Source organism: Lelliottia sp. (assembly GCF_045627565.1).
Classification (GTDB): Bacteria; Pseudomonadota; Gammaproteobacteria; order Enterobacterales; family Enterobacteriaceae; genus Enterobacter.
Window position 1 is genome coordinate 1 of record NZ_JAZQNX010000021.1, and the last position, 57,281, is coordinate 57,281.

Annotated in this window: 58 protein-coding genes (1 of these 58 running past the window's edge); 16 read left to right on the forward strand and 42 right to left on the reverse strand. The window is 52.4% G+C overall.

The annotated features are described in order from the left end of the window. Positions 1–323 precede the first annotated feature (323 nt). The 9 genes from ACKI5T_RS11820 to parM all read right to left on the reverse strand — a co-directional run bounded on the left by ACKI5T_RS11820 (position 324) and on the right by parM (position 5,594). Positions 324–521 carry a hypothetical protein gene (locus ACKI5T_RS11820; protein ID WP_407437604.1) on the reverse strand — a complete coding sequence of 66 codons (198 nt, stop codon included), beginning with the start codon at positions 519–521 and terminating at the stop codon, positions 324–326. Between the two features lie 49 nt (positions 522–570). After that, on the reverse strand, positions 571–981 hold the full coding sequence (locus ACKI5T_RS11825; protein WP_407437606.1) for a hypothetical protein: 411 nt from the start codon (positions 979–981) through the stop codon (positions 571–573). A gap of 42 nt (positions 982–1,023) precedes the next feature. Next, positions 1,024–1,455: an antirestriction protein gene (locus ACKI5T_RS11830; protein ID WP_407437608.1), complete on the reverse strand. Its 432-nt coding sequence runs from the start codon at positions 1,453–1,455 to the stop codon at positions 1,024–1,026. Between the two features lie 359 nt (positions 1,456–1,814). Beyond that, positions 1,815–2,237, reverse strand: a complete 423-nt coding sequence (locus tag ACKI5T_RS11835) for a DUF1380 family protein (RefSeq protein WP_407437610.1) — start codon at positions 2,235–2,237, stop codon at positions 1,815–1,817. A gap of 52 nt (positions 2,238–2,289) precedes the next feature. Further along, positions 2,290–2,511, reverse strand: coding sequence for a hypothetical protein (locus tag ACKI5T_RS11840; RefSeq protein WP_174341716.1), 222 nt, complete (start codon positions 2,509–2,511; stop codon positions 2,290–2,292). Then, positions 2,508–3,200 (reverse strand): DNA methylase, encoded by a 693-nt coding sequence (locus ACKI5T_RS11845; RefSeq protein ID WP_407437612.1) that lies wholly within the window; start codon positions 3,198–3,200, stop codon positions 2,508–2,510. Before ACKI5T_RS11845 ends, ACKI5T_RS11840 begins: the two co-directional genes overlap by 4 nt. 463 nt (positions 3,201–3,663) lie before the next feature. Continuing rightward, positions 3,664–3,933 (reverse strand): hypothetical protein, encoded by a 270-nt coding sequence (locus ACKI5T_RS11850; RefSeq protein WP_407437614.1) that lies wholly within the window; start codon positions 3,931–3,933, stop codon positions 3,664–3,666. A gap of 3 nt (positions 3,934–3,936) precedes the next feature. Beyond that, entirely contained in the window at positions 3,937–4,620 is a 684-nt protein-coding gene (locus ACKI5T_RS11855) for a plasmid partitioning/stability family protein (protein WP_407437615.1), read from the reverse strand. A 2-nt stretch (positions 4,621–4,622) separates the two neighbouring features. After that, the gene (gene parM / locus ACKI5T_RS11860; RefSeq protein WP_407437732.1) at positions 4,623–5,594 is read right to left on the reverse strand and encodes a plasmid segregation protein ParM domain-containing protein; all 972 of its coding nucleotides are present in this window, start codon (positions 5,592–5,594) and stop codon (positions 4,623–4,625) included. Positions 5,595–5,824: 230 nt separating this feature from the next. On the opposite strand from parM, the gene umuD reads away from it, so the two are divergent. The 3 genes from umuD (at position 5,825) to repE (ending at position 8,723) form a co-directional block, all read left to right on the forward strand. Further along, complete coding sequence (gene umuD, locus ACKI5T_RS11865; RefSeq protein WP_407437617.1) at positions 5,825–6,256, forward strand: translesion error-prone DNA polymerase V autoproteolytic subunit; 432 nt, start codon at positions 5,825–5,827, stop codon at positions 6,254–6,256. Next, positions 6,256–7,527 carry a Y-family DNA polymerase gene (locus tag ACKI5T_RS11870; protein ID WP_407437619.1) on the forward strand — a complete coding sequence of 424 codons (1,272 nt, stop codon included), beginning with the start codon at positions 6,256–6,258 and terminating at the stop codon, positions 7,525–7,527. Before umuD ends, ACKI5T_RS11870 begins: the two co-directional genes overlap by 1 nt. A gap of 440 nt (positions 7,528–7,967) precedes the next feature. Beyond that, complete coding sequence (repE, locus tag ACKI5T_RS11875; protein ID WP_407437621.1) at positions 7,968–8,723, forward strand: replication initiation protein RepE; 756 nt, start codon at positions 7,968–7,970, stop codon at positions 8,721–8,723. 314 nt (positions 8,724–9,037) lie between these two features. On the opposite strand, the gene ACKI5T_RS11880 is transcribed toward repE, so the two are convergent. Further along, a complete protein-coding gene (locus tag ACKI5T_RS11880; protein WP_407437623.1) occupies positions 9,038–10,387 on the reverse strand; it encodes a hypothetical protein in 1,350 nt (449 codons plus the stop codon). Positions 10,388–10,598: 211 nt separating this feature from the next. On the opposite strand from ACKI5T_RS11880, the gene ACKI5T_RS11885 reads away from it, so the two are divergent. Next, positions 10,599–11,225, forward strand: a complete 627-nt coding sequence (locus ACKI5T_RS11885; RefSeq protein ID WP_407437733.1) for a ParA family plasmid-partitioning AAA ATPase — start codon at positions 10,599–10,601, stop codon at positions 11,223–11,225. Further along, entirely contained in the window at positions 11,222–11,527 is a 306-nt protein-coding gene (locus ACKI5T_RS11890) for a hypothetical protein (protein ID WP_407437625.1), read from the forward strand. Before ACKI5T_RS11885 ends, ACKI5T_RS11890 begins: the two co-directional genes overlap by 4 nt. A 76-nt stretch (positions 11,528–11,603) precedes the next feature. Here ACKI5T_RS11890 and ACKI5T_RS11895 read toward each other — a convergent pair whose 3' ends face one another. The 3 genes from ACKI5T_RS11895 to ACKI5T_RS11905 form a co-directional block, all read right to left on the reverse strand. Beyond that, a complete protein-coding gene (locus tag ACKI5T_RS11895; protein WP_407437627.1) occupies positions 11,604–12,380 on the reverse strand; it encodes a site-specific integrase in 777 nt (258 codons plus the stop codon). A 79-nt stretch (positions 12,381–12,459) separates the two neighbouring features. Then, positions 12,460–13,068 carry a hypothetical protein gene (locus tag ACKI5T_RS11900; protein WP_407437629.1) on the reverse strand — a complete coding sequence of 203 codons (609 nt, stop codon included), beginning with the start codon at positions 13,066–13,068 and terminating at the stop codon, positions 12,460–12,462. 59 nt (positions 13,069–13,127) lie between these two features. Continuing rightward, positions 13,128–13,532, reverse strand: coding sequence for a hypothetical protein (locus ACKI5T_RS11905; RefSeq protein ID WP_407437630.1), 405 nt, complete (start codon positions 13,530–13,532; stop codon positions 13,128–13,130). 482 nt (positions 13,533–14,014) lie between these two features. Between ACKI5T_RS11905 and ACKI5T_RS11910 the strand changes: the two genes are divergently transcribed. The 3 genes from ACKI5T_RS11910 (at position 14,015) to ACKI5T_RS11920 (ending at position 16,075) form a co-directional block, all read left to right on the forward strand. Next, complete coding sequence (locus ACKI5T_RS11910; RefSeq protein WP_407437632.1) at positions 14,015–14,941, forward strand: hypothetical protein; 927 nt, start codon at positions 14,015–14,017, stop codon at positions 14,939–14,941. Positions 14,942–14,979: 38 nt separating this feature from the next. Beyond that, entirely contained in the window at positions 14,980–15,237 is a 258-nt protein-coding gene (locus ACKI5T_RS11915) for a hypothetical protein (protein ID WP_407437633.1), read from the forward strand. A gap of 493 nt (positions 15,238–15,730) precedes the next feature. After that, complete coding sequence (locus ACKI5T_RS11920; RefSeq protein ID WP_407437635.1) at positions 15,731–16,075, forward strand: abortive infection protein; 345 nt, start codon at positions 15,731–15,733, stop codon at positions 16,073–16,075. Positions 16,076–16,257: 182 nt separating this feature from the next. Here ACKI5T_RS11920 and ACKI5T_RS11925 read toward each other — a convergent pair whose 3' ends face one another. From ACKI5T_RS11925 to ACKI5T_RS11940, 4 genes are all read right to left on the reverse strand, one after another. Then, on the reverse strand, positions 16,258–17,259 hold the full coding sequence (locus tag ACKI5T_RS11925) for a DUF4238 domain-containing protein (protein WP_407437637.1): 1,002 nt from the start codon (positions 17,257–17,259) through the stop codon (positions 16,258–16,260). A 127-nt stretch (positions 17,260–17,386) separates the two neighbouring features. After that, positions 17,387–17,677 carry a hypothetical protein gene (locus ACKI5T_RS11930; RefSeq protein ID WP_407437638.1) on the reverse strand — a complete coding sequence of 97 codons (291 nt, stop codon included), beginning with the start codon at positions 17,675–17,677 and terminating at the stop codon, positions 17,387–17,389. Between the two features lie 209 nt (positions 17,678–17,886). Then, positions 17,887–18,477 carry a hypothetical protein gene (locus tag ACKI5T_RS11935; RefSeq protein ID WP_407437640.1) on the reverse strand — a complete coding sequence of 197 codons (591 nt, stop codon included), beginning with the start codon at positions 18,475–18,477 and terminating at the stop codon, positions 17,887–17,889. A 174-nt stretch (positions 18,478–18,651) separates the two neighbouring features. Then, entirely contained in the window at positions 18,652–19,770 is a 1,119-nt protein-coding gene (locus tag ACKI5T_RS11940) for a PIN domain-containing protein (RefSeq protein ID WP_407437642.1), read from the reverse strand. A gap of 682 nt (positions 19,771–20,452) precedes the next feature. Here ACKI5T_RS11940 and ACKI5T_RS11945 point away from each other — a divergent pair. From ACKI5T_RS11945 to ACKI5T_RS11960, 4 genes are all read left to right on the forward strand, one after another. Then, positions 20,453–21,334, forward strand: a complete 882-nt coding sequence (locus tag ACKI5T_RS11945) for a RepB family plasmid replication initiator protein (RefSeq protein ID WP_407437645.1) — start codon at positions 20,453–20,455, stop codon at positions 21,332–21,334. A gap of 341 nt (positions 21,335–21,675) precedes the next feature. After that, on the forward strand, positions 21,676–23,013 hold the full coding sequence (locus ACKI5T_RS11950; RefSeq protein ID WP_407437647.1) for a HEPN/Toprim-associated domain-containing protein: 1,338 nt from the start codon (positions 21,676–21,678) through the stop codon (positions 23,011–23,013). A 442-nt stretch (positions 23,014–23,455) separates the two neighbouring features. After that, the gene (locus ACKI5T_RS11955; protein WP_407437648.1) at positions 23,456–23,743 is read left to right on the forward strand and encodes a hypothetical protein; all 288 of its coding nucleotides are present in this window, start codon (positions 23,456–23,458) and stop codon (positions 23,741–23,743) included. A 109-nt stretch (positions 23,744–23,852) separates the two neighbouring features. Further along, positions 23,853–24,383, forward strand: a complete 531-nt coding sequence (locus tag ACKI5T_RS11960; RefSeq protein WP_407437735.1) for a thermonuclease family protein — start codon at positions 23,853–23,855, stop codon at positions 24,381–24,383. On the opposite strand, the gene ACKI5T_RS11965 is transcribed toward ACKI5T_RS11960, so the two are convergent. After that, positions 24,380–25,060, reverse strand: a complete 681-nt coding sequence (locus ACKI5T_RS11965; RefSeq protein ID WP_407437737.1) for a DUF6685 family protein — start codon at positions 25,058–25,060, stop codon at positions 24,380–24,382. The two genes, ACKI5T_RS11960 and ACKI5T_RS11965, sit on opposite strands and share 4 nt — an antisense overlap. Positions 25,061–25,585: 525 nt before the next feature. On the opposite strand from ACKI5T_RS11965, the gene ACKI5T_RS11970 reads away from it, so the two are divergent. From ACKI5T_RS11970 to ACKI5T_RS11980, 3 genes are all read left to right on the forward strand, one after another. Next, positions 25,586–25,864 (forward strand): hypothetical protein, encoded by a 279-nt coding sequence (locus ACKI5T_RS11970; RefSeq protein ID WP_407437650.1) that lies wholly within the window; start codon positions 25,586–25,588, stop codon positions 25,862–25,864. Positions 25,865–27,092: 1,228 nt separating this feature from the next. After that, positions 27,093–27,863 carry a TraX family protein gene (locus ACKI5T_RS11975; RefSeq protein WP_407437652.1) on the forward strand — a complete coding sequence of 257 codons (771 nt, stop codon included), beginning with the start codon at positions 27,093–27,095 and terminating at the stop codon, positions 27,861–27,863. A 73-nt stretch (positions 27,864–27,936) separates the two neighbouring features. Continuing rightward, positions 27,937–28,221, forward strand: coding sequence for a hypothetical protein (locus tag ACKI5T_RS11980; protein WP_407437654.1), 285 nt, complete (start codon positions 27,937–27,939; stop codon positions 28,219–28,221). An 882-nt stretch (positions 28,222–29,103) separates the two neighbouring features. Here ACKI5T_RS11980 and repA read toward each other — a convergent pair. The 8 genes from repA to traH form a co-directional block, all read right to left on the reverse strand. Beyond that, complete coding sequence (repA, locus tag ACKI5T_RS11985; RefSeq protein WP_407437656.1) at positions 29,104–30,117, reverse strand: plasmid replication initiator RepA; 1,014 nt, start codon at positions 30,115–30,117, stop codon at positions 29,104–29,106. Positions 30,118–30,740: 623 nt separating this feature from the next. Then, positions 30,741–31,529, reverse strand: a complete 789-nt coding sequence (locus ACKI5T_RS11990; RefSeq protein ID WP_407437658.1) for a DsbA family protein — start codon at positions 31,527–31,529, stop codon at positions 30,741–30,743. Between the two features lie 29 nt (positions 31,530–31,558). Further along, complete coding sequence (gene traI / locus ACKI5T_RS11995) at positions 31,559–37,033, reverse strand: conjugative transfer relaxase/helicase TraI (protein ID WP_407437659.1); 5,475 nt, start codon at positions 37,031–37,033, stop codon at positions 31,559–31,561. Beyond that, a complete protein-coding gene (traD, locus tag ACKI5T_RS12000; protein WP_407437661.1) occupies positions 37,030–39,510 on the reverse strand; it encodes a type IV conjugative transfer system coupling protein TraD in 2,481 nt (826 codons plus the stop codon). The genes traI and traD overlap by 4 nt, the downstream gene beginning before the upstream one ends. A 228-nt stretch (positions 39,511–39,738) precedes the next feature. After that, positions 39,739–40,470 (reverse strand): conjugal transfer complement resistance protein TraT, encoded by a 732-nt coding sequence (gene traT / locus ACKI5T_RS12005; RefSeq protein ID WP_407437663.1) that lies wholly within the window; start codon positions 40,468–40,470, stop codon positions 39,739–39,741. Positions 40,471–40,610: 140 nt separating this feature from the next. After that, entirely contained in the window at positions 40,611–41,312 is a 702-nt protein-coding gene (locus ACKI5T_RS12010) for a hypothetical protein (protein ID WP_407437664.1), read from the reverse strand. 5 nt (positions 41,313–41,317) lie between these two features. Further along, complete coding sequence (gene traG / locus ACKI5T_RS12015) at positions 41,318–44,470, reverse strand: conjugal transfer mating-pair stabilization protein TraG (RefSeq protein ID WP_407437666.1); 3,153 nt, start codon at positions 44,468–44,470, stop codon at positions 41,318–41,320. A 721-nt stretch (positions 44,471–45,191) separates the two neighbouring features. Beyond that, entirely contained in the window at positions 45,192–46,556 is a 1,365-nt protein-coding gene (gene traH, locus ACKI5T_RS12020; protein WP_407437739.1) for a conjugal transfer pilus assembly protein TraH, read from the reverse strand. Positions 46,557–46,694: 138 nt separating this feature from the next. On the opposite strand from traH, the gene ACKI5T_RS12025 reads away from it, so the two are divergent. Then, entirely contained in the window at positions 46,695–47,852 is a 1,158-nt protein-coding gene (locus tag ACKI5T_RS12025) for a hypothetical protein (RefSeq protein WP_407437668.1), read from the forward strand. Between the two features lie 284 nt (positions 47,853–48,136). Here the strand turns inward: ACKI5T_RS12025 and ACKI5T_RS12030 are convergent, their stop codons facing one another. The 16 genes from ACKI5T_RS12030 to traW all read right to left on the reverse strand — a co-directional run. After that, complete coding sequence (locus tag ACKI5T_RS12030) at positions 48,137–48,553, reverse strand: hypothetical protein (RefSeq protein WP_407437669.1); 417 nt, start codon at positions 48,551–48,553, stop codon at positions 48,137–48,139. Continuing rightward, a complete protein-coding gene (locus tag ACKI5T_RS12035) occupies positions 48,550–48,813 on the reverse strand; it encodes a hypothetical protein (RefSeq protein WP_407437671.1) in 264 nt (87 codons plus the stop codon). Before ACKI5T_RS12035 ends, ACKI5T_RS12030 begins: the two co-directional genes overlap by 4 nt. Positions 48,814–48,830: 17 nt before the next feature. Further along, complete coding sequence (locus ACKI5T_RS12040) at positions 48,831–49,433, reverse strand: type-F conjugative transfer system pilin assembly thiol-disulfide isomerase TrbB (protein ID WP_407437672.1); 603 nt, start codon at positions 49,431–49,433, stop codon at positions 48,831–48,833. Then, positions 49,423–49,641, reverse strand: coding sequence for a hypothetical protein (locus ACKI5T_RS12045; protein WP_407437674.1), 219 nt, complete (start codon positions 49,639–49,641; stop codon positions 49,423–49,425). Before ACKI5T_RS12045 ends, ACKI5T_RS12040 begins: the two co-directional genes overlap by 11 nt. Then, positions 49,631–50,098 (reverse strand): hypothetical protein, encoded by a 468-nt coding sequence (locus ACKI5T_RS12050; RefSeq protein WP_407437676.1) that lies wholly within the window; start codon positions 50,096–50,098, stop codon positions 49,631–49,633. The genes ACKI5T_RS12045 and ACKI5T_RS12050 overlap by 11 nt, the downstream gene beginning before the upstream one ends. A gap of 9 nt (positions 50,099–50,107) precedes the next feature. Then, positions 50,108–50,893, reverse strand: coding sequence for a type-F conjugative transfer system pilin assembly protein TraF (traF, locus tag ACKI5T_RS12055; protein WP_407437678.1), 786 nt, complete (start codon positions 50,891–50,893; stop codon positions 50,108–50,110). Beyond that, positions 50,890–52,746: a type-F conjugative transfer system mating-pair stabilization protein TraN gene (gene traN, locus ACKI5T_RS12060; protein WP_407437680.1), complete on the reverse strand. Its 1,857-nt coding sequence runs from the start codon at positions 52,744–52,746 to the stop codon at positions 50,890–50,892. The genes traF and traN overlap by 4 nt, the downstream gene beginning before the upstream one ends. Then, positions 52,743–53,363, reverse strand: coding sequence for a type-F conjugative transfer system pilin assembly protein TrbC (gene trbC / locus ACKI5T_RS12065; protein WP_407437681.1), 621 nt, complete (start codon positions 53,361–53,363; stop codon positions 52,743–52,745). The genes traN and trbC overlap by 4 nt, the downstream gene beginning before the upstream one ends. A gap of 9 nt (positions 53,364–53,372) precedes the next feature. Continuing rightward, positions 53,373–54,377, reverse strand: a complete 1,005-nt coding sequence (gene traU, locus ACKI5T_RS12070) for a conjugal transfer pilus assembly protein TraU (protein ID WP_407437683.1) — start codon at positions 54,375–54,377, stop codon at positions 53,373–53,375. Further along, positions 54,374–54,697: a hypothetical protein gene (locus tag ACKI5T_RS12075; RefSeq protein ID WP_407437685.1), complete on the reverse strand. Its 324-nt coding sequence runs from the start codon at positions 54,695–54,697 to the stop codon at positions 54,374–54,376. The genes traU and ACKI5T_RS12075 overlap by 4 nt, the downstream gene beginning before the upstream one ends. Before the next feature lie 54 nt (positions 54,698–54,751). Next, entirely contained in the window at positions 54,752–54,973 is a 222-nt protein-coding gene (locus ACKI5T_RS12080) for a hypothetical protein (protein WP_407437686.1), read from the reverse strand. Between the two features lie 151 nt (positions 54,974–55,124). Continuing rightward, positions 55,125–55,688, reverse strand: a complete 564-nt coding sequence (locus ACKI5T_RS12085) for a hypothetical protein (RefSeq protein WP_407437687.1) — start codon at positions 55,686–55,688, stop codon at positions 55,125–55,127. Next, positions 55,679–55,987, reverse strand: coding sequence for a hypothetical protein (locus ACKI5T_RS12090; RefSeq protein ID WP_407437689.1), 309 nt, complete (start codon positions 55,985–55,987; stop codon positions 55,679–55,681). Before ACKI5T_RS12090 ends, ACKI5T_RS12085 begins: the two co-directional genes overlap by 10 nt. 149 nt (positions 55,988–56,136) lie before the next feature. Continuing rightward, positions 56,137–56,511, reverse strand: a complete 375-nt coding sequence (locus ACKI5T_RS12095) for a hypothetical protein (protein WP_407437690.1) — start codon at positions 56,509–56,511, stop codon at positions 56,137–56,139. Positions 56,512–56,603: 92 nt separating this feature from the next. Continuing rightward, on the reverse strand, positions 56,604–56,954 hold the full coding sequence (locus ACKI5T_RS12100) for a hypothetical protein (protein WP_407437691.1): 351 nt from the start codon (positions 56,952–56,954) through the stop codon (positions 56,604–56,606). Continuing rightward, on the reverse strand, positions 56,951–57,281 hold the 3' portion of the coding sequence (gene traW / locus ACKI5T_RS12105; RefSeq protein WP_407437693.1) for a type-F conjugative transfer system protein TraW. The gene runs 305 nt beyond the window's last position; 331 of the gene's 636 nt are visible here — the last part of the coding sequence; the start codon falls outside the window, past its right edge — the gene reads right to left on this strand; it ends in the stop codon at positions 56,951–56,953. The genes ACKI5T_RS12100 and traW overlap by 4 nt, the downstream gene beginning before the upstream one ends.

A 57,281-nucleotide genomic window follows, 5' to 3' on the forward strand; every position in this document is an offset into this window, starting at 1 on the left:
GCAGATGATTTTTGTTGAACGGTTATCAGACGAACGCCCACGCCCACGCCCACGCCCACGCCCACGCCCACGCCCACGCCCACGCCCACGCCCACGCCCACGCCCACGCCCACGCCCACGCCCACGCCCACGCCCACGCCCACGCAGAAGGCTGTTCCGGTTTATTCTTCTCTGCCAGCACTTTTTTGCCCTGCGTATCCGGCTCCTTCTTCAGGGGCGGACGGGGGAAGCGCCGCAGGCGCTTTCTCTGTCGCCCGTCAGCCTGCAGGGATGACAGGGTTTTAGCGCGCGATCAGGCGGCACCGTAGCACCGCCCTGACCTGTTATGGCTGGTCGCCCTCGCCGCCCTGAAGAATGAAGTGCCCGCACAAATACACGGCACACTGTCGGGTGGCGGATTCACAGATTTCATCCATCACTTTAGCCGTGGTGACGGGACTGAGGCCGAGTTCCTGTCGTCTCTCATTTATCAGTCTTTTGTACTGGCGCAGAATGTTTCGGGTGTCGGCTGACAGTTGCATGATGAATCTCCTGTTATTGATAACCGGAGGCAGTCCCTCCGGTACAGGTTTACGCATCCAGCGCCGCGCGCAGGCTGAGCATAACGTTGTTTTCTTCTTTCAGGGTGTCGTCGGCATCCCCCCCGCCGTCCTCTGCGCAGACGGCGATGCGCTGCATTTCCCTGCCTGCCAGTTGCATTACCACTTCCAGTGACGTGGCGGGGATCGTCACGGTGCGCAGCGCACGCTTATCATCGAGAAGGTCGTCCACGATGCCGCGTATCGGCCCGACATCACCGCCACATTCAAAATGTGCATGCAGTCTTTCCAGTACCAGTCCCACGTCTTCGTCGCTGAGATCCGCGTCAAAACAGATGCTGCGGATATCTGCCCCAGACCAGCACGCAAACACGCATTTCTCGCCGTCAAGGTCGGAACATTTGAACATTTCAAGGGCGATCTCTCGTGGTGTACCAATCATTTTTTTCTCCTTTTGTCGGGCGGCATCGCCGCCCGTGGCCAGTCAGTCAAGGGCACGCCAGATGGCGGCGCTGTCAGGGTGAGAGTCGATAAAATCCATCAGTTGCTCATGACGGCGGCAAAAGTGACGGCACAGTTCCTCCTGATCATGATTGCTGTGAAACCAGCTCCGGTGATTCAGTATCAGCGCGGTGAGGATGATCCCTGCCACTTCACCGCTGACCGTCTGCTCAAACCCGTTTGCGGTGTTACACAACAGGAGTTCCGGCGTTTCCGGTGCCATAAACCCGCCGCCGTCAGGCAGGCGGTAAAAGTGCCAGAATCCGCCCTGATATTCGGGGCAATAACGGTGCGCATAGGCATACACGGAGGCTTCGGACGTCATAAAATCGCCGCCAAAGAGATCGGGTAAAAAGGTCAGTCGCTGCGCGCCCTCAAGACGAACGGCATCACAACAGGTCAGGGTCTGGTTCATACATCCTCCACGGTTAACATATTCTCGGGTCCGGCATCGCCGTGACGACACGACAGACCGGCGAAAAGCGGAGGACGCAGGGGCGACACCGGAAGCCGCAGCGCAGACATAAACGGGCTGAATGCACCGTTTATGGCGAGAACGGGTGAGGATGGCGGCGACAGCGAACCCTTGTGGCCGCAGCGGCCGGGCTACAGTGAAGTCACGGCGCATGCCGTCACCGCACCCTGCCGCCCGGGAGGTTCCCCCGTCCCGACGTTGCCCGCAGGGTGGCGGCGGATAAAGGCGGAAGGAACTGACTTCCTTTTTTGCATTGTCTGGCCCCGGTCCGGATACGGGGGCCAGGCCCCCGGAATGCTTTACGCGGCCAGTTGCGCCTGGAGGGAATGAACATCACTGAGCGCCTCACGCAGACTTTCTGGCTCCTGCCGTCCGGCCTCCCACGCATGGCCGACACGGTTTTCCAGGTCACTTGCGTAGCGTTTCAGCACCCTGGACAGGAGTGTTGCCGTGACGCTGACCTGCCGGTTTTCTTCTTCACGCTGTTGCATCAGCAGCTCAAAAACCCGGGCATTCGTTACCCCTTCACGGCGATATTCCGCCATCGGCATGTCACCGATCCTTTTCATCAGGGACCAGACTTCTTTTTCGGCGGGATGCTGACCGCACTCCCGGCACGCCACCGCTACGCCCTCTTCCGTCCAGACCAGCAGGATCAGGGGTTCATCAAAAGTGAACATATTTTCAAGCTGCACACACAATTCTTCACGGGTTCCAAACATCAGTTTTCTCTCTTGTCAGGTCACAGGCCGGGCTGTCGCCCGGCAGGGTCAGTCAGTTCTGAAAGGTTTCATCCAGTACGAGGGCTTCCCGGTACGCTTCCAGTAACAGGGTGTTGATGCGCCGCAGGGTCTGGGCGGCCATGCGTTCGGCCAGCGTCGCCGCATCATGGCGGTGCTGAGATTCCAGACGGTTAAGCAGCATCCTTACATCGCACATGGCATTACTGAGCGCGGCAACGTCCGCGCGCAGTGCTTCAAGTCCCGGATAATTCATGCCGCCTCCGGATAATCGGGATAAAACATGCCGTCATTGGCCGCCGGCATCCGTCTCGCCCGTTCAACCTGTGCCAGACGACGCACGCCGGCAGCGTGATACTGCTCCAGCATCTCAATCCCGATATACCGGCGACTGGCTTCGGCAGCCGCCACACAGGTGGAGCCGGAGCCGGCAAACGGGTCGAGAACAATCGCCCCCGGACGGGTCAGGGATTCAATCAGCGGGCGCAGACTCTGCACCGGCTTTTCGGTCGGGTGGTGATGATTGCCCGTGTATTTCCAGGGGATCACGTCAGGGATGGGGCGGTCCGGCGTCTGCGGACGGCCTTTGGCCAGCAGATAGGCATTTTCATGCGTGTAGCCCACAAAGGTGGATTTGGAGGCGTAGGTTTTTGCAAACACGACATGCCCGACAATCCGGAAGCCCGCCGCTTTCCATGCGCTGATAAACAGATCCGCGCGATTCCAGGCGTAGAAACTCACCATCAGACTGTCATTTTTCAGCACGCGGTACATTTCGTGGCAGGCAGGCTGGAGCCATTCCGCCGAGTTATCGCCGGCCAGCGTCCGGCCGGAACGGTCCTTATAGCCAACCAGATACGGGGGATCGGTGAGAATAAAATCGACGGCACGCGCCGGAAAACGGGACATCACCTGCACGCAGTCACCCAGGATAAAACGGGACATAGACACACTCCTCTCTGATATGCGGCACCCTGTTGCGCCGTGCCGCCACAAAAACCCGGCGAAAAGTGGAGGACGCAGGGGCGACACCGCAAGCCGCAGCGCAAGCCCTTTACGGGCTGAATGCACCGTGAAGGGTGCGAACGGGTGAGGATGGAGACGGAGTGAACCCTTGTGGCCGGAGCGGCCGGGTTAGCGTGAAGGCACGGCGCTGAAGCCCGCCGCCGGCTGGCGGCAGGAAGACGGAGGGAACCGACATCCTTTGTTCCTCGCACGGTCACTGAGGAGCTTACCCGTGCGTGAAGGTACGACGGGTTTCAGAAGGGAAAGCAAACTTGAAAGGAGAATTTCACATAAAGACAATATGTGATTTACATCACACAAAAACACTCTATAATCGCCGAAAAATGAAGCAGTTAGATTTGTCGGCAGGGATGAGATGTCACCCTGCCGTTTTTTTGCGCCGTCAGCGGCCCGAATGTTCGGGTTTTTGTTTGCTGTCAAACGCCAGGATAACCCCGAGGCAGAGCAGCACGGCATAACACAGCTGCAGCGCGATCGTCCCCGGCAGAGGGATGTCATCAATCAGAAGCAGAGGTACGACGGTGGCGACGCCAGCCAGTATCATCCCTCTGCCGGTCTTTTTCACCCGCTCCGGCCACTGAGTTTCCGGAACGTTCCGGAGGCGCAGGATACGGTGAATGCCTTGTTCTGCCGTTCGCTTAATCACTGACATGTTTTACTCTCCGAATGCGCGCCGCATATTTTTCTTTATTCCGGCGGTTTGCGCACCGGATGAGGGGATGACTGACGAGACCTGTTGCTCCGGTACCATGACCGCAGTCGTGCCGGCTCCAGCTCCCGTTATTCCGGCGCCCGCCATCTGCAGGATCAGAGCCTGCAGCTCACTGACCGAGGCCGGCGGAACCGGCATGCTGGCCAGCAGACGCGGGAGTTCAGGTGCCATCGTATGCAGGGCCAGACCGGTGATAATCATGTTTCTCAGTAATTCACCGCGCTGGCGTGAAGACACGCCCGACAGCAGGCTTTCAACCCGTTCACTGCTCCGGTCATCCTGAAGCGCCAGGGTGTAACGCCGTCGCCGGGATTCAGCCTCCGGCGAGACTGCCAGTGCCGTCATGCCGGCGTCCGGCTCATCCGGTAACCCGGACAAGGACGACCATCTTCCGGATACCAGCGCCATCAGGGCGTAAAGCCTGCCGGCGCTCAGCTGACCGTCAAAGAATACCGGGATCAGCGCCGGTAAACGGGTGTCGGTCTGGTACACCACCGCGCCGGCGGTGGTGACGGTACGGATAAAGTCACCACGCAGGGGCTGCGAGATGGTGCTGATGGTCGCCATCGCCGCGATATCGGTGCGATCATCGCTGTGCAGATAGAAAGAATACTGGCCGTCCGGCACGTTTAATCCTCTTTATTGTATAGGGCAATCTCTCTGGCCAGTGCCAGTTGTGGATCGCCGATGACCTCAATACGGTCAGGAGCCAGAGGCCACGCCTGACGGATAGCCTCTTCAATGAGGGATGCCCCTCCCCCGACCAGGAATACCCGGTTAACGTTCCTGAAGGCCGTCAGCTCACTGGTGACACGTGCCCCCAGGGAAGTAATCGCCTCTGAAATCTTATTCCGGACATCATCAATTTTACCGGCATCGTTGATCACCCGCTGCAGATACTCGCGGTCATTCCGGTTACGGATGACCGTGTCAGCAATCATCGCACTGGTTTCACTGTCTGCAGCCCGCAGAGCGCCTGCAGCTGCGCGTGTCACCTGTGACACGCCGACTGACGGATTGCCGTGTACGGCACTGATATCCTCGAACTGGCCAACAATCACACCCGCATCGAGCGTGGTTCCGCCGAGATCGATAATCAGGGTGGTTTCACCAGGTCCGGGCTGGAGCTCAGCAAGCCGCGTGAACGCCGCCGGCAGTGATTCCGGCATGACCTTCACGTCCTTCACGGTAAATGCCGTACCCTTATTGACGGTCAGCTCCCGCATGAGGTTTTCCCGTTTGCGGCGGATGTTCTCCTCATTACGCTGACAGTCCCCGTCGTAATACTCACTCAGGGGCAGCGTGACCGTCAGGCTTACCGGCTGTGGCTCAAGTCCGCTGTTCAGCAGGGCATGATGCACGGCCAGCAGGTTGAGGTCGCCGTACTGATAATCCACGTTTGTGGTCGGGATGGCATCACGGCTGACACTGTCCCAGGTATATTTCAGCGTCCCGACCTGATAGTTGAACGTCGCCGCACTGAATTCCGCCACCTTCCAGCCATGCCGGAAAGAGTTTGCCGAGACCCGGGTCCGCAGCGCGTTACCCTCAAACCACGCCAGCTTAACATTAGTCGAACCATCATCGCAGTAAATATTCATCATTATGCTCCATCAATTAAACTCAATTTGATACTTATTATAAGATCAAAATGGGAATATAAAAGTTTTATTTCTCATTATGAGCAACTAAAAAGAATCACAATGATATTTTCTTTCCTATTGAGCCACTTACAAAGCGCATTACGTGCATATTCCTGGCGCGCTGGCTTATCATCAATGTGTCAAATATACTGTGTTTATAAACAGTATATTTAGCATCAGGAGGAAACATGAAACTGCAGCTTTTCAGTCCAGGGAAAGATATTCCGCCACAGACCCATCCGTTGTTTTCAGACCTGGCCAGCTGTGGTTTCCCCAGCCCGGCCCAGGATTACATCACCGCTGATCTGGATTTGCATGAGTACTGCATCCGCCATCCGAGCGCCACATACTATCTGCGCGCCAGCGGAGACAGCATGTCAGACGGCAGCCTGTACAACGGAGACCTGCTGGTCGTGGACAGCGCTGAGAAGCCGCAGCATGGCGATATCGTGGTGGCCAGTCTGCAGGGTGAATTTACCGTCAAACGTCTGTTGCTGAGGCCTGAGCTGGTCCTGCAGCCCATGAACCCCGCCTGGTCTCCGATTTACCCCGACCCTGACGAACTGGATATCTTCGGCGTCGTGACCCACATCATTCACCGTCCCCGGGAGATGTACTGATGTTCGCCCTGGCCGATGTGAACAGCTTTTACGCCAGTTGCGAACGTGTTTTCCGGCCGGATTTGAAAGGTAAGCCGATAGTCGTCCTGAGCAACAACGACGGAAACGTGATCGCACGCAGCGCCGAGGCGAAGCCTTGGATAAAAATGGGCACACCGTGGTTCCAGATGAAGAACAACGCTTACCCGGAAAAAATACACGTTTTTTCAAGTAACTATGAGCTGTATGCCTCAATGTCAGCACGGGTGATGAGTTGTCTGGAAGAGCTGGCGCCGAGAGTAGAGCAGTACAGTATTGACGAGATGTTTCTCGACCTGACTGGTGTGGAACACTGCATGGATCTGGAAGATTTCGGCCGGCAGCTGCGCCAGCACGTCTATGACTGCACACGCCTGACCATTGGCGTGGGATCTGCGACTACAAAAACTTTAGCAAAATCAGCACAATGGGCCTCCAAGGAATGGAAACAGTTCCGTGGGGTTCTCGCCCTGACACCTGGAAACCCTGGCCGCACACGAAAACTACTCTCGCTGCAACCGGTGGAGGAAATTTGGGGGGTGGGAAACCGTATTGCGAAAAAACTGCATGTCCTGGGGATCAAAACGGCGCTTGATCTGGCCCTGACAAACCCGACGTTTGTGCGAAAAAACTTTTCTGTTGTTCTGGAACGTACCGTTCGTGAACTGAATGGAGAAAGCTGTATTGCGCTTGAGGAAGCACCTCCCACCAAACAGCAGATCGTCTGCAGCAGAAGTTTTGGCGAAAAAATTACAGAGTATGAATATCTTCGTCAGGCTGTCTGCCTGTACGCAGAAAGGGCCGCAGAGAAGCTGCGGGGAGAACGACAATATTGCCGGCATATCTCTGTCTTCGTGAAAACCTCTCCTTTCGCCGTCAGGGAGCCCTACTACGGCAACGTGGCCACCGAGAAATTGCTCACGCCCACCCAGGATACCCGTGACATTGTTGCGGCCGCAACCACAGCACTGGAGCGTATCTGGAAAGACGGGCACCGGTATGCGAAAGCGGGTGTCATGCTGAATGACTTCACTGGTTCCGGTGTCTCTCAGCTGCAGCTGTTCGACGAACGTCCCCCCCGCCCCCACAGTGCGGAGCTGATGAAGGTTCTTGATGGCATAAATCAGTCAGCTCTGGGACACGTCTGGTTCGCCGGGCGAGGCATTGCACCATCGTGGCAGATGAAAAGGGACATGCTGTCTCCTGCTTACACGACGCGCTGGAAAGATATTCCGACAGCAAGGATCAGTTAAGCTTCGTTTTTGAAAGAGCTGACAGTGCTCGCCGCAGCCGAACGACCGGGCAAAGCCCGCGAGTGAGCGAGGAAGCACCAGGGGACTGAATGAACATATTCTGCTTACGCTCTGGATTATGTATGTCATGTTCCCTCGAGTTATCCACTTATCCACGGCATTGTTTTTATAAGATCTTTTTTAATAGTTTTAGGTTTACCTTTTTAGGGAGGTCTTCAGGCCAGTAACAACGGGGGTTGTGGAAGGATTAGTGTGACAAAATGCCCTCTGTGTGTGACAAGTCACCCTCAGCACCACGCTTTTACGTGACAAAATGCCCTCAAATCTGTGACAAATTGCCCTTAGAGATAGATGGATTGCACAAAGTTATCCCCCGGAGTTGACTCTTTTCTGAAAGGTGTGACAATCTAAAAACCTGTCACACTTAACACGGACCTGTCATGACGGAAGTTGCGGTTATTAACCATAAAAAACGTAGAAATAGTCCGCGAATTGTCCAGTCAAATGAACTGACTGAGGCTGCATACAGCCTTTCCCGCGACCAGAAACGTATGCTGTATTTGTTTGTGGATCAGATCCGTAAGTCTGATGGCACGCTACAGGAACATGATGGTATATGTGAAATCCAGGTGGCACAGTATGCCTCAACCTTTGGTCTGACATCCGCTGAGGCCAGTAAGGATATTCGTCAGGCTCTTAAGGGCTTTGCTGGTAAAGAAGTGGTGTTTTATCGCCCTGAAGAGGACGCTGGAGATGAAAAAGGATATGAATCATTTCCGTGGTTCATCAAGCGCGCGCACAGCCCTTCAAGAGGTCTTTATAGCGTCCATATCAATCCCTATCTGATCCCTTTCTTCATTGGCCTTCAGAACCGCTTCACGCAATTTAGGCTGAGTGAGACAAAAGAGATCACCAATCCTTACGCAATGCGACTGTATGAATCCTTGTGTCAGTACAGAAAGGCCGATGGCTCCGGTGTAGTCTCTCTTAAAATCGACTGGATAATGGAACGCTACCAGCTCCCGCAGAGCTATCAGCGTATGCCTGACTTCCGTCGTCGCTTCCTGCAGGCGAGTGTCGATGAGATAAACAGCAGAACGCCAATGCGGTTGTCTTATATCGAGAAGAAAAAAGGAAGAGTGACGACACATATAGTCTTTTCTTTCAGTGATATAACAGCTTTGTCGCCAAATTGATTTGAGGGTGATATGTCACATATCATGAGGGCGGTTCGTCACACTTGGTTTAAAGGATTAAGGGTGATTTGTCACATAACATAATCTGCTCCCTTGTTGCGCGCCGGTTTCATAGCCAAATGTGCCTCTCATCTCTGGATATAAACTCTGAATTAAGGGCAATTAGTCACAGTTTTCTGAGTGTGATTTGTCACATTTTCCTGTGTGCTGTTAGTCTCATTTGTCACATGAACGAGCAAATATCCGCTTCAATATCGCAGTCCTTTGCGAGTGCAAATTGTCACAGTTTAGCTTCAAAGTAAGGTAGGTCTGTCCTATCTGTTCATTTTCCCTGCGTTAAAAATATGTTTGAGCAAGTAGCTGTTAAATGTTTTATCAGAAGCTTCTGGCCAGAACGGGGGATCAGTTAAAAGAATGCCCTCTTGCTCCATCCAACTGTGAGTGTGCCGTTTACGCTCAATGTACTCCTCTGATTCATACCCCATAGTTTCAATGATTAACGTAGTAACTGTGTTTTCTCCGGCCGGTACCACATTCAGTATGAAATCAGGATGAATAACCTCCTCTTCTCCATCCTTCACTATTTTCGAAGTGAACAATGGTTTACTGAGACTAATTGCATCAGGGTGATTGGTTTGACGGCCGGCGTAGCTACAGGCGTTAATTATCACTTTAAGAGTGTCACGTTCCTTGTTGCTATCCACTGGTACCGGGTTATCAGGGGTATATGCAGCGTGTGCGTAACCTTCGTGGCAGTAAACACTGCCATCTCTCCCTCGCCTGTACTCCAGTATTGCCCAATAGGGAGCCCGACTGCCGACGTTGTAGGAGTTCTCTCCATTGATACTAACTCTGGCTTCAGGCCGATGGTTATATACATTGCCCTTGATCGAAAAACTTACCTCTTCCCGGCAAGCTTTTTTTGCTATTCCTACGATGTAGATACAGGGTTCTTTATCCTTTTCCTGCCCAGCTTCAACGTGAGTGAGCATTTCACTAATCTGATCGCGTGTCAGCCATGGGGCACAGTAGCAAAGCTTACTGAGAGGAGTTCCGTTACCCGTAGCATGGTCCTCCAGAACAGTTCTTATCCTGCTAATTGCTCCGGTAACTCCCGGACTCTGATATTCAGGCACCAGTTCGAGCTGGTTCAGTCCTGCGGCCTGGATGAGCGTTAGCAATTTACGCCCCAGGGCTGGAACTGGTTTTAGAGTTTTGCGGCGGCGTTTACGAGGCACCACTGGGCCTTCCACGACGGTGATCCCGGCTTCTTTCTTTTTGTCCGGTAACCAGTCATCTCCTCCTACTGGATTCAATGGGCTGGTTTTACCTTCAGAAAGAGTATTGTCTGCGTCTCTCTCCTTCTTCAACCTATACAAGGGACATTGTTCATCATGTGGTCTTGTTGATTTAACGTGCCTTAGTTTGGCTCCATTAACCTCACAGCTAAAGGGATCTTCAGCACCCGGGTCTGGGTCAACGCAATCGCATTTGAGCCATAATTCTTTCTTGTCCATTTCTTCAAGAATTCTATTAGCAATACGCAAATCAGCCTGTGCCGGTTTACGACCATTACTGAAGACATGAAGCAGCGCTTCCTTCTCAGCCAGTAACAGTTTCCGCTCAAAATAGCCTCTAGGATTTTTCTTCCATACAAGTTCCATTTATAGAACTCCTTCGCGTCAGTTACCTGATAGCAAGATAACATCATGTTAAGATACCATCTAATTAAGATATAAGATTTGATGTTATTGCATTGTTTTATATGCATAAATTATCTTACTAAGATATTAACTTAATAAGATAACATCTTATTGTTATCTTATCTTTGATATCGTATTATCTTACTAACTTAACAATATGAGCGGTGGCATGATGATCATAGTTCTTGGCAGTCAAAAGGGTGGTGTTGGTAAAAGTACGCTCGCTGTTTCGCTCGCTGCGTACCTCATTACACTGGGAAAACGTGTACTAATTGTTGATGCTGATGACCAAAAATCAGTTTTAACCTGGTATAACAACAGGCCAGAAAACTTACCCCATATGCCGGTCACTGGTGCGACTGGCAACATTAAAGCAATGCTTAAAGAGCATGAAAAATCCTATGACTTCGTTATCGCTGATTGCGCAGGCCGCGACAGCGCAGAAATGCGAAGTGGTTTGATGGCAGCAGATGTATTCATTTCTCCTTTACGCCCCTCACAGATGGATTTAGACGTTGTCCCTCATACATGTTCTGTTTTCACAGCTGCTAAAGACTTCAATGAAGCTGTTCGAGGCTACTTAGTTCTGAACATGACACCAACAAACATGTTTGTTAATGAAGCAAATCAGGCCGCAGAAGTTCTTAAAGACTTCCCGGAAATGAGGCTTGCTGAAGCTCGTGTTTGTGATCGCAAAGCTCATAGGGATGCATGGGCTGAATCAATGACAATATTTGAGACACAGAACGTTAAAGCTCAAGAAGAAATTGAGGCGCTTGTGAAGGAGATTATTCTGTGAGGAATAGAGCAAATACACAATCGAGAGACGAGGCTTCCTTTATAAATGGCGGTACTGCAGGACTAAACAACAAAGATTTGGAAGCGCCCTCCAAAAAGGTAGCTACAAGCAAAGCTAAGCCAGTAAGCATTTCTTTGGCAGAAGAGAATTTAACTGCCATTGATAACATTATACGAGAAGAGATGTTATCTGGGAGTAGTAGGGTTAACAGATCTGATGTGGTCAGGGCAGCAGTGATGGCTTTAGAAAAACTACCTAAGAATGAAATATCTCAACTCATTGAAAAAGCGAAACTTAAGTAGATAACAAGATAACAAGATAACAAGATAACAAGATGTTATCATAATAATAAATTATCTTGTTATCTCGCAATTTCATTCACTTAGCTTTTAATATCGCAACAGCCTCAGTTTCTGACATCTGGAACTGGACACGGTGACGGGCAGCGACATCGAGCGCAAAGACCTTCGTATAGACTTCCGTGGAGCTGACCGACTTATGTCCCATCAGGCTCTGCAGCACCTTCAGCGGTATACCGTTATACAGCATGTGCATGGCATAGGAATGACGGAACGTGTGCGGGGTCACCGGCACGGAGAACGTCACCCCGTCAGAGGCAGCCGCTTCAACCGCTTCGCCCAGCCAGGTCCGCACCGTCCTGTCGGTAATTTCCCAGATGCGCGCCTTCTCAGCTCTGCCGGTTCGCTTGTTACGCCGTTCCAGCGGTATTTTCAGCGTAGCCACCATCATCTCTAGTTGGCTGACGTACTGGTGATCGGAAAGCGGAACCAGGCGATGAGTCTGACTGCCGGCTGGCGCACGACCGGCCGTTCTGATTGCTTTTTCCGTGCGTTGTTTAAGCGTGGCCAGCTGAACAAACGGGTAGGGCGGAGCCAGAGAATAATCACTCCGGGTCAGCGCCAGCGCCTCATTAATACGCGCTCCCGTATTCCAGAGTGTTGCCAGCAGCATTTTGCGATGCAGGTCGGGCACGAAGTGGAGCAGGGCGCTCACTTCCGGTGCCAGCAGGTATTTCGGCAGTTCGTCCTGAACGAGGGCCATCTGGCGCAGAGCAAGTGCGGCCGGATAGTCAATAGCCACAGGATGGGTGGCCATCGGGACTGGGGACGTAGCGTAAGGAATAAGGCCTGTCATTATCTGTGTCTCAGTAAACGGATTTCAGTACAATCAGGCGTTCATGTCAGCATGCTGGCTGGAAGCGCGATTCTGTCTGTCAGAAACTGTTCAATATTTCATTCCATTCTGCTTTACTGTCCAGCAGATACCGCAGGCCGCTATCTACTCCGTCCAGCAAATCGGATGCAGCCCCCATTTGTTCGCCGAAGCGACGGGTATTGATATAATGAATCCCCTCGAGGCTGCGGCTACCGTCATTTCTCCGGGAATAGCGGAAATCTGTAGCTCTCTCATCAGCCAGGTGAAGTTCTTTAACCACATCTTTGACGATTATAAAATCTGAGGGTCGGTAACTATCATCAACTTTCAGGATCAATTTTTGGGCCAGTGGCCATAGCGTATTGAGGTTGTGGTTATCTTTTTTGTACTGGTAATTGTCAGGATCATCTGTCAGTTGCAGCGCAAGCTCAATTATTTGCTTAATAAGAAGCTCAGTATGATGCCTGAAGAGGAACAGAACGGGATAAACCAGAAAATCCTGGTCTCTTCCTGACGAATCAATGTGACTAATCAGAATCTCAGCAGCGCGTCTGTATCCCTCTGTGTAAGTGGTGCCGTGATCAGGCATGTAATTCACACAGGCATTATTGTGCCAGTCGCTGTCACTGGCCAGTAATCCTGGAACTGGATCTTTTTTCTTTTTCATTTCAGCTCCTGATTCTTTTCATGGCAATATCAGATTCGGTAGTTTGACGATAAATCCCGTCAGCCACTGTAGCAGTCCCCAGCGTTCTCGTTTTCCGGAACAAAAATGCCCTTAGCATCAATGTAAGGCTCCACAAGCATTACCATCCAGAACCGGGCAACACGAATAAACTCCTCGGTGATAGCAGAATCCTCATCTGGCTCATCGATAATCAATCCCGTATCCGGTTTGTGAGAAAGCGGAGTAAATTCCCACTCATCAGGATGGCCAGTTTGCATCGCAAGAACTCTGCCTCCAGTTGATGAAATCTCACTGCCTCGCCACTTGTCACAATGCGTCAGATCACTAAGCTCTGCCTTTGTAGAAAACCAGAGATCTTTATGTACAATTTGCAATCCAAAAATGACTTGCTCAAAAGTGTGGCTCACCTCTTCCCCCCGAAGATTAATAGTTCCGCCCAGCAATCATTGTCACCGGTACCCAGCCCGACAGTCCCACATCGGGATTATCCCCTGCCGTCATCATTTCTTTTCTTATAATAAGCAGCCATATAGCCACTCTGTTAAATTACCGGATAACCGTTTCGTTTAGATCCGACTTTCTGGCGTATAACAACTTTCCGGAAGTGTAGCACGGTGCAGAAATAAGCAAAGCGGCAATATTTGCCCCTGCGCGCCGGGTCACGGGCCAGAGAATGAACACAATATATGGATGATAACTCGGCTGATGGAGTAGCACATCTTGTGTTTCTGCGTCGCAGTGCGCCGGAGGGGTTCGCGGAGATCCGGAACCAGGAGTTTTCGGAACTGAAAAAAAACACATGAACAAAAAGAACACAATCGCATACTTTTTGTATAAAAGTATGCTTCGCAGTATTTATCGCATCATATTTCCAGGATAGAGTGGAATCAACGAACATACACTTCAGTTCCAAAAGGTGAAGACGATGAGCGATAAAGAACGCGATGCAGGAAATGAAGGATCTGAGAGCGTAACGTACACGCTGCGAAACATTCCGGCTGAACTTGACCGGGTGATCTCCGACCTGGCGATCTCGGCCGGTAAGCCCAAAGCCACTTTTCTCCGAGAATTTCTGGAGTCCAGCTTCCACGACGTGATTGACCAGTTCTCCCTCCGCAGCCCCCTGGTGGCCACGCTCGATGACGCGCTGGCCAGTGAGCTGGGCACGAAAGTCACGGAGCAGCGATATCACAGTCATTTTGTCACCCGCTGGAACCGGGAATATCAGAATCTCCTCGGGATCGAAACAGAAGAAGAGCTGCGCCGGGTATTAATGAACAACACCCCCTACCTGCGGGTACGGGCGAACCAGGTACTCAAAGGCTGGGCTGCCATTCCCCGCGGAATTTCCCTGACCTTTACCCTGTTCGCGGAAATTGCCGGACGGGATAAGGCCACCATTGACCGGGCCTGGAACAACATTTTTTACTCACAGCTGCCCGATGCCAGGCACAAATTTTACCGGGATATTGATGTTATTCGTGCACTGAAGAAACAGCACGCCGTCTGCGGCTACAGCTGGACAAAGGATGACATCACTGTGCGCATTTATCGCCCGGATGACTACGGTCATGGTGCCTGGCGGGTACTGCTGATTCTGGACCAGAATACCATTACCCAGACGTGGAACATCCCGTTCCCCGTGCTTGACGGACGTCGCTTTACCACTGACCCGGGCTATGACGCCATGATCAACACCGCTCCCGATAGCTGGGATAAGGCCTTCCGTTTTGTGGACGGGATCTGTGAGCTACACCTTTACAGCCATGGGGTCGGGGAGGAGGAAAATCCCACTCCGCTGCCGTCAGTTGCAGAGGCGCTGATTGGCTCGGTGGTGCATGAGCTACTTTAACGGCCCCGCTACGCGGCCACAGCTGTGAGGAAGGAAGCATGACGAAAGGAAGACAAAGCCGCTATGTCACCAGCGGAGAAAGTTTTGCAGAGATTGCCCGTCTGGCCGCTGGCACGGTCGCGGTGCTCAGGCTGAATCCTGATGCCGGGGAGGCGCTGCGGGAGGTATCGAAATCCCTCAAGTCGGCCTTCAGTCGAAGTGGCCGTAAATGCCGGCTGTCTGCCGGAACGGCGGAAGGACCGTTTTCCGGCCGCAGGCAGAGTACCGCCACGCATCTGTTCGTGACGGTACTCTGAGGGGCAGGGGGCAAAAAACTGAAAAACGTATTCGCCTGGCCGCCCCGGTACGGGTGAAAATAAATATACCGAAACGGGGTGAATAGCACTTTTTGCTAAAACCTGGCCAGCGACGTTATGCTACTATGAAAAAATTGGTGATTTTACGCTTTACAAAGTGATTAATTACCGATAAGATAACCATACAGCATTACTCCGCCCTGTGCTATTCCCCCAGAAATGTAACTTTCCAGCAGGAATGACAACCCGTCATTCAGGTGTGGATTATTGCTGTCTTTTTTCAGGAGAAACGCGGGGGCGGACTTAAAATCAGTTCAGCAGGAGGTAACACATGAATACATCGTAGCAGGATCCAGGCAATACCACATTCAGTACGGTATCAGGAGCGTTCACATCACGTGAGGCGCGGGGTGCCATTTGACCAAAAATGAGGTTTACACCATGAAAAATACTAACACATCCGTGTTATCAACAATTTGCCCTTGGAGGCTCAATGAACAATATGTCCGACATCGTGGGAAAGTTCGCATTCCCATTCCAGACTGAAATCCATTTTCTTTGGACGATTTACACCACAGCTAAAAACCTTTCCATCAGTGCCAGGGGGCACATCGGACAGAAGCAATACCGGAGCGCCTGTCTCTGCGTCCTGCTTCTGCTGGCTTACGTGGGACTTGCTGCTGCGGTGGTCTGGGTTGTAGTGCCCTGGCTGAAGGCCATTTTACTGGCGAAATTTGCCCTTTCGCCATTCTGGTTCTCGCCAGTCAAGAGAGTGTTGCTCTGGGGTATCGGTAAGATGGTTGCCCCCATCTGCCGAAAACTCAGTCTGAAGAACTAAGAGCAAAACGCTATCTGAAAGAAGGGTGAATGTCAACAGATATTCACCCTTACCTTCTGGCGGTGGTCCCTGTGGCCACTGCCGCTTTCACGTGGGTGCATCCCGGAAAAATGCATCTTTGCCGGGATGCACCGCAGGATCTATCATAGCCCTTTTCCGGCACCGCGCAGGCCAAAATGCCGCTAAAAGGTAAACCGAGGGCCTGTCCGGAAACGTTCATCATCGCCCAGCATTTTCTCCACCAGTGAAAACTCGTTTTCTCTGGAGAACACGTACTGCTCTGCATACTCCACCTGCAGGGAGTTGTAATACATCACATTTTCCGCTGAAAGCGGAATAAGAAGATAGTCAATATGCCTGTTGACATGCTCGAGCATATCAAACGGTCGCATGTGACGCGGTATCAGGTGAGGGGATCTGGCAAGGAGTTGCTGAAGATTCTGCTTATCTCGAACCATTTTTCCCCGGATAGAAGGGCAGTACATGGCCAGCATCAGCGTCGATGACAGGGGCAGATAGATTTGTATGCCGGGTACGGCCAGCCCAATATTGCCGTACGGACCGAAGTCATTACGGTTCTCCAGTACCACCGGATTGTCTGACACGTAGAACGGATGTTCTGGTTTCGTTTCTATCAGATACCAGTCCTTATTCAGCAGGTGATCAATATGTGATACCTGATGGACAAGCTGCCGCAGAAAAACGTCCTTGGTATCGCCCCCGGCCGACAGGCCCAGAGTTTCTCCTGCCTGCTCCTCAGTCGCGCCAATTGCCGCCATCTTATTAACGAGCACTGACATTATGCCTGAAATACGCTCCAGCTCACCGAAGGTCCGCGCGCGTTGCACGGCAACAAACACGGCAAGCTTGTAGCGATCGTCTGCAGTCAGCTGGCGAATGTCCTTATGCCTGAGGAGGCCGGCAATAACCGGCGCCGCTTCATGCTCGTAAATCCCCAGCAGCGGTTCAAGACTGGGTCGTTCCGGGTGATTATCAAGATTGTAAAACGTGTTACGTACGGTCGCATCGTCGGGCGTGGTGGCATAGGTACGTCCGGTGGCCTTATCAAAGGCGTATAAACGCAGGCGCTTACCCTTTCCTGGCGTACTGAAGTGCTTCAGCAAAAAACGGGGAACCGTGTGCTGCCTGACCACATCAGTCTGCAGATTTAGTCGAACAGCCATGAAAATATGCCCTTAATCAGAAAAAAAAACCGCAAAGGCGGCTTTTTCTTTTCAACTTATTACCCAGCGCCATCAGGAAAGGTTGATGGACGCTTTCAAAAAAAGCAACTGACCTGCTCGTCAATAATCAGGAGCCAAACTTCTGCTCATGCATATCGCAATACTTTCCCGGGAACGCAGGTCTTTCACAAGTGCCATTAAAATCACACCTATCAACACTCATGGGCTTCAACTCATTCTCATAGATCCAACGCTGATTAGCTGTGAGGCTTTCCAGTCCCTGAGCCTTAATCTGGCGATAAACCCCTGCATAAGATGCATTTCTGTCCCAATTTTCTTCGCACTCACTAAGCCTGAACATGATTTCTGCAAAGGACAGTTTGGCCGACTCACGCATGAAAAAATCATCTGTCATCATATCTTCTCTTTTTAGTTAGTCAGAAGGCTCATTTTAGGATAACGGAAGGTCATTATCTGTATCACAGCGCAACTTAGATAATTTCCACTTCTAACTTTTTTCGAATCTGAGCGAAAGAAACAGAGAAAAGCACGGCTGCCTGAACATCTGCCGGCGAATAATGTTCATCACAGTCTGGTAGTGAACGAAGGGGACAGATGACAAGAAAATCACGGGCAACAACCATCAAGCCACTCAACAGAAACTAAAGTTCCAATTCTGGGCACGTCTTCTGGCTCTGCCAGAAAATATAAATATGGTGATCCTGACCGCTTCAGTACCTCATAACGGTGAGTCCCGTCCACCCAATGAAAACCACCTTCATCATGTACGCATAAATGGCCGGGGGATACAGGCGCCCCCTTTGCGATATGCAGTATTACTCGCGCAAGCTTTCGGGAGTCAAGGGTGCACCATAACGACTCAGATGCCAGACGAAAAAAAGGATGCAGCAGAGGATCAAAATCTGTAAAAGTCACTTTCCCCAGAGCGAGTGAATCAATGCTGAAATCGGTATGACTGGCCGGATGTAATACCCGTGAACAGGGAGGGGGAAATGTGAATAAACGTCCCTGAACAGACAAATCCCAGTTAATTTTTGTCTGTCCTGCCGTTGGCCATTTGTTCGGAGAGAGCCCCTCCATGGCATCAATCTCATCTTGTGAGATGCAGAATAATTCTCTCGGACATCCCTCACCAAACAATGAACTCCAAGCTATTGCCCGCTTCTCGCGAGCTGCACCGTTTTGGTTATCGGTCATCGTCTATCCTGTACATGATTTCGTTTGGAGAACCATCATGCATCCCCAGACGCTCAGCGTACTGGCCAAAGCCCTTGTCGATGCCATTGATGTAGCACTCAGCCCGACGCCGCCAACATCTAGATAAATCAGAACTGATTTTCGTCAAGGGTACCACCGTGTAACCTTTTTTCATTACCCAGCGGTATCTCTGTCAGCCACATCAGGAACAGGAGCTGATCTGTCTATGATTTTCGCCTTATCAAGGTCAAGGTCAAAGACGGTGTACTCAAATGATACATCCACCACTTCTGCGTTAGCCTTCAGCCCATCCAGAAATTCTATTTCAATCGTGGCTGCATACTGTTCAAGGTGGCTGAAGGTATCACTGATCTCTTGCATTCCATACATCACACGACCTTCCCTGTCCCAGCTGATTCCCGAATAATCGACGGAGTTGTAAGTCGCCTCAAGAGCGACCCTAAACATCACATCATAGGTTGCTCCGTCCGTATCTACTTCTATTAACTGAAACTCCGCGATCTCAATGTTGAGAATTTCGATATTGCCGACTTCATAATCATTGTCTCCGGTGGACACTGGTATGAACTCACCCTCCTCCAGTTGTTCACGGGCTTTCTCCAGCACTTTTTCCATCAATTGTTGTAGCACGTTGTCAGCAAACCCTGTCAGCCCGACGAGTTCTTTGTCATTTCTGTTGACCAGATCCAGCAATTGCTCAAGCTTTTCGAGGTGGATGAAATTGGGATTCAGGTCTACCACAGCCTTCATATCACCATCAGCGCTGATGATGTAAACCTTGTGATGACGTTCACGGGCCACCTTGTCCACCGCCGCCAGAGTAAAAGCATCCGGAAATTCGGATTTCTTTGATTCACGGTGAAAAGGGGGGAGCCCCGAGAAGTAGTCACGGAAAATCTGTGACGAATCGACAATGGAGACCGGAACATGCTCGGTTAAGCCGTTATCCATAAACGAACGGAACTTTGCCATAGCTTCTTCATACACATCGCCAGCATTAACACTGACAAACAGCCCCTTGCCAGTGGCCTCCTCCGCGATTCGCAGAAAGGCAGCTGCTTTCTGAAACTTCTTCAGATGGCTGACCGCATCGTCGGCAAACCTCTTGATATGGGATTCAATCTCGGAACATATAACGTCAGTTACCAGCAGATGAATTTTTCTTTCTTGCACCATTTTTTCAAGGTGCGCCAGATCATAGTGGCCGAACTGAAAACGTTTTGCCTGATAGGCTGAGGTATCAATAAATACGAGCCGTGTCTCAAGCTCCATACTCGTTACTCCGAAAATAATAGTGTCTGACATCCAGGATAAAGAGATTCCGTGCAAAGTAATATTTTTATGAGGCGTAGGTCTGTCATCCTGCTATGTAGCGGCAACTCACTACAAATCCACTAACGGAACGGCTAACCTCCTCGCTGACAGCGCTGTTGACCTGTTAGTAATCGCCGCTTCTCCAGTGTATCTCCGTGCAGTTGAAGGAGATTTATGTTCAGATCGTAAAACTCTTCGAAGACCAGTCTGTCTGACCAACTTCACCACAAAAGGGTATTACGGCCCTTTATCTACCAGCATCACACTTGCCAGCGCAGGAATGATGAAATCACTAAACACCAACATGACAGGCCTGAATATCTGCGACGCCTTGCAGATACTGGAAACCTTCTGAGAACCCCCTCCAACGCTACACTGTGCCTTTTCAACTTATCCACCGGATAGATTAATAATAAAGCTCAATACAGGACTAAGTAACAGATCAAAAAGGAATAAGGAACCGCTTAGCCCTTGAATCACGGTGCTTTCAGGGATGTTGAATACACTATAGAGGGTAGAGAATCCATTATAGAGGGTAAGAGATCCACTGTACCGGGTGACATATCCACTATACCGGGTGGATATGATCCATTGTACAGGGTAGGATCCTTTTACTGTCCACAAACTTCAGTTGGTTAATATGTCTAATAATAATAATAACTTAGCATTATTTATTGAAGAGGAACACAAGGAAAGCGGTGAAGTTATCCACCTGCTGCCAACCCTTCGTCAGACCATTCAACCGAAGGTACTTCTGCGATTAGGTGTGTTTGTCCCAACATTAAAATCCACTGAGAAGGGTGGTAGAAAGAATCACAGCATCGATGCCACGGAGTCGCTGTCCCGGTTATCCATTGTAGAGGGTGAGGGTTACAATCAGATCCAGATCTACGGTCCCCGACTTGATATGGATACGGACTTCAAAGTCTGGGTTGGTATTGTGTATGCCTTGTCTAACAAGAAGCTGAACCAGGATGGGCAACTTGAGCTCAACTTCCCGGAGTTTGCCAAATACTGTGGTATCGACACCAAACGCATAGACCGCCAACTGAAAGAGCGCTTCGACGCCTCGTTAACCCGTATCGCTCGAACAAACATCAGCTTTATTAAAAAAGTACCCGGTACAGACGATCAGATAACTATCAACATGCACCTGGTTGAGTCTACGTATTACGACAGTTCCACGGGCAAGATCATTCTCAAACCCAACTCCAAGCTAAATACACTGTACCGGGTAGATGGCAAAACCAGACTGTACCTGAAATCACTTCAGAAACTGTCACGTAAGGAATCCGCCCAAGCGTTGTATCTTTATCTGGCCGAACTCCCCAGCACGTTCTACAGAATTGGCTTTGACAGGCTGCGTGAGCGGCTCCAGCTGACTTCTCATCTCGGCAATCAGAACGCCACAGTAAAAAAAGCGCTGCAGCAGCTGAAGGATATTGGCTTTCTGGAGTACTCCGTTGAAAAGGAAAATGGTGATTACGTCCTGAATATCCTGAAGCGGAACCCGAAACTGTGAATCGCCCGTTACAGTGGATATACACTATGCCGGGGAAATACTGCCTTCATGTGTAATAAAAATAGCCTCCAAACTAGGGACCAAACTTCATCGCTGAATGTCATTAGACTCACTAGAGAACTGGCCATAACTGGCTCGTTGTTCCGCGTTTAAAAAATCTGTTGTCAAAGTGCCTCCCTGACTAAGGATCTTCTGATCAGGTGGTCTCTTAAGGGTCAGTTTGGATATAGAGAATTATTGTACGTTTAGTTCGCTGTTTGACGAATTTGATAAGAATGGATGTGCTGCTAGTGTGTTGATAGTATTTGGAGACGACAAAAACACCGCAGAAAGGTTGAACAATGGGTACTGAAATTTCTCTCGACGTGTCAGGCATGACGATGTGCTGGAGTAAGAACTCGTTAGGAATAGATCATGGTGGTCTGTTTCAGAGCGGCGATCATTACACCGCACCGCCCACAGCAGAAGAAGTTGATGAAGGAAGAGATTTCAATGAACCAGATAGCATTCTTTTTCGTACCATTTTACGAAAGCCATTAGGGAAAATAGTCCATCGTCTCGATCTTCTTGGTTTCACTCTTGAGAATGCAGAAAAAGAATATAATCTGATGGTGAAAAACCTCACCATTGAAAATGATGAGTTTGAAAAATTCTATCCAAAGTATGCAAAACCAAAAGTCGAATTAATGAGCTTTCCAGAATTCATTAATTTCATTAAAAATGTCAATCTTAAAGATTTAGATAGCGATTTTGTAAACGAAGACTCCCCTGAGAAAGAAATGAAACTGATTAGGGGCAGGTTTACTAATGAACACCTACTACGCAGCATCCCCCATTATACAAACAATTTTAATGATGCATGGTCTGAAAAATCCGCCTTCGGCTCATTGGTAAATATACTTCACCCCTATTCAGTGATCAGATTATTAGCTGAAAATAAAAATAATAGTGATGAATTTGTTACTTGGGATTATGGTGCTTTAGTTTCCAATGGCTGGGCCAACCTAAAAGATATTGAGACAAACACTCGCAGGCATGACAAGTTTCTCATAGCAACCGAAGGAAGCTCGGACTCTCATATCCTCCAAAAGGCCTTGCGCCTCTTGCGACCTGACATTGAGGATTTTTTTCATTTCATCGATATGAAATCAGGACACCCGTTCCCCGGCACTGGCAACTTGATAAAATTTGCCGATGGTCTTGTGAAAATTGACATTCAAAATCGAATTGTTTTTGTATTAGACAACGATTGTGAAGGTATAGAAGCGTACAATAAAATCCGCGAACTTGCCTTACCTCAAAATATAAATTGTGTCCATTTACCGGACCTGCCTGATTTCAACGAATTCCCCGCAATTGGGCCTCACGGCATAACTATAGAAAACATTAACGGTCGCGCGGTGGCAATTGAATGCTATTTGGATTTAACCTATTCGAATTATGATGAAGCAAAGATACGGTGGTCTAACTACAAGAAAGAAAGTGACGCTTATCAGGGAGCGTTAGAAAACAAAGACTATTACACTAAAAGATTCATGAAACTAAATACGGGTAGCAAAGCATATAAGAGCTATGATTTTTCAAAATTATCAATAGTATTAAACGAATTAATAAAAGCTTGTTCCAAAATATCAGCAGATATTCGAAGTAAACAGTTAGATGACCAGAATCCAGATTAAAAAAGATTTCTGCTTGGAAAACAGAATAAACTACGCTAAGACTGCTTTTTAACCAAGGCGCTTCTGATTGACTCCCTAATGGCGGGACTACGGCGTTTCTGTATGCGAAACAGAGCGGGGGTCTCACGCTGGAACCGCCGAAATTTGCGGCATCAGGAATTCATTGCTTTTTAAGCTCATTTTTCATGCACCGATATGTACGATTATGAGGCCATAAACGAGATTCGATGCGTACCAGCTATACAATATTTTTGCTGACGATGTTCATACGCAGCAACTGGAAAACAAATGCTTGAAATGATATATGTTTAAGTTGCTTACGTGCAAAACAGGATGCTGTGAACTTTATTGCTCAGACAAAAAATTCACAGCATCCTGGCCATAAAAGCTATTCATGTTTTTTTCACACTGTTACCCCTCATCCCCCTAAAGGAATTGAGCTTTGAATATTGATAAAGCACTACAGGAGTGTGCCGGAATGCGTCCTCCGGCGTTGAAAGAAAAGGACCATCATGGACTTTTCGCCTATTTTACGGGTGTGATACAAAAGCATAAAGCTGGTGAAATCAGCCTAGAGGACGCCGTTGAGTCCATAGTGGATATATCGCAAACGATCGATAATGGTGATATTGCATCTGTACGCAATAAAATCAATCAGGACAACTGGCCAAGCAAGACAGGTAACCCCTCAGGCGGAGCGCGAACGAATGCTAAACCGCGAACACGTTAGTCTGACCATCTAGATGAAAGGCCCTTTCCAGGGCCTTCTTTACGATTAACTGAATGCGGTCTTACGGCTCAATATGATTGATACGCATAACAAAGGAGGACTGGTGAGAATGGGGTGGGGAAAAAGAAATCTTGAACGCGTACAATCCAACTGCAGATCCCTCTGCAAAGTTAGTTTTGTTGCAGTGTTCATACCGCTCTCTTTCATATGTCATGCAGATATCGACGGGCGTATCGTTCGCATTCTGGACGGTGACACTCTCGAAGTTTTATCTGACACTGGGGCTCTTACGCGTGTCAGACTGGAAGGTATCGATGCACCTGAAAAAACGCAGCCATTTGGACAGCGCTCAAGGCAAGCTCTGACGAAGATGACAGCTGGAAAAGTAGTTCATATATCAGGTAATAAGCATGATCGCTATGGACGTCTGCTAGGTACTATCTGGTACGAATCTACAGATATCAATGCCGTTCAGGTCAAAACAGGTATGGCCTGGGCCTACCGGTATCAGGAAAAGGCAGTAATTCCTGCATATGCAGATCTGGAAGCAGAAGCTCGAAAAAGTCGCACGGGTCTCTGGGTAGAACCAGCGCAGGTCGAACCCTGGCGCTGGCGTAAAATGCAGAATAACGATAACTAAACGACGTCAACGGTCTCCTTCTGAACACACATTGCAAGTTTGGTTAGTAACTCTCCGAAATCAGGAAATGCTGATTTTGACAGCACGTCTGCAACGGCGTTTGCCTTCGCATTATCTCGCTCCAGCCAAACGATGCAAAGCTCTAGCTCACACGTCATCGAATCATGCATATTCTCAGGTAATGCTGACCACGCAAAAGGGCTTTCAAAAGCCCTCATCGATTCGTAAAAGCTGCCGAAAAGCTCTTCTTTAGGGATAACAAACATCCGCCACTTATTACGCAACGACAGAATCATCTGCGAATTAACCCTGTAACGATACAGCGTTCCTGTCAGTGAAACAGGTTGCTGCAGCTTGCTTGACTGATAGCGAGCCGCACTGAAGTGATGAGAGCCATCTTCGTTGTGCCAGTAGTAACGTCGTTCAGTCCACGGATATTCCGCGAACCGCATTGAATGGAGACGTAAGCCAGCATGATCCATGTTTTCCTGAAGATGTTCAGGCGTTACAGGTTCCACTAGTTCGGGGCGGTGAAGAACAGAAAGGTCGTTTATCTCTTTAATGTCATAGTTGATTGACCTAGAACGGGACATCCCTTTCAGTAAACTGATATCACACTCAAAAGCGTGAATTATTTCTTCCTGGATGAGATTGTCGGCTTCATGGATCGTAACTATATGACCCTCAAAGTGACCTGTTCCGTCTGGTTTCCTATAATCAAGCGTGTAGGGGTCCGCTTGGAAAACGGAAAATAAACCACGCTAAGGCTACTTTTTAATCAAAGTACATTTGGTTGTCGCCCGAGCAGCGGGGCTACGGCGTTTCTGTGTCCGAAACCGAACGATTGCGTACACCATCCAAATAACATGTACGAAAGTAAGCAAAACTGTTAACGGACAGTCAGATCGTTCCGTATATCCCTTACGGTCAGGGGTTCGAGCTCAATGGAACGAAATTACCCGTTAAGCTCAAAACGCTTAACGTAGGAAAATTTCCGTTTTCCAAGCGGACCCCATAAATAGCTTCCTTTAGTAATCCCCCGCCCATATTGGACATCCTGGTTATTCTGTCCATTAACAAACCTAAACATTTTATAGCGGTGCTTCTTAACAAGGTCTTGGTATTGCGATAAAATTACATGACATATTTGACAGATAACTGGACGTTCCGGTAATTAAGTCAATAAACATAAGGTAACTATAATGGGTTTTGTAAATAACATCACGTACAAGAAAAGACCACTACCCGAAGCCGCCACTTCTGAAAATTTTTGCACAAAAGATTTAGAGTTTTTCTGTCCATTCTATGTTGTTTCCGAAGAAGGACGGTTACTTAAAGATAATCAGGATGGAACCTACACCGATTTAAACTTCACAGGGAAACTTTATGTAAACTGCGAAGATAAAGACTATAACGCATATTGGTTTAGTTTTGATGAAACAGGAAATCTGTTCAAGACCAGCCTGATTCTAGATGAATAAGCCGAGCTGCGGCTTTCTCTGCTCACCTGGACATTCAGGTAATTCTGCCCAGTTCGGCTGGTAGTGTGGAATCTAGCCTGGTATATTGCTGATACCGATGCCACTGATAAGGTATGTGCTATGACCGTAAGGCTTTAGTACAATGCAGCAGATGCACGAGCCAAAGCGAGCAGTGAATGGCACGAAGAATGGATTAGTAAAAGTGGCTTAAAAGCTCGCCTCTGGACTGACAAGGCGATCAGTGAATTTCTTGGTGCGCCGCTCAATGCTGGCCCGGTAAAAGCCTGGAAGCAGAAGGAAGTTAAAAAGGCCGAAGCGACACCCGCTTTCAAAACATGGCTGGAACAACGCCGCGCATGGCTGATTGCGCGGGGTAAATTAACCGCTGATACATAATTCCTCCGTTACCTGGACACTCTGGTAATACGGTCCAGATTAATTTATACCTCGCTCTGTACCCCTCAAAGATGCACCAGTTATGCACAAAAAGTGCTTTCCATCCTGGGCATTTCGGCATAATCGGAAAAAGTGTCCAAGAAATATTTCAGGTGATCGAATTTAATTTCGTTGACAATCATCGAAAAACCCACGTCTTTTCAGAACTCATTTCTGAGCATGCGAGGGGTTGGACAAGCCCGACTGGCGAGTCAGCCAGTCACAGTGGGGTACAACCTGTTTCCATAGGTAAACCTGTAAAAAAACAGGCTTACCGTACAATAATTATCTATATCCAAACTGATCTCCATCATTGCTGGCGGGAGAGGATGGTCAATCATCAGACCTGACGTACAAGATTTACAGGAATATATGATTTTGATGAATCTAAATAAATAATCACCACTATCATGGAAAGACGGCATATTTTTGAATTGCAATAACAAAGGGAAGTGAAATAAATATTTCTGCGGATATTTTAATTAAAATGGAGAGATAAAAAAGAGTAATTTATCTGTAGATTAACCTCGCTTAACCTAAACATTATCTTCCCTTTGCCGATAATAATAATATAATAATGAGGGTGTAATGAACAGTTTTCATATTTTAAGTTTTTGTGTACGTAACGCGGATATCGTCGGTGCGATGCGCGTTATTCGGGATAAATCAGAATTTGCAGTGCGCAAGATTCTGGAAAAAATAAAAGTAAAGGTAACATCGCTGACCGGCAGGGCGTTCTGGCATGACGTTCAGCGCTGGCTGTTGAATGCGTGTCGCCAGGAGAATACACAGCATGAGCCTTCCGGTTCCCGACGTCCTTCATCGGATTCACACAGCAGAGGCTCTCAGTCCAGCCGCGCTCGACATGATCAAAGTGCTGGCACTTATCGCCATGCTGGTCGACCACACCAATACCCTGCTGATGACGCCGCCCGAACCGCTGATGTATGCGCTTGGCCGGATGGCCTTCCCCCTGTTCACGCTTATCTGGGCGATGAACGTGCAGCGCACACCAGAGCGTCTCCAGGCAAGGGCGAACCGGATGTGGATTTGGGCTGTAGTCACCCAGCCGGTGTTCAGCCTGGCCTTTGCCGGACACCAACCCTGGTGGGCACTGAATATCCTGTTCGTGTTCGCCGGCGTCACGCAGCTGCTTGCCCTTCAGTACCGGTTCGGTGCGAAGGGAATGGCGGTCGGCGTACTGCTGCTGGCTATACTTACCTGGCCGCTGAGCCCGGCCAGTTACGGTCTGACAGGTTTAACCCTGGCCTGTGGCATGGTCATCGTCACCGGAAGGCAGCCCCCTGTGGTACGTCGCGCAGGAACAGCGCTTTGCATTCTGTCACTGGTATCCCTGAACGGGATTTCGCATCTGCTGAGCCTGCCGGAAGATACATTGTTGCTGGCCACCTTACCGACCCTGATTTTCCCGCTGGCGGCTATCTCGATGAGCAACTGGCTGTTTCCTGCTGGCGATCGGCGCTTTATGCCCCGGCACTTTTTTTATATGGCCTATACCGGACATCTTTTTGTTATTGCGGTTATCGTGCAGGGCATCCGTTAAAAATGCCACACACGCTGACGTCGCTGTTTCACCCGCTTCATATCTGACTACAGAGGTCTGCATGTATATTCTGATGAAAAGATGGCTTTCTGTGCTTTGGTTTTATTTAGAATTGATCCCCGGTTTCGCCTTTATCGGGGCTGGCTTTTTTGAATTATTCATTGCTGATTCCGGGTCTCAGATTTGTTTAGAAAACACGATATGTGCGGTCGACAGCCTGAGTTTTATTATGCCCTCGTTATCTGTCTGCTTTGGCATGATGGTTATCATTATCTGGTATCTGACAACGTATCTTCCTTTTCAGGAGAAAGAATCTCTGTTTGTTCCTTCCGTTAAACCGGAAGATTTTGTGAAATAAACAGGGCACGTTCATTTCTGCCATTATTGTCCGCTGTCAGACACCCAGTATCAGCTGATACCAGCGTGTTTGCCGTTCTGGCCCTTATGCCCGGAGGGCATGTCAGGCGACAGATACCCTGACCGGGGGCACAAATGGTCAGGGTCGCCATGACCGGCGTAAGCCGCTTCGGTTTGATAGGTTCTGCCTCACCCAGCCCCTTCCCTGCGAAGCCATACCCGCTTACAGCCATGAAGAAACTTTTTTGCGCGACCGGAGTGAGCTCGTCGAGGCCTCCGGCCGCTGACGGGCTGTATCTCCGCGTTAGCGCCGTAAGGCGCTTACGAGCGTGTACTCCTAACCTCCCGCAACACGACTGACAGCGACTCAGAAATCTAGTTACAACATCCCTCTTAAAGCGAGGGTGTTCCGGCCCTTCGGGCCGGGGCGGCGTCGGTTTAGCAGGGGTCAGGTGTGTGCTCAGTGCTGGATTCTGGCCAGACCGGGGCCCGGCGCTTGCGACGGGAGGAACCCTTATCTTTTCTCTGAGCGCATGGCCGTGAGGCCATTGCATGCGAAGGCATTATGATTTATCCACAGAGTTGCGGAAGACAAAAATTTATCCTGTCATGACATGAAAAGGGACATAAAAAAGGGGGGTTAGATAATTTTGCGGGTTTGCTGTTATTCCTTTCCAGCTTTACTTAGTTATTCCTTTGCGGATTTCTGTGGATAAAATTTTTTTGGCTTCATTCTGTGCCGTTCTGGCAGGGAATTCAGCATCAGAGATGGGATAACCTGGTGAGGATGTACAAAAAACGCGCTGAAATGCAGGGAAATTCCAGCACCAAAAGCCCCGGCGAGGGGCTTTCAGACAGTGGACGGATTGTATGGTTGCCCCGGTTAATCCGGGGGCGATAATGCCAGGTCAAGCTGATACAGGTGCTGAACAGCCAGCTGTGTCAGCCGTTCCGGCGTACACCAGTATGCCTCATCATGAGAAAGTGTTTTGTACACCCATTTTTCCATGACATGAAGGCGTTCGTCTGCGGGCAGCTTAATCAGGTTACTGGCACGCTTGCGCTCAGCCCCTTTTTTACGGCGGTAAGTCAGTGCGTCACGCCGTTTCTGACCTGACCAGCACTGGCGAGCCTTATGCGGGTTAATGTCATCATGAGCGCTCATCGCTCCTTCACGGATCAGCCGCTCACGCTCCGCGCTGAGCCGCAGTTTCTTCTCCTGTTCTTTCTGCAACTTGTCCATATTGACACCCAGCATCTGGAAACCGGCGGGCGTGATATAGACATAAACGGGAAGCCAGGAGCGGGATTCGCGATCCCACATGCGTTCTTCTGCCAGACCCAGTACGCCAAAGCGTACCTGTTCCTCAATAAGCCGTGAAAGGCGTGACACCGTCACCTCTGTTTCAGGAATAACGTTGCCCTTGCTGTCCTTTGCGCTCAGTTCTTTCGCCAGGCGAGAGATACACATGGCGACGGTGTGCTTGCCGGCATCGCAGAAACTGACGAGCAGGGGCCAGAGGGCATCGATAAGACGCTGGCGTTCGGGACGGAAACCGTATTTGCGCCCGGCCTTTCGACGAGCGGTAACAAAGAGAGGATGACGCGAGACGTGAATACGCAGCCTGGGCTGTCCGGTCGTTTTGTCAAACATCACGAGTCGGTTGTAAGCGTGGCCCAGCTCCCCGGACAGCTTTTTATAATGCGCCGGGCGATACCACGCAGGAAACTCACACTTGGAGCGCGTGGAATGGTCACCGCGCGTACGACGGGTCTGCTTTTTGACGGGTGCTGTGAGGAAATTATCCTGAGTTCCGGCATCAACATCCTGCCAGAAACGGGTTAGCTCATCGGCCGGGAGTTCAGACCAGTGGACAGAAATTTGCTTATCATTCACGGCGGCCTGGACTTAGGGCGGCCGGGTGTTGTTTTCTATGGTGCATGCGTTATAATCCTTCACAGGCATCGCGCCTGCTTTTGGACCCCCTGATATCTGACTCTTCCGCCAAGTTGAATACAGATTTCGGGGGGTTTGTGCATTCAGGGTTCAGCAAAAGGCTGTCACCTGCTCCTGAGCGTCGTTATGGACACGCCCCATCCGTGTTCCTGCTTCCGGAAGTCCGCATTTCTCCCGAAAATTGCCCTGCCACCTTTCTGCCTCACCACAAAGCAGTCAAATATAAATTTGAGTCAGGTCACAAAACTAAACTGAATCAACGGTCAGCCCCACCACAAGGCTTCCGTAACCCCCTGAAGTTTACCTTTTCACACATGAATTTTCCATACGTAATGATCCCGAATGGCGTGCTAAACGGATCAGGATCGCGTATATCGCGTGCAGAAAGATATCTGTCACGCAAGAACAAGTCAGGAAATGGGTAATTTGGCAACGCTCGCCGCAAAAACAGACCACCCGGGCTGTTTGAGGAAGCGTAAAAGTGCAGAGGTTAAGTCAGGCAGGAACGTACTTAAGCCGGTTCTGCGCGGATTCTGGCGGGAACCCGCTCACCGGCGTATAAATCAGTGCGCGGTCGAGGCTTTCTGGATGGCGGCCTCCAGTGACTCTGCCGGGACATATCCCGGAAACACGGTGATATTTTTGGGCGTCGCGCCTTTCACGGGCATAACAATGATGCCAGGGGTTCCGGTCAGACCGAGCGCTCTGGCCAGCGCATCATTGCGGGCAAGAAGCGGTGAAAAATCCTCCCTCACCGGCCCCGTAAAGCCGGCTAGTCCGGCAGCCTGGACAATATCCTGTCCGGTCAGTTTCCCTTCATCGTGTCCGGTGGCATAGACCGCATTGTGGTATGTCATGTAAGCCTCAGCCCCCTTCTGTTTCCAGACGGACAGTCCGTACCCTGCGGCTTTAGTCGAGTTTTCCCAGCGTTCGCCAAAGATAGGCCATTCCTTAAAGATGTAGCGCACGTCCGGGCGGGATTTCATTACCGCTTCCATTTCCGGAGCCATTTTGCTGCAGAACACACACTGATAATCAAAGAATTCAATCACCGCCACGCCCGCGTTAGCCGGGCCAGAAGATGGCGTATCCGGATCGTTCAGCAGGGCAGCCTGGTTATCCATCACGCGGACGGCGAACGTCAGCTGCTCCCGTTCCCGCTTTTGTTCCTGCAATTTCATACTCACCGTGACCAGGATGTCCGGATGCGCAGTCAGGTATTCAGCAGCGATTTCACCAATACGCGCCTCCTGCGCGGGACTGAATACGACCGCAGGAGTCGAAGCGTGTGCTGTCGAAATAAAACAAATGTATGTTGTAACTAATAAAGAGTTTAATGCCGTCAGTTTCATAGAAATTTCTCAGGTCAGTGTCGGAAGGTTTAGCGTTCTTTCTGGGGGGTACGGGTCAGTGCCTGTTCATCACGCTCCGGCACTCGGCCGCGCTCTGCATTCTCAGTCTGGCGAACAATATCCCGCTCGCTGTTCGCCAGTTCGCTGACGACTCTCGATGCGCCGGCACGCTCCTCCGGCGTTCTGTCCTGCACAACCTCAGCCTTGTCTGTATGTCGGCGCGCGGCTTCACTGGCGGCAGTATCTTCAGAGCCGGCAATGTTTCTGAGCGTATATCGGTCAGGTTCGTTGCCCTCAGGAAGAACTTCTTTTCTGAAGAAGTCAGGATTCATTTTCAGGGCTTCGTCTTCAGGCAATACCACTTTTTCTGTCTGCTGTCCGGATACCATATTGAGCTCTTTGCCCGCTTTCACAGCCAGGGCCTCTTCGGCAATTCGGCGCAATGCCTCCTGCTCACGGGCGTTTTCGGTGTCTGCTGACATGGCCTGTTCCGGCTTCTGTTTTTCATTTTCCGGCAGCACAATGTCCGTTTCGCGCCGGCTGACGTTGATGGCCGCTCTCTCTTCCGCATCCTGTCGCTCACCACCGGTTGCTTTTAAGAGATGTGATGAGGGTGATTCTTCGCCCGTCTGCCACACCACGCCGTCTTTCGGATTCGCTTTTACTGCCTCGAGCGCTGCACCGAGGTCACTGACGACATGGGTATGACCGGACTGACTGCGCTGAAGCACTGCCCCGCGTGCCCTCTCGGTCATGACCATCCGGGTGTCACCCTGCGTCAGTCGCCCCTCCGGGCTGGAGACCAGAGAGACCAGAGCCAGACCCGCACTTTTCCCGTTGTTGTCATAAACCGGGAGCGCCAGCGCCGGCTGTGGGAAACGGCGTGTTGCGGGAATAATCTTCGCCGTCAGGGAGGTGTCCTGCATGCCCTGATGACGGACCCAGGCCCGGCCAATCGCCGTTTTACTCACAGGCTGCCCCATTGCCCAGATGGCCCTCGCCTGCTGGCGCTGGGTTTCAGGGTGAAGGGCATCATGCGCGGTCTTGATCTCACGCTCAGGCCGGGTCACCGCTTTCGTCCAGTCTGCTTTTCCGTCGGTGTAGATCTGAACATGCTCTTTGGCACGCGAAGCCGAAATATAAAACGCCCGCCGCGTGGCCAGCGCCTTACGCCCTTCACCTGTTCCCTCCAGGGAGATAACGTAATCCGTGCTCGTCCCCTGGGCACCGTAACCCGTCACGGCCCAGGCGTAGTCCAGATGCTGCTGCGCCCTGACGTTGTCCGGATTGATGGTGACGGCCCCTTTTTCCCCGCGCAGGCGAATATCCCCTTTCTCGCTGACGGACTCGACGGTAAAGCGCTGGTTAGCCGTCTGCCCCTGCTCGCGGTCGGTGGCCGTGAAACGCAGCAGATCGCCCTGCCGCACTTCTATCTGGTTACGCTTAAATAACTGCACGTCACCGGTAATCAGTTCCCTTGGCGAGTACAGTCCGATTTTCCCCTCCTCATCCCGGACGGTGACCGTGTTGCCGTTACGGTCCACGGCCAGAACGTCCTGGTAGCGATCGCCCCGTTTCACCACCATGCCTGCCGTCCAGGCCTGCGTTTTATTAAACTCATGGCGGGTGTGGGTGATTTTATCAAGCACCGGAACGGTGATGGCGGTGTCACCCAGTTCACCGCGCTCACGCAGCTGCCTGTGGATACCGGCGTTCACCGCCTGGCGGTCAGCGTTGAGCTGCGTGATGATGAGCGTGCGGGCGCGCGCATCGGGTGAGCGCCCCGTCCAGTCGCTCACAATATCGGCCACCGGGGTCTCCGTTTCATGGAATGCACTGGCGGGCGGAGTCGCATCCGCCGCGCGGGCCACGCGGTCAGCCGGCTGCGCCTCAATACGTTTCAGGGCAGCATCGATACGGTTGTCGATGATGTCGTGAACCGCCCCGCGCAGCTGCACATCTTTCTGACGCACAATCTCTTTCATAATGGCCACATCCATCGGGCTGCGCTCCTGCATCAGTTTAAAGGGCGCACCGGAATCGACGGCTTCAAACTGGTCAATATCCCCCATCGAGACGGCACGACCGCCACCGGCGGCAATGGCCTGGAAAAGCGCCGCCGTGTCCTGGTTTCCGGCCATTGAGGATTCATCAATCAGGAAGACCTGACTCTTGTAGTCAGGTTTTTCACCGGCCGCCGTGGCCTGGTCATGCCCGACGATGAAGGATTTAATGGTCTGGGCACGCACGCCCACGTCGCTCATCTCTTTCACGGCCTGATGCGTCGGCGCCAGTCCCGTCAGCGCTGGTCGCGCATCGGCCGGCAGCGTTTCCAGGGCGGCCACCACCGCCTTAACCTGCGTGGTTTTCCCCACGCCGGCATACCCCTGAATACCGGTAAACTGGTCAGTGCTGCCGAGAACCAGCGATGTCGCCTGTTTTTGTCCGCCCGTCAGCCCGTTAAACACCGCTGCAGGCACCTGGTCGAGTAACGGCTGCTGCGTGTTTTTCCCCTCATCCACGACACGCAAAATGGCTTTTTCCATCTCCCAGGTCGAGCGGGCAACCAGCAGGGGTTCGCCCCCGGCCGACACCTTCAGCAGGTCGCCGTGTTTCACCATCGCCGCGATTTCATCGCCAATCTGGTCAAAATCGGGGTGATATTTTTCCGCCGCACTGGCGAGCTTCAGTTCACTGAACGTGACATGTCGCTGGTCATTGATGGCACGCCACACGGCCAGCCCGGCGTCTGTTCTCACGCTGTCATGGAGACTGCCCACCGCCTCGCTCACATCCTCCTTCCCGCTGAGGCTGCGGACCAGCTGCACGGGGGAGGCATTCGTTTTCATCCGCTGCAGGCGGGCTTCGGCTTTATCCTGATCCTCGGCGGTAAACACTTCGGCGCGATGGCCACTCTGTGCCAGCGAGTTCAGGGTCTGCGTGGAAATATCCCGGCTGTTCAGCGCGGCCAGCACCACGCCCGCGTCGTTATCGCGCCCACCCGGGGCGCTGACGTAAGCATGTGTGACGTAAAGCGGCTGGTCTTTAGGCAGCATCAGGGTGTCACCCCCTCTTTTCACCTCAATGCCTTTCTCGCTGATCCGCGTCACTTCCAGCCGGTCTTTCGCTTTCAGGTTGTGCTCACGGTCACCGGCCACCGACATCAGACGTTCGCCTGTGGCCACGCTGAGGGTTTCACGGTTAAAGAGACGCCAGTCGGCGGTGACCTCGCTGATTTTCATGCGGGTCAGCACGCCGTCGCCGTCAATCAGGGACAGCATACGGGTGTCTTCATGAACGCGATCGATGACAAAGGTATGGCGCTCTTTTTTATCGCTGCGGTCCTCAAGCACCATACCGGACCGGTAAGTTCCGGGCATGCGGCGGGTTTTGGTATCAAGCCAGACCGGCTGGCGTGCCTCAATCTCCACACCTTCGCGGGCCAGTTGCCCGGCATTCTGAAGGGCATCCCGGATAAGCCCGGTCAGGTGCGTTTGCTCGCGCTTCCCGACCACCACGGCGGTAACATTCTCAGCCCCACCGCTCAAATCGGCATACCGGGTAGCCAGCGCTTCGTAACGGTCACGTTTGTTCGCAATGCTGACCACCTCAGCCTCCAGCCCCGGTGCAGGTTCGGTCCGGCGTGACCGGGCAATGCCGGCAGACTCCAGCACCGACATGGCATTGCCGTTGGCCTGTCGACCGGCGCTGTCGAGAAAGACCAGCTGCGCATCCTGCGCCCTCGCCTCACCCAGCAGGACCAGGGTCTCCTTCAGCCCCAGACGTTCCGCCCCTTCGATAATCAGCGTACTCTGGGGTTTAAGATGAAAGTCCCCGCTGAGGACATGCTGGCGACTGACCAGCCGGTCACGGAGCGCGTCGGATTTTTCCAGCGAAAGGGCACGTTCCGCAGAGCTCGCCAGCACCTGCACGTCGCGGCCCTGCGCCAGTGAAATACCGGTCAGTTGAGCGGTCAGGTCACGGATACCGGCCACCCCGGAAGGGGCATTCATCAGCACCAGGGCATCCTTTTCCACCACTGACAGGGCCGGCGGTGCGTACTGTTCCGGGCGGGTGAAGCTGACCACGGCGGTAGATTTCATGTGCTCCTGACTCAGGGCCTGAATGGAGAGTTCATCCAGCAGGTGAATACGGGAGGTAAACACGCCTTTCTCACTGTCCAGCGGGACAATCATGCCGTCCTTCAGCGAGGCGTCGATCGCCTGACGCACCTGGTTCATATCGGGCAGGGTGTCGCTCAGTTCAGCGGCGGTCAGCATCAGTTCCCCAAAGGTAAAGCGGGTTTTGCCGTCACTTAACTGCGAGATGGCCAGACGTACAGCTTCAGCCAGCTCCGGCAGGGGGGCGTCCGCTGCCGGTATTTTTTCAGGTCCGGCATGGACCGGCTGACGCAGGATGTCAGTCGGTTGTGCTTCTGTCTGGTTGTTCGCGGTTTCCCGGTCGGGTGACACGTCCTGTGGCTCAGGTGCTTTTTCCGTCAGGGGGGTCTTCTCCGGGGTGATCGATTCAGGCACGGTGCGAACCGTGGGAGCAGGAGGAACGCGTTCAGGCGGCATCGCCGCTTCGCGTTGACCCGCATCACGCGGCACCACGCTCTCCTGATAGGCTTTGAGATCATAGCCCTTGTCTTTCATCTGATTGAGCCAGCGATCCATCAGGCGCAGGCGGGACGGATCGACCTTTGCCTGGCGGGTATCTTTCGCCGCCACATCCCGGCTGCGCAGCGTGGCCTCCGCACCGATAGCCCCCTGAATTTCGCGGCCCCGGGAGGAGAATTCGTCACGAACGTCCTCCGGGACGCCTTTAATTTCCCACATGCCATGTTTTCCGACTTCCTCCACCTCATGGCCGAGGGCCTCCACACGCTGGCGCAGGGCGCTGCGGTAGATTTTGCCGAGCGTGACCTGCATCTTCATGACCGTCTCGATAAAGCCGGCGTTATGGATGTAATCGGTGGCCAGCGCTTTCCATTTCCCGTCCTGCTCAGTCATGTTGGCGATGAGTAAATGGGTGTGCAGCTGCGGGTCGAGGTTACGCGAGGTGTCGTGAGTAAACGCGGCGGCCACCATTTTGTCGGTGTGAACGATGGAGGTGACCCCGTCTTTCGTGTCGCGTGCGGAGATAAGCTTCTCCACATACCCGGCCGCCACCCGGACGGCATGGTTATGGGCTTCCACCATCGCTTTATCCCCGCCAATCAGCCCCAGAATGGAGACACTTTTAGGGGCAGAGAACGTCAGATCATGACCGGGACGGTGAACGTGGTTGCCGTTAATCTCTTTCCCCAGGCGCGAGCCATCAGGGAGACGACCCTCCAGGACGGCCGTGAGGTCATCCCCCCGGACGCTGCCCTCAAGACCCAGGGCTTTCGCCCCTTCTCCCAGCCACAGGCTCTGGAGATTCCCGAGGAAATAGTAGTTATCGGCATTGCTGTAGTAGCCGGCGGCTCCGCCGGCTGAGGCTACGGGGGCGACTGACATCATAGGTCTGGCTCTCTGTCATCGTAGTGTTGGTCGTAATCGCTGTAACCCGGGTCGTCCGGCTCACGGTGACGTAAAATGTTCTCTTCTTCCTGAGCCAGTTGCCGGCTGACACGATGGGTTTCAGCAGCGTGTTCAGGCTCGGGAGGGTGACCTGCCGTCGTGATGCTCAGGCCACCGTCTGCCCGTTCAGAGACATGCATCTCGAGGTTCATGGATTCCCCGCCGGCGTTATCGTCTCCCTGCTGATCGCTTTCCGTGGTGACCGGGCGCTGACGGGCTTTTTGCAGCATGCCAAGGGCGGACGTCGGCGCTGGCTCAGGCGAAACGGTGCGGTTACGCAGGCTTTGCAGGGCAGCAGGTAATGCAGCCGAAGAAACGACTGAGGCTGACGCTTCAGAGGGTGCAGAAGACACAGCGTGCTCAGAAGGTGTTTCTGGGACAGGGGGTGTCACCGGACTGTGTTTAACCGGTAAAACCGGTTCATCGGGCTTACTCACGGCGGTTACGGCCGGCGCAGGTTTCTGCGATGTCGCCGTGGCAGTCACGGGTTTTGCCACCACAGGCGTTTGCCGGACGGTTGCCGGTGCGCTTATCGTGGTGGCGGTTTCACCGTCACTACCTTTCTCCAGCACCTCATCACCGGTCGGGAAGGCAAGGCCCGCGACGGATGCCGCCCGCTCATTGGCCTGAATGACTTGTTCCAGCTCCGGACTCAGGGCGTCGTGGATATTGCGCTCTATCAGGCCAGGGTGGTGCTTCTTCTGCTCACGGTACTTCAGCTTCAGACGAACCACCGGATACTCACCCGGCAGGCGCACGTAAAAGTTCAGGTTAGGCAGGCGCATCACCTGCTCGTAATCCACTATCGGGTTGTTGACCTCATCCTTGCCGAGCGACACACCGTCACGCACCTGGTCCAGACCGTAGCTGTTCTGCTCCCGTATTTTGCGTTTACGCTGGTTACCCAGCTCCTCCTCCACCACTTTGGCCATCTCGGCGCTCGGGGAGCGACCGTACATACGGGTGTTCATCAGGTCGAAAATACTTTTGGCCAGCTCCCGGCCGTAGACGTGGACCAGCTGCGCCATGTTCTGCATGCCCAGCACGAAGCAGCCGCCAAACTTACGGGCTTCCGCGAGGGTTTCTGCCAGCTCCGGAATACGCTGCAGGCTCGGGATTTCATCGTAGATGAACCAGACGCGACGATCGCTGTTCTCTCCCATGCTCTGCAGCATCATGGTGGCCAGTGATACCCACAGGGAAATGAGCGGTCGCACGCTTTTACGGTGCCGGGCCTGAGTGGAGATAAAGAGCCAGCTGCTGTCATGCTCCTCTTTTGTCATCCATTCGCGGATGGTGAACGGCGGTTTAACGCCATCATCCAGCCCCTGCAGGTAGCGCAGCGACTTCGCATAGTTGGTGACGACAGAACGGATGGAGATGGCGGTCTTTTCGATTTTCTCCTCAACCAGGTTGGCCGACGGCGTGTTAGCCAGATACGCACGCAGGCTTTTCATGCTGAGTGACAGCAGGGTTTTGAGAAACTTCTCGATACTGCGGTCGGGGTCAACAGACATGCGAATCGCCAGGTCCGCAAAGATGGTGCGCGAGCTGGAGACCCAGAACGGGTCCGATTCACCTTCCACGGGGATCAGGCTCGATGCCATATTGTCGTAATCAACGGCATCGACGCACTCGCCCCACAGCTGCCAGTTCGCGCAGCGATCGTCGTGCGCGTTAAGAATGAAGTCGGTATCGGGGTTGTAGTGGGTTTCGGTGAAGGTGCAGCCGGAGTCGTAAATAATGGCCCGGTCACCGCGCTTACGGATGTAATCCAGCAGCCAGCGGATGAGGGTCGACTTACCCACCCCGATGGTCCCGTGCATCAGGAAGTTCATGACCTCCGCCATTCTGACCATGTGCAGGTCACCCACACGCAGGTCAGACAGCTCTCCGTTCCTGCGCAGCAACTGGTTAACGTCTGCGGGTTTGTCGGTCAGCGTCATGCCGGAGAGATATTCGTCCTCGCTCTCGCGACGTCCTATCCCCACGATGTACCAGGTGACGGCCAGAAAAACCACCATACTGAACACGCCGCTTGCCAGGCCAGCCCACTGCAGTTCACTGAGCACCTGATCGCCCATTGCCGTCATGTAGGGGTCGGTAAAGATTTGCGCGAGGGTCATTTTCAGCACCATCGGCGTCTGCGTCGGGGCGTACCAGTAGTGAATGTCGTAAAGTTTCGGTGCGCTGGCTGGCATGAGATCGATAAAGCTGCTGTTCATCCACGCGAACCACCACAGCGAGCCGTTATCAAAGGTTTCCTGGGGAATGCGCCAGAAGAAAATGGCGGACGCCAGCACGGCGAACAGAATGAAAATCCAGAAACCAATCCAGTTATTCACCTGAAGGAACATGCGCCAGCGGTAGGCGGTCATCTGCCCGCCCTGGGTAAGATTTTTTCCTGCAAAGCTCATAGAAAATGTCCGGCAGTTATCGCATCACCAGAGCGGTAATGTGAAAAGGGAGGTAAGAATGAAATCCCGGCGCTCGCCACAGACAGGACTGCGCCTGGCGCAGTCCTGCGAGGAAGCGAAATATCACTGGAATAACAGAAAGCACTGACGCACCCGGCTTAAAGCAGGTGGTCGTTAACAGGCTAAAACAGGGAGAAGGGCTGTGACGGGCGCCACAGCCGCAGGATGTTACAGAATACCGGTAATGGATTTGGCCAGCTGGGCTTCCAGGACAGGTTTTGCCTCTTCAAACTTGAGGTTCACCTTGTTGGCATTCGATACCACGCGGGTCTGGTATTTGGCACGGTTACCCTGCTCAGAGCTGGTCTGCACTTTCACACCGGACGTCCCCTGTTTCAGGGCCGCGATGTTGTCAGTGGTGACCGTTGCTTTACTGCGCTCGGAAATTTGCAGATCGGTCACCATCGTGTAGTTCACGTCCTCGACCATGGAATCTGCCGCCATACCAATCAGGCCGGCTGCCAGACCGACACCGAGCGTGGCGCCCGCAGATGTGGAGTTATACGCGGTGATGCCCGCGCCCAGTGCGGCGCCAGCGGCTGCACCTTCATAACCGGTGCTCAGGAAACCCTGTGAGGCACGCAGATCCATCTTTTCAGCCTTCAGGACATTTGCCTGCACCCAGTAATACGCATCATCCGGAGAATGACTGACACGGTAGCCTTTTGCCGTCAGCGCATTTGAAATCTGCGTTTCCAGACCGGACATGTCCTGATCTGACGTATTGCGAACCTGCAGATATACCGTCTTCTCTGACGAAGGCTCCAGCCAGATGGTCTGGCTCATCTGCGTTTTGACGTCGAGATTACGCTTTTTGACAGCGGTAGACATGGCGCCACAACCGGAGAGGGCAAGAGCTGAAGCCACTAAGCCAACGACTGCATATTGTTTTAATTTCATTCTTTATCCTTTGCATAAAAAAACGTCCTGCTAGCGGCGGAGCGCTAACAGGACTGTTATCGGCTGATTTATTGAGATATTTAGATTAAATCTGGTAGGTGAGGTTTAAATATATAAAAGGGGCTGATTAGCCCCTTTCGTCAGTATCCCCGATTGGGATCATACGTATTCGTTGGCTCGTTGAAGTTCGTTCCCCAACTGTTGCCACTTATATCATGACCCGAAATCCCTCCTACCATTGGCGAGCCAGATGATGGGTTTATATGTATCTCATGATTGAAATCAGAGCTATTAAAATCATTAGAACCATATGGAAGAACAATTGTCGGCGAGTTACTATCAAATCCAGTTACTGAATTCGATGAAAACTCCTTTAATGAATTCAAATTGTTACTCTCTACCGCCCAATACTTGTTTACTTCATTCTCCGATAATCGATGGGCTTTCATTCTGCTGATTCGGTATAACGCTCCAGTATCACTATCTCTCATGATCACACTCTGTTTACCTACTACGATTACCACAAAAACAAATGCCATAATCGTATGGGCAGCTACACTGGAGATAAGCGCTGTTTCAACATCCGTACTAACATAAACTCCGAGAAAGAGAAGAAAGCAGGCAAGTAATGAGTTTGATATCATCACTAGTCGTTTACTAACCCCATCATTTTTCCTTTTCAACTGTGCAAAACAAGCTACGTAAATCAGCGTAGCCATAGTTGAAAGCAATACGCCTTTCAGCCAAAAACCATGATTGATTACGTACTGCATGTAAGTTAAATACAACATGAAGAGGAATGATGGTAATAAACAATAATATGCACTTATCTTAGTATTCATCTTCATCACCCTTTAGGATTCTTAATTCTCTTATTTATCTCATCCGGCTGGAGTTCATTAAACGGATTCAATGTACTTGACTGATCAAGCTCAGCTTCTGCTCGTCCTTTCTGGAATTTGCCTGCTGCACTTAAATCTTCTCCTTTTAGAATATCACTGGATGCCTGAACAGTGGATTGTTTTTTGCCAATTTCCCCAGCAGAATTGTTGATATTCTGCTCATTTTCAGATCTTTGTCCTGCCACTTTCTGTTGTAACTCGTTTTGCGGTCCGGAATACTCCCCGGCATGCTCTTTTAGTCTCGCTTGATTCTCATTGTACAAACTCCGCATATCCTCCCCGTTAACGCCGCCACTGTGAACACGTCCGGATGGGCCACTGTCAGTAACCTGCGATGCAGCACCCTCGCTTGTTTCTGCATTAACGTTATTGCGCCCGGAAGTAGAACTTCGCGGCCCCTCATAACGGACCTGGCCGCTACTGTCAGATTCTGTTCCGCGTTCTGGCAAGTGATGCGGGCCGCCAGAAGTGACTGTACTCGGGTTATTTTCTGCAGACTGCCCATTGCTGTGTAATGTACGCCCCCCATTCCCTTCAACGATGTAGCCGCTATCGCCAGCCGTGTGAGTGCTTCCATATCCTGGTTCAGAATCGACTGATGTTGTCGGCACAATATGTGCCCCACTGAACGGCTCGTGTGCATTGCCGCTGACAAGGTCAGCACGCCCCTGCTGGTAGTCGCCCATAATTTCAGGTTTAAGACGCTCGTTAACGAATTCCATTGCCGCTTCGCGGGCACTTGGTGCGCTGGTCAGCATGGCCTGCGCCTTATCACCGTATTTGTTACCGGCCCAGTCCACAAACTCCTGGGTGTAGTTAGTATCAAGACTTGCGCTCTCATTTTGCGCCAGCGTCGCCATGCGGCTGAACTCATTACTGCTGGTCGAACTGGTGGTGTACTGATGGTATTGGCTTTGTGCATCGTTGAGCGTCGCCGCGAACTGCTGAACGTTGCTGGTCGCGGCATTCTCGGTATGGTTTGAACCATCCGTTACGCGGCTGCTGGACACCATATCCATCCCCTGACGGAAATCATTGACCGCCTGACTATTTTTGTCATGACGCATATCCTGCGTATGGGAGTCAGAATTTTGTATCCCACGCGAGCTGCCTGTTGCATGTCTAAGATCAGTGGCCAGGCTGGCTTCGCCTCCTGCTTTAACAACCCCGAGATTAATGCCCCCACCCACTGTTGTCTTGAGTCCTGCTGTAGCAGACCCCTGGTTACTGATATCCATCAACGAGTTGTAGGCTTCCTGCGTGGAGATATTATTCGCCTTCGCATAACTTTCGGCTGCAGACATCATCATGCTGACACCGCGTGTCGCATTCGTTGCCTGGCTGTTTTCGCTGCCCTGCGTGACGCTGTCGCTGGACCCGTTCTGGTGAGACAGCTGCGAGAGCTGAGACCAGCCACTGGTGACGCTGTGGTTGTAACCATCGAGCGACGTCTGTGCCTGCTGCTCTGCCCGGCGCGCCGACTCCTGGAATCCGCTGCTGGCCAGCTGGCTCAGTTTCATGTTCACCGGCAGATTCGACATCGCACCTGAGCCGTCGATAACAGTGTGCCCCCCGGCCGTCTGAGTCTGGGTTGAACCGTTATCCGCCTGCCAGGTCTGCTGCCCCTGACGCTGGACCAGATTGGTGTCCAGCTTGTTCTGGCTGAGATTGTCCATCGACATGTTATTAAACGACCAGTTGCCGTCCGCCGTGGTGGACGCCACGCCTGCCGAGGTAAAGGCTGCTGAGCTGAGCACGGTACCGGCTACCTGCGATCCGATAGCTGAGGCCCCTTTGGTCAGATAGAACGACAGGACCGGAATTGACAGCGCCAGATACCCGGCCAGGTTCGCCACATCCGAATGCTGCAGCGCGACAATGTTTTTGTTGGCCAGTACCAGTGGGGTTCCGCCTGTCTGTGACTGCAGCCAGAAGTTTGAGGCGAAGTTCAGAATGGCAAACATGACCGGCCACATCTGAAAATAGATAAATCCGCCCACATAAATCTTCAGCGTATTCAGCCCAAACAGACTGTGGTTTGATGCTGCCAGGGCAATCATCAGCGGGAACAGACACACCAGAATTAACATCAGAAGCGACTGCGCAAACGGCAGTGTTCGCGTGGCAAGCTCGTTACCCGCCGCCCAGCTCAGGCGTTGTTTGGTGGCCGCGTTCTCGGTGGCCAGGTTCAGCAGGTTGGCCGTGTCTGACGATCGGGCCGCAAACCCTTTTATCCCCTGGCGTACCGCGCTGTTGGTGATGTTGTTTTTCATGATTTGTGCGGCGGTCATACCCCCGGCATAGAAATAGCCGTAACTCTCGCCCATCGCATTAGACAGGAGGCTGGCACCGTTTAGCTTGTTGCCGAACACCTTCTGCGTGAGCCAGGTAAAGGTGGCACTGCCGGGGTTCACGTCAATGTTGGCCAGCGTCCTGATTTCCGTGGCCGCCTGCTGACAGGTCAGGAACTGACGCGCGTTAGAGGTCATTTTGAAGATGCCCCGGAGCGGACTCGGGTTACTGGTAATAAGCGCCAGCGGGTCAGTGGAGTTCAGCAGCTGGTTTACCGTGTACTTGCCGTTCAGCAGAATGTCGCCAATGACGCAGTTCTCCACGTAATCCGGCAGCATCTGCGCCAGCTCCGGGTTCTGTGTGGTGAAATCGCTGGTCTCCGCCACAATCTGGGAGCCGAACAGCATCCCCGTTTTACTGTACGTCACCGAATCGGGCCGCGACATCAGCATGTCATACGTCGAGGCCATCTTATACCCGACACTGGTCGTCAGCGACGCAATCGCCGCTAACCCCACCGGCACGTTATCCGTTTTCCAGACCGCAGCCGGGTCTGAAATATCAATGATTTGTACGGCGCGTTTTGGAACGACCAGGATAGTGGTGACCAGCATGAAAATGGCCAGCCACTGCACGAACACCATCGGGTTGCGCTGTTTGATAAACGCCAGCAACACCGCCAGCACCGCGAAAGTCCCCGCCATGCGCATCAGCGTACTGAAGGTATTCGACCCGATGAGGGTGACCACGGCGTCCAGCGCCGTTTTCCACATTCCCCCGCCATAGATTGTGTAGATCTCAAGCATCAGTGCTCACCCCACTGACTTTACACGGAAACAGTGATTGACACAGGGGCTGGAAAATCATCCTCAGGAGTGGGGAGGAAAAGCTTCTTTTGTGAGTAAGTTGAATGAGGCATTGCTTAATAAAGCCTCGATTAAATAAGGGTATCTTGATGTTCACTTTGCATATCCTCAAATGAGAAGGTCATTGATGGCAACGAACCTGAAGCGCTGTATTGATTGCGGGAAGCCGCAGAATGTGACCGCATGAGCCAGCCTGTATCGAATGCTTTTCATGACAATACGTACGATCACTGCACTTACCGTAGGTGGGCTCTGGTATACGGGACTGATTAATCCCCTGTACTGGCTTGCGCTGATTTGATTAACAGACAAATCCTGCCAAAGTCTGCTGTGAATGAACGTCGGCAGAAACGTGACTTACAGCGGTGCGGGCCTGCAGGATGCAGCCGGAAACAGAGTCTGAAATCGCTGTCAAACCCGGCAGTAATCTCCCATCCCCAGTTTAACGTTGGTCTTACTGACTCAGCATCGTGGCGAAGGCTGCGGGCAAATGACGCGGCATCTGAAGGCGTCGAAGTAAATGCAATGTAGGGTTTAATGCGGTCTACCGGAAAACCATGCCCCTGACACGATGCATAAGTACGTAATCCATATGCATTCAGGGTCGCAACCAGCGTCCGGATGCCAGGATCGATAAAGCTGTATTTCTTTATGTCTGGCATCAGCGATCACCCCAGTGGTAGTTGCTCTGATAGGAGCCGGAAACGATGGTGGATACCTGCTGTTGCAGGTACTGCATGTTGCGGTCGATGCCGTCGAGCGCATTCTGATCTGCTGCCGACTGCAGCTTCATGTCAGCCAGTAATCCCTGGGCGTGAATGATGTTGTCGCGCAGTTTTGCCGCTGCCTCTTCCGGGAAGTTCTTGCCGGCAAGTGACAGGCTCGCCTGTTTAACCAGTTCCTGCAGGTACTGGATCATCAGGTCCTGAGCGATGAAGTCAGCCACCTGCAGCAGGTAGGTCGCACTCATGCCCATGCTCTGGGCATTGGTCAGGTATTTCAGCACCGGCACGGAGGTGGTGTTCACAAAGCCTTTTTCCTGGTTGGTTAGCGCGGTGTCATCAACCAGCTTGTTCTGCATCGAGAGCATCAGGTTTTTAACCAGCGTCACCAGAGCGTTCGACTCTGATATTGTCAGGTCTTTGACAGTGGGTCCCAGACACGACGTCGCCTCATCGCAGCCGTATACCTTCGCGGTTCCGCCCCGCATGAGGACCTTTATCAGATCGCGGTTATCGACCAGCGGCGTCAGAATGGTGACGTCGCCGTTGTTGTTAAAGATGATCGACCCGACGGTACTCATGACCAGTTCTTTCAGTGCCCGGTCGTTCCCCAGCAGCCCGTTCTTGCTCAGCGTGTCCCAGATAAGGTTCTTATTTTTCAGCACCTGGTCTTTCTGGTCGTCCCCGGCCTTATCGGTCACCTTATTGCTCTGCCCGCCCACCGTGCAGCCCTGACGGGAGGAGGCCCAGTCTGAGAACATGTTGGTTTCGCCGGCAATGTCCTGACAGATTTTTTGCTGGGAGACCTGAGTGACGGGCCACAGGCCGCCGATAATCCCCTGCGCGGCCTGACAGGAACTCATGTTCATAGAGTTCACGTCGCTCGCGAGTTTCTGCAGGAAGTCCTTCGCCTGCTTCAGCTCCGGAACCATTGTTTGCAGGGCAAGGTCGAAGGCGTAACCCGCTGCGTTACTCATGATTTGCTTCACGAAACGCTGGATTTCCTCGCCGCTGATCATGCTGAATGACCCCAGATAGGCATCAATGCCGCCGCAGCCGGCGTTCAGGGACGGGAGCTGCATCGAGATAAGCTGCACGTTTTTGACCGGATTACGCAGATACACCGACCCGCCGGAGAAATACCCCGCCGCCTGTCCCTGCCAGGCCTGGGCCTGCGAGACGTTGCCGCTGTAGCCGAGGCTGCCAAAGAAGCCATTCAGGTCACCGTTAACGTCTGCCTGAACCGGGAGTGCCACAGTGGCTGAACACAGTGACAACAATATAAATCCTTTCCTGAGCCGCATAAGAAATGGCTCAATATGTGTATGGGGTAGATATTTCATAGCAAAACTCCGTTAATGCGACATAAAATAACCGGAAGATACCTGTATTACCGGTAAATCAGGCAAGCATCAGAATGGTATTAAGGAATATTTAAAGAAATGAAGTTAACCGTAGTCTTAACTGTCTGCATTGCAGTAATAATTTCCACGCTAATGCCACTGGCAATTCTGGGATACCTTTACTTACATCAGGAAGATGACCATAAAATTGTCGCAATTTCACAGGGAACACCCTCTGGAATTTTCAATCCAGAACTGCTTTCAAACAGATTAATAAAATATGACATAGACAATGCCATTATTTCAGAAAAGAAAGGCGCGTTTGCTTTTGGTAATGTAAATGCATTCCTCACCGAAGTACAAAGAAGTTGCAGTCCGGCATTTACAAACATGAATTACCTGTCCTGTTCAAATAAAATACTGAGCAGGCATTTTTTCTACCATCCATCCAGAAACGTCTCCGCTGGCTGGTCTGCTCATTTTTCAGATTGTGACCTCAATGTGTATCTTCTTATGGATGCCATGAGACTAGCCGATAAAGAGTCCAGAATTGTATACGCACCAGGACATGCATTTCTTGCGTTCGCAGATGAAGAAAGTGGTGCTGTAGATTACTGGGAGACGACTACTAATCACAACTCAGGTATTCGGGCAAACCTTACGGATGATTTCTACAAGAAAACACCCGCACAGTTTTACTACGACCCCGTCTCTGTGGATTTTGCCGAAGAGTTTTATCCTGTAGTCGTTGCAGAAGACATTCCATCAACTGCGACCCGTGATAGTGTTATGTCCTATGTGCAAAAAGAATTCTCCGATAATCCTTTTGCTCAGGATATCTGGTATAACAATAAAAAATTAATTACGCGTGAAGACGCTGTGAAGATTGCAAAACTGCTCCAAACTGATATCACATCGTCGACAAAATCAAATATTCTCTCACAGTATTTAATCACACATAATCAGGAGGAAAAGGCTCGTCAGGTTATGAAGAGCGTCGTGAACTCTAATTGTGGAAAAACCTGCTTAAAAATCAAATCAAGTTTATTCCATGCATATATTATCCCGGAAAAAATAAGTAACGCCCTTGACCAGAAAGGGCTGTACTTACCATTAAACACCATCATCATTTCACTTTTCTTTTCGGCTTTTTTTTATGCGCTGACAATTATCATCCTCTTTGACAGTTTAAGACCAGCGCGCACCAGACAAGCAAGTAAAGAACAAGGGAAGTCTGCAATTCTTGCACCGGAGTAAATCTCTGCACAAATAAATAAAGTGACATCAGCAGGCTGACGATTATCGGGGAACCGAACCGGATGATAAGCCTGCTGATGCTGGTTGTTTTTCGGATGCGATAACCGGCGATACAGTACATCAGAGGAAGGAATGAAAATAACCATCCCAGCAGGCTACAGAACCAGAGTCTGGACTCAGCAGTGAATGCCACCTCCGCCGGTAAGGCATCCGTTTGTATACCACTAAAAAACAGATACGTGACCACCGCAACGTAGGCCACGCATGGCAATACAGGTAGCCGCTTAATCATGGCGCACCGCCTCTTTCTTCTTGAGAGGGACGGCACTTTCGTTCCGGATCATCCGGTGGTAAAGCCCTGTCCCCAGCCGGGTTACCAGAAGCAGAAAACAGTGGAGTGCCAGTACCGTAACCACGCCGCCCATGATCCCCCACAGGAGATACTGCGGATAATGGATGAGCACTGAGAGCGTAAACTGTTCAGAACGGGCCAGGGGGGGCTGCTTAGCCATCATGACGCTCAACGTTTTGTCGGCCCACCTCGCGTAGATAAGGTCGACCACGCCAAAGAAAAGGAAGCTGTACAGCAGCTTAATCGAAAGTAACGCCTCCCAGCGCCGGGTCTCTTTATCCTCCTCATCCTCCCGCATTGATGAAATGAACCGACTGCGGATAACGGATTTCAGTCTCGCGAATGTCATGCGATTTCCTCACGGTTTTTTTGAGAAAGGGTCAGACGGCAGGCGTACAGACCGGTGGTGGTGAAAAAGAAGCCGGCGCTCAGCGAGATAAGGAGAAGAACCGGTAAATCCTGCAGGTACATCGTCAGGTCAGGACGGGAAAACGCCCGGACCACTCTGGCCGCGAGCAGGCCGTAAAAGACGGCGGACACAAGCAAGGTGACGCTGAATAACAGCCACACGCGCTCGGTACGCGACAGCGCATACGAATTTTTTGTCATTTTGTAGTCCGGTTGTATTACTGAGGCGTCACCTGCGCACTGGCAGGCAATGCAGGCAGAGCGCTGGGGTCGACGTTATCCATATCCGCCTGAATCAGGCTGGCCCAGCGGTTTTCGAGTGCCGGGATTTCCATCATCCCCTGCGTCAGCGGATACGCCTTGAGGGTATTGACGTTCACCACAAAGGCCGTCGGCGTGGCGATCGGCAGACCATTGCCAAAGAAGGTGACTATCTCATCGGCAATCGGTGAGGCCGGGTCAGTCTTGCGCGGAACCAGCGGGTTTGGGTAAGACCCGTCGCCGCCCCCGTCCAGGGTATAGGGATAAACGCGGATGTTGTGCGCATCGGCCCAGCCCTTGAGTAACGGATCGAACTTCGCGCTGTACTGGCAGTGGGCCTGCATAAACAGCACGACCGCATAGTCCTTCATGTTTGCCCGTCGACCGTCCGGCAGCTGCATCAGGCTGGGAGGCAAAACCGCCGGACTGGCAACGGGATTGAGGCTTGTTAGCGGACTGACTTTGGCGGACTCCAGCGCCATCAGCTCCTCGCGAGCGCCGGCACTGGCCAGCATGGGGAGACAACACAAGAGCGCCGTCATGACACGTTTACATTTCATGACCCGTCACCCCGCTGCGTTTTGTGCGGCGTTCCCGCAAGGCAACAAAACCGGCACGCATAACCATCGCACCGGCGATACCCCAGAGGGCATAGCTCAACCATACCAGACCTGTCTGTGTTCCGCTGACAGACAACGTCATCAGCTCGCTCAGCACCAGAGCCATCGTGCCCCAGAAGATGAAACCGGCCAGAAGATTAATGTTCATCGGATTGTCCTTTTTTAAACAGTAGCGACCTTGTGTCTGAGAATGACCGTGCTTTACGACGCCGGGTCACCAAAAAGCCTGACAACGCGCCAGCCAGCGCCGCAATCATCCAGAAATTGAACAGCACGGCATCCGTTGTCCGTATCCAGGGGGCACTGTCAACGGGTTCAGGATGACAGAAGGATAATGCTGACTGGAGTGGGGGGACATGCTCTCCGGTGTGGGGTATGCGGGGTTGCAGGTCGGTGACAACCGTTTTATTAATGCACTGCATCACCTGCCACGGAAGTGCTCCGTCCGTCAGGCGACGGGCTTCAGTCAGAAACTGCTGCGACAGCGAACCGTTCAGCGCGGCGACCACTACCAGGGCATACAGCGCCAGAGCCGGCCCTAAAATAAAGGTGTACAGGGCAAACCGCCCTGCATCACGGATGAGGGTAAAAAGTGTATTTTGCATAAGTGTCTCTCAGGAATGGGGTTTGAAGCCGGTGGCCACGTTCAGGAAGCGCTTTGACAAATCGTCCTGCGTCATAAAGCCGTAAGACAGGGCGCGATATTTTTTACTTTTCCCGTCAACCAGGAACAGGGCCGGATAGTGAGAGATGTTCATGGCCCGGGACTGCCCACTGTCCGGACGGCTTTGCGGTAACGTTGCCGCCACCTGCCCGTCGACCGACACGGGGATGAGGGATATCCCGTTCGTTTTCGCAAAATCCGCCACCACGCCGGCCATCTGCACATCAATCGGGTCACTGCCCCGGTAGAAGTAGAACAGACCATATTGCTGAGACAGCTGCGCGACCGCGCTTTGCTGCGTCTGCTGATCGCGCGTCTGCACGAACGGGGCCATGCTGTTGTAGTGCGGGTATTCCAGATTGTAATCCAGATCCGGATGACTCAGCTGGGCCGCCGCGAATGACTGACTGAACATGGAGCCCCGGTCAGTCCAGAACTTCTGCCAGCGCAGGAACGTCGCCGTGTTCTCCCGCGTGGGGTACAGGATGGCGCGGTTAAGCGCCTCCATCGTGTAGCCCTTCAGCACCTTTGCCTGCTCCAGCGCGGTCATTTTGCTGAGATCAGGAATGGTCGTCGGCGGCGCGGGTTGCTGAGGTTTCGGGTGCTTATCAGGGGGCGTTTTCGGTTCGTTATACCAGGACCAGCCGGTGAACGGGTCGGCGGGGGTCACAATCTCCTCCGCAATGGCTGGCAGACTGGTCACGACCATCAGCAGGCCGCACATCAGTCTTTTCATTTATTGCCTCCCTGCTGATTCACCTGCGCCGCAATACGTTCTTTAATGAGCTTCACCTGCGCTGATGTGTCGGGGATCTTCTGGTTTTTCATCAGGTCCTCGTAAAAATCAGAGAAGTTAATTTTGTCGAAATCGATGCTCTGCAGTTCAGGAATGGTAATGCCGCGACAGTTCGGGCTGTCACCGCTGCCAAACTTCACGCCCAGCTGGTCACGTCGCCCCTGCTCCTGAATGATGCGCGCCAGTTTCCCTTCGAATACGCAGTAGACCTGACTTTTCTGGATGCAGGCCCCGAGCACCTGACGGTCACAGCGCTCACCGACAATGACCGTCACTTTCTTCGCTTTCGCTTTGCCGATGGCCATCTCATTAGAGTTACAGGCCGCCAGCCCGGAATCCTGCCCCCAGCCAGAGTCTTTGCAGCAGTTCGAGAACCCCGCGAAAGCCTTACGGCAGCTCATCGCCTTGCCGGTAAAGGCTTTGATATCTATCTGGCTTTGATCGTCTTTGACATCATCCGCCGCAGAGGCAAGACCGGCCAGTTTGGCCACCGCAACGTCAAAGCCGCTGCTCCCTGCCCCGTTGGCTTCATTGCAGTCCCCGGTCTTACAGATATAGTCCCCCCCACACACCAGACCGCCTGACTGATAAGTCTTCTGGCACTGATATGTGTAGCTCATGTGGGTACACTGTCCGTCGGTGCTTTCCACGCATCTGGATGCGGAGGCCGTACATTTCGGGTCTGTCGTCAACGTGCCGCAGTTGCCGGGGGAGTTTGACGGGACGACATAGTTGTCGGTGTATTGCCAGCAGTCGCTGTAGACCTGATAGCTCTGGCCATTGTTCACCACCGTTTTATTGCCGCCGGGTGTCGTACAGGTGGATGTGGTCTTTCTCGCTTTCGACATATCCAGACCGCAGGACGTTTTCCAGGTCACATCGGGGACAAACGTTTGGGTCACGGCATTCATCGTAATCACTAAGGTCGCGCTAACCCGACCGCTTTTAAAACCTTCGATAGTGTCCCTGATGTGTGACTCGCAACGATCTTTATTCCCGCTCGTGCAGGACGTACTGGTATAGGTTGCAGCCGGTAATGGAGTATTATTAACCATCTGATAGCCCGCTGCAGCCGGGACTGCCCAGTCAAACTGTTTACCAATCATCTTTTCACTGATGCCCCAGAAGTTGATTTTGCCGGCTTTGGTATCGCCCTCCTTCCAGTAAAAATGTGCACTGATAATCGGACCCGTTTCGGTAGAGACAAAGGCGAAGCTGAACGAAGAGCCGCCACCATAAGAAATGACGGCATCCGCTGCATTCAGGGTCAGCGTTTTCTGAACCGTGGTTGTGGTCGTATGCCCGCCGGCCGTGGCGGTACGGGTACAGGCTTCGACTGACGCGATATCCTTATCACACTGGAAATTCTCGAAAGTCGATTTAGATACGGTGACTTCAGTACACTGTTTGTTTGTTCCGTCCAGCACCCCTTCCGACCCGGCTTCCGCATTTTTACCAATGGTAATAAAGGGGGCGTTGGGGTCGATGGTCGGGACGGGGTTGCTGTTGCCTGAACTGATGACGGACTGTGCCGCATCATTTCCCGCCAGCGCGGCCTGTCCTTTATCAGACAATCCGCCGTCGCCCCCCTGAACCCCACCGTAATAGTCACTTTCTGGCGGTTTCGCGCTGTAGCCCGGTATCGAGCCGGTCACCGCGTCCGGGTTTTTCAGGCTGCCCGTGCCGGCCGAGGCATTGCCCTTCCCGAAGCTTGCCCCCGCTTCAAAAGCCGGGTCAGCGGACAACACAAGACATGGCGTCATCAGCAGCGCCGCCAGCATCAGTCGTTTCATTTCCCGTCCTCCAGTATCTGTTTCGCCGTTGCGGCGCAGTCCCCGCTCTCGGCCACTTTCTCCAGCGCCTGCTTCAGCGGGAGGCTGCCACGAATGACGTCAAAGCGACCCGGGCAGGTCACCACCAGAGCCGGGATGGTCGTGATGTGGTACTCGGTGTACAGCGTGGGGTCGATTTGCACCCCGATATTCTTGTCCTCTTTCGCCAGCTCAAACATGGCTGAGGCCGTCTGGCGCAGGTCGTTATTGACCAGCCCGCGCAGCGTTGCCGGCACACCGTAGCGATTTGCTTCTTTCAGCATCGGGAGTAGTCCCTCGCGTGGCAGACCCAGGCTGACGAAATACATGGCGGGAAAGGTGCGTTTTTCACCGCTCTCGCGTTCAGCCTGTTGCCGGGTAATATCACCCTGAAGACGACTGACCAGCGCTTCCTGTTGTGCTGGCAGCTGCATCGTCTGCCCCTGCAGACGCTGTTTAAGACTTTCAAGAGGCTGTTGTTGCTGTTTCATCCAGGCCATATCACCGGCAGACACGCTGGCGTTTTCGCTGGCCAGTGACGCCGGGGCGCAGGCGAGAAGGACGCTGAGGAGCAGCGCCCGGGAGAGTGTTTTATGCATGACCTGACCTCACGAATAGACGCAGTTACGTTTGCGCCAGAGCAGATATCCGAAGTTTTTCTTCGATTGCGGGGAGTTATGGGGCGTGCCCCACGTCTGGGTGCTGGCACCGAACGCGTGGCAGCTGTTGGTTTCGGGGTACATGTTCACCATCTGATAGCGCCAGCGTTCTTTCGGCACGATCGGGGACGGGTACTGATAGCAGACCGCATAATCCGCCCCGACCGTGTTCATCACCAGACCTTCGCGGTGCAATTTGAACGCCATGCGCTCGCTGACCAGAAGCGACGATTCCAGGGGAGAAAACTCGCCGCTGGTAAAGCCGGTGAACGGGTACATGCTGCCCTGACTGCCGGCACACCAGAACAGGGGGGAAAGCGGCACCCCGGCGGTGCTGGCCACCGCATCCGCTGCACAGGCGGCCTGGGCAATCAGATTGCCGAACAGCGCGGCCTCCGGGTTAATCATCATCGACAGCGTACTGTCATTCCAGAGCGGATCGACTTCAGACATGTAGGCGATATCCATATCCCCGCCCTGGAAACAGCCGGTACTGGTCATGATGCTGAGCCAGGAAATCAGCGGGTATTTGTACCAGTGGACGTGGTAGAACGCGCCGGCTGCGGGCCGGTCACTCTGCCCGGCCGTTCCGGTTCCTGTTCGCCCGAGATCAATCTTAAAGCCCCCCATATTCACCATAACGCCGGGTTCACGGGTCACGTCCGTCATGGCCGTTGGCTCCCAGTAGCCGATGGCCAGCCCCATGCGGTAGAGGACGCCATAGGAGCAAATCTGGATGGGCATCGACGGGTTACTGGTGTCCGGCTGCGGGCCGGATGCCAGCTTGACGCTGCCGACCGACATCGGGAACAGACATTTCCAGCACACGTCCGATATCGGGTTCACCCACCGCCCCTCGCCGGCATTACTCGTCGCAGCTGAGGCGGAAGACAACGACGCCGTCCACCACGAAACGGTCAGTAACAGGGCAGTCAGACAGGCTCTGAAGGTCATTGTGCCTCCCGCAGCCAGACGCAAAGCGGTCCGTCTTCCGAGTCATGGATGGAGCCAATAAACCAGCCGTCACCCGCCGGTGCGGAGGGCTGCCACTCGTGCATGCTGCTGAATCCGTTTTCCCAGGCCTTTATGACATGGGGAGGCGCATCGTTTTCCATCCAGCGCGTGGCGCAGGTCAGGTTGTGCCGGCGCAGCCAGTCGCCAAATTCTGACGGTGTGGCTTCATCGTCTGCAGGCTGAAAGTAATGCGGGTGAGTCCAGAAGCCGTTGCGGTCACGGGTGACCGCAACCGGGCTGATATGTTCAGGGTGAGTCATGGGGTATCTCCGGAGAGCCACAGCCACCGGACCGGCGGGAGGGCGATAAGAAGGTCAGTGTTTGGCTGGAGGCAGTGCGGCCCGGATAACCAGGGCCATGCGCTGTTCGCAGGTCATTTCGTGCAGGGCGAGAAGGCCGGCCCGTAACACAATGGAAGGGTAGAAAAGAGGGTTTTCCTGCAGAATATCTTCCAGACGTGAGGCGGATTTTTCGTCGTGGCGAACAGATGTTACGGCGACATTCCGGCCCTTTTCACCATCAGGGTCTTTTTTCATGGCGTTACCTTGTCAGGTGTTAAGAGGAAACCGTGACGGCAGTCAGGCTGAGGCGGAGCGCAACGCAGTGAGCACCGAACATCCTGAATGGCGTGGCGGTTAAGTCAGTGAGATAAAGAAAAGTATTCAGAGGGGCACGATAATAAGAAGGTTATTCACTGCCGGTTGCCGGCGTCGATCGGGTGATGTACCAGCCAGCTTTTTCACTCCCGGCAACCAGCAGACAAAACCACTGATGTGAATACCCTGCCCTGGCGCATTCATCCGCTTTTTCTTCCAGCATCGTGTCTGACTGCAGCGGTGCCATATAGCGCTCACGCGCGATCATAATCGCTCTGGCCACCTGACATGTGCTTTCACTGTCAGGGACAACATGCCGCGAACTGTCTGCTGTCAGCTCGTATCCCTGCGCAAGCAGCGCTTTTTCAAACTCCGAGAGCAGAAACTGATAGTAGTCGCGGTTGGCAAACAGATGGACCGCCTCCGCATGCTGCTGACCGCCGAATGTCGGCGGAGAGGAAATGCCGGGTTTCCCGTATTTCATTATCTTCGCCAGTCTTTTTTTGGCTGCGGCTTCGCTCCGCATCTGGGCAACAATCCAGACCCCCAGCCCCAGCGCCACCGCGCAAAGTCCCGCTATTCCTCCCGTGTCATTCAGGCAGACCAGCACCCCTCTCAGCGACTCAGGCTGGCTGAAACAGCTGATTATCGCCATTCATTCATCTCCGCCATTTTTGCCCGGATAAGCCCGACCAGGTATTCCGGAAAGCGCTCGTCGCGGATTTCGGGCTCAGTAAATGCCTGTTGATTTTCCCTGCACCAGTTCAGCCAGGCCTGTGTTGCCAGTATTGGACTCCAGGACTCAATTTCGGGGTAGAGCGCTTTGAGTCTTTCCGCCGTGCCGCTGCGGGAGATCACACTGGACGTTTTACGTCGTGTTGTGGAGCTTTTATCCCTGCCTGACGCAGCATTACGCATCTCAGGGAACAGGTCACCTAATGTGGTCGTGGTCATATTTGAGTACCTTTAATTGATTTTGGCGTACATCATCAGAACCGGCCCGACCGGAACATAATGATGTAATGAAAAAATGCAGAGGCTCATGGCCATGAGCTCTGATATGCGTAACGCAATCACAACGGTTATTCGTGAGGTGCTGACGATTAACCGGTGGAAGTGATGCCCTGAAGATGTGACATAGTGGTGTTCAGTATCAGCCAGACCATTCCTGGCCAGAGCAGTGACTCGCATATAAGCTTCACCGTCGCTCTTTTATCTGATGCACATGCCTGGTTGCTCTTTCGTGCTCTGTCCATCTGCAGAAAGACGCTTAGCTGAACCAGTGCGATCATTGCTGACAGTACCGGATTCCAGGGCCATTCCCACACCTTCAACCAGACGAAATACCCCACCTGCTGCAACAGCGTGAAAAGGGTTAGTCCTGTGGCGAACCTGCGCTCGACTGTTTTCGTGGCTTTAATGACAAACCCTGATGTCAGCACACAAAGAAAAATCGTAATTGCGACGCTGGCTATCATCTATTGCCTCCTGTGACATAAATCATATCCACCCTTATCACATGGCCGCCGCACAGGGTGCTGGCCGAATGATATACAAACCAGGTGGTGTCTCATCTGATAGCCATCCAGATCGGCAGCCAGCAAACGCCTGTCAGCACCATGCACAGGGCATACATCAACAGGTAACCCGGTGCGGAACGTATCCCGAAATGCACTCTCATTTTCCGTGTGTCTTCCGCGAGGCGGGGGGAATAACACTGGGCAAGCATGATCCCGCCCGCAATCAAAAGCCCACTCCCGTCCCTGTCCAGGGGTATGACATGAAGGATGCCGGCCTGCGCAATGCCTGTTATGACCCCACACTGCATGCCCTGCCAGCGCAGATTTTCAGACAACCCTGCCGTTGCGATAACACACCCGGTCATACCGGCGATAACTGATAAGACCAGCAGGAAGATCATCTTTTCCCTTCCCTGACCGGTATTTCTTCCACCTTCAGCGCACGACCGTCGCGCGATATTCGCACCGGGATGTGCTCGAAACCAAACTTGCGGGTCAGAACACCAGACTGATCGAAGAAAATGCGCTCATCGAGCGCGTCACTGGTCTCCTTGATATTGCCGTTGACCAGGATGACTTTGATGTTCGTCTGACCGGCGATCTGCTGTTTCGCCCATGCAATCTGCTCTTTGTCGTCCCCGTCGATGAAATACAGCACCTGGCTGAACGGGACCTTATCGAGCGGATTAACCTGATCCCCCTTGCGGGCAATGATAGTGCCCTGCATA

Coding starts and splice junctions, on each gene's coding strand:
- ACKI5T_RS11820 (WP_407437604.1), bottom strand. CDS start 521: ATGCAACTGTCAGCCGACACCCGAAACATTCTGCGCCAGTACAAAAGA.
- ACKI5T_RS11825 (WP_407437606.1), bottom strand. CDS start 981: ATGATTGGTACACCACGAGAGATCGCCCTTGAAATGTTCAAATGTTCC.
- ACKI5T_RS11830 (WP_407437608.1), bottom strand. CDS start 1,455: ATGAACCAGACCCTGACCTGTTGTGATGCCGTTCGTCTTGAGGGCGCG.
- ACKI5T_RS11835 (WP_407437610.1), bottom strand. CDS start 2,237: ATGTTTGGAACCCGTGAAGAATTGTGTGTGCAGCTTGAAAATATGTTC.
- ACKI5T_RS11840 (WP_174341716.1), bottom strand. CDS start 2,511: ATGAATTATCCGGGACTTGAAGCACTGCGCGCGGACGTTGCCGCGCTC.
- ACKI5T_RS11845 (WP_407437612.1), bottom strand. CDS start 3,200: ATGTCCCGTTTTATCCTGGGTGACTGCGTGCAGGTGATGTCCCGTTTT.
- ACKI5T_RS11850 (WP_407437614.1), bottom strand. CDS start 3,933: ATGTCAGTGATTAAGCGAACGGCAGAACAAGGCATTCACCGTATCCTG.
- parM (WP_407437732.1), bottom strand. CDS start 5,594: ATGAATATTTACTGCGATGATGGTTCGACTAATGTTAAGCTGGCGTGG.
- umuD (WP_407437617.1), top strand. CDS start 5,825: ATGAAACTGCAGCTTTTCAGTCCAGGGAAAGATATTCCGCCACAGACC.
- ACKI5T_RS11870 (WP_407437619.1), top strand. CDS start 6,256: ATGTTCGCCCTGGCCGATGTGAACAGCTTTTACGCCAGTTGCGAACGT.
- repE (WP_407437621.1), top strand. CDS start 7,968: ATGACGGAAGTTGCGGTTATTAACCATAAAAAACGTAGAAATAGTCCG.
- ACKI5T_RS11880 (WP_407437623.1), bottom strand. CDS start 10,387: ATGGAACTTGTATGGAAGAAAAATCCTAGAGGCTATTTTGAGCGGAAA.
- ACKI5T_RS11885 (WP_407437733.1), top strand. CDS start 10,599: ATGATCATAGTTCTTGGCAGTCAAAAGGGTGGTGTTGGTAAAAGTACG.
- ACKI5T_RS11895 (WP_407437627.1), bottom strand. CDS start 12,380: ATGACAGGCCTTATTCCTTACGCTACGTCCCCAGTCCCGATGGCCACC.
- ACKI5T_RS11900 (WP_407437629.1), bottom strand. CDS start 13,068: ATGAAAAAGAAAAAAGATCCAGTTCCAGGATTACTGGCCAGTGACAGC.
- ACKI5T_RS11910 (WP_407437632.1), top strand. CDS start 14,015: ATGAGCGATAAAGAACGCGATGCAGGAAATGAAGGATCTGAGAGCGTA.
- ACKI5T_RS11915 (WP_407437633.1), top strand. CDS start 14,980: ATGACGAAAGGAAGACAAAGCCGCTATGTCACCAGCGGAGAAAGTTTT.
- ACKI5T_RS11920 (WP_407437635.1), top strand. CDS start 15,731: ATGAACAATATGTCCGACATCGTGGGAAAGTTCGCATTCCCATTCCAG.
- ACKI5T_RS11925 (WP_407437637.1), bottom strand. CDS start 17,259: ATGGCTGTTCGACTAAATCTGCAGACTGATGTGGTCAGGCAGCACACG.
- ACKI5T_RS11930 (WP_407437638.1), bottom strand. CDS start 17,677: ATGATGACAGATGATTTTTTCATGCGTGAGTCGGCCAAACTGTCCTTT.
- ACKI5T_RS11935 (WP_407437640.1), bottom strand. CDS start 18,477: ATGACCGATAACCAAAACGGTGCAGCTCGCGAGAAGCGGGCAATAGCT.
- ACKI5T_RS11940 (WP_407437642.1), bottom strand. CDS start 19,770: ATGGAGCTTGAGACACGGCTCGTATTTATTGATACCTCAGCCTATCAG.
- ACKI5T_RS11945 (WP_407437645.1), top strand. CDS start 20,453: ATGTCTAATAATAATAATAACTTAGCATTATTTATTGAAGAGGAACAC.
- ACKI5T_RS11950 (WP_407437647.1), top strand. CDS start 21,676: ATGGGTACTGAAATTTCTCTCGACGTGTCAGGCATGACGATGTGCTGG.
- ACKI5T_RS11960 (WP_407437735.1), top strand. CDS start 23,853: ATGGGGTGGGGAAAAAGAAATCTTGAACGCGTACAATCCAACTGCAGA.
- ACKI5T_RS11970 (WP_407437650.1), top strand. CDS start 25,586: ATGGGTTTTGTAAATAACATCACGTACAAGAAAAGACCACTACCCGAA.
- ACKI5T_RS11975 (WP_407437652.1), top strand. CDS start 27,093: ATGAGCCTTCCGGTTCCCGACGTCCTTCATCGGATTCACACAGCAGAG.
- ACKI5T_RS11980 (WP_407437654.1), top strand. CDS start 27,937: ATGAAAAGATGGCTTTCTGTGCTTTGGTTTTATTTAGAATTGATCCCC.
- ACKI5T_RS11990 (WP_407437658.1), bottom strand. CDS start 31,529: ATGAAACTGACGGCATTAAACTCTTTATTAGTTACAACATACATTTGT.
- traI (WP_407437659.1), bottom strand. CDS start 37,033: ATGATGTCAGTCGCCCCCGTAGCCTCAGCCGGCGGAGCCGCCGGCTAC.
- traD (WP_407437661.1), bottom strand. CDS start 39,510: ATGAGCTTTGCAGGAAAAAATCTTACCCAGGGCGGGCAGATGACCGCC.
- traT (WP_407437663.1), bottom strand. CDS start 40,470: ATGAAATTAAAACAATATGCAGTCGTTGGCTTAGTGGCTTCAGCTCTT.
- ACKI5T_RS12010 (WP_407437664.1), bottom strand. CDS start 41,312: ATGAATACTAAGATAAGTGCATATTATTGTTTATTACCATCATTCCTC.
- traG (WP_407437666.1), bottom strand. CDS start 44,470: ATGCTTGAGATCTACACAATCTATGGCGGGGGAATGTGGAAAACGGCG.
- traH (WP_407437739.1), bottom strand. CDS start 46,556: ATGCGGCTCAGGAAAGGATTTATATTGTTGTCACTGTGTTCAGCCACT.
- ACKI5T_RS12025 (WP_407437668.1), top strand. CDS start 46,695: ATGAAGTTAACCGTAGTCTTAACTGTCTGCATTGCAGTAATAATTTCC.
- ACKI5T_RS12030 (WP_407437669.1), bottom strand. CDS start 48,553: ATGACATTCGCGAGACTGAAATCCGTTATCCGCAGTCGGTTCATTTCA.
- ACKI5T_RS12035 (WP_407437671.1), bottom strand. CDS start 48,813: ATGACAAAAAATTCGTATGCGCTGTCGCGTACCGAGCGCGTGTGGCTG.
- ACKI5T_RS12040 (WP_407437672.1), bottom strand. CDS start 49,433: ATGAAATGTAAACGTGTCATGACGGCGCTCTTGTGTTGTCTCCCCATG.
- ACKI5T_RS12045 (WP_407437674.1), bottom strand. CDS start 49,641: ATGAACATTAATCTTCTGGCCGGTTTCATCTTCTGGGGCACGATGGCT.
- ACKI5T_RS12050 (WP_407437676.1), bottom strand. CDS start 50,098: ATGCAAAATACACTTTTTACCCTCATCCGTGATGCAGGGCGGTTTGCC.
- traF (WP_407437678.1), bottom strand. CDS start 50,893: ATGAAAAGACTGATGTGCGGCCTGCTGATGGTCGTGACCAGTCTGCCA.
- traN (WP_407437680.1), bottom strand. CDS start 52,746: ATGAAACGACTGATGCTGGCGGCGCTGCTGATGACGCCATGTCTTGTG.
- trbC (WP_407437681.1), bottom strand. CDS start 53,363: ATGCATAAAACACTCTCCCGGGCGCTGCTCCTCAGCGTCCTTCTCGCC.
- traU (WP_407437683.1), bottom strand. CDS start 54,377: ATGACCTTCAGAGCCTGTCTGACTGCCCTGTTACTGACCGTTTCGTGG.
- ACKI5T_RS12075 (WP_407437685.1), bottom strand. CDS start 54,697: ATGACTCACCCTGAACATATCAGCCCGGTTGCGGTCACCCGTGACCGC.
- ACKI5T_RS12080 (WP_407437686.1), bottom strand. CDS start 54,973: ATGAAAAAAGACCCTGATGGTGAAAAGGGCCGGAATGTCGCCGTAACA.
- ACKI5T_RS12085 (WP_407437687.1), bottom strand. CDS start 55,688: ATGGCGATAATCAGCTGTTTCAGCCAGCCTGAGTCGCTGAGAGGGGTG.
- ACKI5T_RS12090 (WP_407437689.1), bottom strand. CDS start 55,987: ATGACCACGACCACATTAGGTGACCTGTTCCCTGAGATGCGTAATGCT.
- ACKI5T_RS12095 (WP_407437690.1), bottom strand. CDS start 56,511: ATGATAGCCAGCGTCGCAATTACGATTTTTCTTTGTGTGCTGACATCA.
- ACKI5T_RS12100 (WP_407437691.1), bottom strand. CDS start 56,954: ATGATCTTCCTGCTGGTCTTATCAGTTATCGCCGGTATGACCGGGTGT.